A 57671-nucleotide genomic window follows, 5' to 3' on the forward strand; every position below is an offset into this window, starting at 1 on the left:
GACATTGGCGAAGAGGTCACACCCGTTCCCATGCCGAACACGGAAGTTAAGCTCTTCAGCGCCGATGGTAGTTGGGGGATCTCCCCCTGTGAGAGTAGGACGTCGCCAGGCTATTCATTCCACAGTAGCTCAGTGGTAGAGCTATCGGCTGTTAACCGATCGGTCGCAGGTTCGAGTCCTGCCTGTGGAGCCATTGCTTCCATAGCTCAGCAGGTAGAGTGCTTCCATGGTAAGGAAGAGGTCACCGGTTCGAGCCCGGTTGGAAGCTTTCTTTTTTTTTTGAGAAACATCAGGACTGGCCCATTGGTCAAGCGGTTAAGACACCGCCCTTTCACGGCGGTAACACGGGTTCGAATCCCGTATGGGTCACCATTTTTATATTCGGAGGATTAGCTCAGCTGGGAGAGCATCTGCCTTACAAGCAGAGGGTCGGCGGTTCGATCCCGTCATCCTCCACCATAGTTTTTTCACGGAGCGCAGCGGAGTGAAAATAACTTACCTTAAAGGTATTGAATTTTTCCCTCGCAGCGTAGCGGAGTGAAAATAACGTACCATAAGCTCTTTTTTACTAACACACAAGCCTAAAACAATCACCTTCACGGGTTTTTATTTTTAGCTGGGTGGATGCAAAGAGTGTTGCTGATCAAGTACAACTGAACATGCCGGTGTAGCTCAACTGGTAGAGCAACTGACTTGTAATCAGTAGGTTGGGGGTTCAAGTCCTCTTGCCGGCACCATTTTTCCTTTAGCTGGAGGGGTAGCGAAGTGGCTAAACGCGGCGGACTGTAAATCCGCTCCTTCGGGTTCGGCAGTTCGAATCTGCCCCCCTCCACCATTTTGTATAATCTTTTGTGAAATGGACATCCTTATAAATGTCCCTTTTTTATGCCATTTTATTGGGCTATAGCCAAGCGGTAAGGCATCGCACTTTGACTGCGACATGCGTTGGTTCGAATCCAGCTAGCCCAGCCATTTATGAGCCATTAGCTCAGTTGGTAGAGCATCTGACTTTTAATCAGAGGGTCGAAGGTTCGAATCCTTCATGGCTCATCATGAAAACTCCCACGAATTCTTTCGTGGGAGTTTTTTGTTATGGAAAGTGTGTGAGGTAGAACGTAAATAAGAAGCTTAGGGAAGTCCGCATATATATACATGAATATGTGCAGTTGAGTCATTTGTGTGAAAGCGGATACAATGGAGGGAGATACAACGATGAGAGGATGGTTGGGATGAAGAAGGATATTTCGATTATTGGGGTACCGATGGACTTGGGTCAAATGAGGCGTGGAGTCGATATGGGACCGAGCGCTATTCGATATGCAGGTGTGATTGAAAGGCTAGAGGATCTAGGCTACGCCATTAAGGACCTTGGAGATATCAAGATCGGTCAGGCGGAGCGGGTACATAAGGACAGGGATACGAACCTTCGCAATCTTAAGGCGGTGGTTGAGGCCAGCAAGACGTTGGCAGCAAAAGTGGACGATGTGATTGAAGGTGGAGATTTCCCATTGATTTTCGGAGGGGACCACAGTATTGCCATCGGCACGCTTGCAGGCGTCTCGCCTCACTACGAAAACCTGGGCGTGATCTGGTATGATGCTCACGGAGATTTGAACACGGCAGATACATCCCCGTCAGGCAATATTCATGGAATGCCGCTTGCAGTGAGCTTGGGGCTTGGTCATGAGGATCTCTTGGACATTGGGCATGACCGCGTAAAGATCAAACCGGAGAATGTCGTGTTGATCGGAGCCCGATCATTGGACGAAGGCGAGAGGGAGCTTATAAAGGAGAAGGGCATCAAGGTCTACACCATGCATGAAATAGATCGTCTCGGCATGGCAACCGTGATGGAAGATGCGATTGATTATTTGAAGGAGAGAACGGACGGTGTCCATCTGTCCCTTGATCTTGACGGGTTGGACCCGAGCGATGCACCGGGAGTGGGAACACCGGTCCTCGGCGGCATTAGCTATCGTGAAAGTCATCTTGCCATGGAGATGCTGGAGGAATCCGGACTGATTACGTCTGCAGAGTTCGTGGAAGTGAATCCGATCCTGGATGAAAAGAATAAGACGGCAACGGTGGCAGTGGCGCTAATGGGCTCCCTATTTGGAGAAAAACTTCTTTAATCGATACAAAAGAAAAGGCTGATCATCCTACCACAGGGGATCAGCTTTTTTGTGGTCAATGGTGTTTAAACCCTTGATATTGATTTAGTAGATCATCGAGCCTCACACTCAAATCGACGACCTGCTCATCTGCGAATGATGATTTCAGTGCCATCTCGACCATCTGACGACGACAGTCTTCTATTTCGAACAGTAGATCACGTACTCGTACTCTCATTTCCAAAATCCCCCTAAATATAAATAATTAGTCCCTTTATACCCCTTTTGAAATAATTGTAAACATTTTTATCCGAAAATTTGTTAGGATAATGAGGAGAGACCGTTTCATATAGGTTGCAGGCTGCGTTTTTCATCGTTTTTACCTATATCTTCGGTAACTTTTTCAGCTTACATACGTCCATTATAGTGGTGCATTGAGCCATATGGGCTGTACCTCACAAAGTAGGGGCGGATTCATCGATAAAAGGTCCTGAACATGGTGGAAGAAAAAACATAAAAAACATCATAAAATTAATGAAACCTTTCAATAGGGTGTAACGTATATAACGATACCCGCATGGAGCGGAGGTTGAGGAATGGACGAAATCATCAATAGAAGAATCAAACAGGTTCTCAAAGGCGATCAGAACGCATTTGGAGAAATTGTGGAGTTATACAAAGACAAGGTATTCCAACTGTGCTACAGGATGCTCGGCAATCGGCATGAAGCGGAAGATATTGCACAGGAGGCATTCATAAGGGCCTATGTGAATATCGAGACGTTCCATCAGAACAGGAAGTTCAGCACCTGGCTGTTCCGGATCGCGACAAACCTGTGCATAGACCGGATACGCAAGAAAAAACCCGATTACTTCCTGGATGCGGAAGTAGCCGGGACGGATGGACTGACCATGTATTCTCAAATCGCAGCTGATATCCAGCTCCCTGAAGAAGAAGTCGAGAATATGGAGCTCCAAGAGACGATCCAGAAAGAAATTTCAAAATTACCTCAGAAATATCGATCTGTCATCGTATTAAAGTATATTGAGGAGCTACCCCTTCAAGAAATCAGTGAGATATTGGATATGCCGCTCGGTACAGTGAAGACGAGGGTGCATAGAGGGCGTGAAGCCCTACGGAAGCAATTACGATCTTTGTAAGAGAGGGGGAGCATTCATGAAAGCATGTCCTGAAGAAGTCATCGAATACATGCATGATTATCTTGATGGAGATATAGGAAGCGCTCAAGCATCGGAACTGAAGAAGCATCTGCAGGAATGCGATGATTGTCAGCATCATTTTCATGAGCTTAAAAAAGCGATCGCCTTTGTACAAAGCACTTCGCATATCAGTGCACCAAGCGGGTTCACTGACAGTGTGATGGCAAGGCTTCCGAAGGAGAAGAAAAAAGTAGGATTCCAGCGATGGTTGAAAAACCACCCGCTTATTACAGCCGCAGCGCTGTTCTTGACGTTCATGACCGGAGGACTTTTCACATCATGGAATGGAAATGATGATTTCGCATTCACCAAGCACGATAATCTCGTCGTACAGGATCATACGGTCCTCGTCCCAAAAGGGGAAGTGGTCAAGGGTGATTTGACCGTACGCAATGGCGATGTGAAGATAGAAGGAAAGGTCACGGGGGATGTGACCGTGATCAACGGTGATAAGTATCTCGCTTCTGCAGGAAGTGTGACCGGTGACATCAACGAGATTGATGAAGCCTTTGGATGGCTTTGGTATAAGATCAAAGAAGGCGTCAAAGGCACAGTGGATTTAGGAAATTCGCAAATGGTTGAAAATTAAGATAGACTAGAGGGACGTGGATGACGTTCCCTCTAAGGGCTGGCATTCACGTGGTGTCAGTTTTTTTCTGTAAAACGTAAGTTCAAAGCAAGAGAGGCCATGGGTGTCTTTTAATGGACAAGGACAAAATGTGATATACTAAAAAAGTTACGAAAATGAAGAAGCCACATGGCGGCTTACGCTTTCGATTAAGCTATTGGAGGATGTAATATGCCGTTTCTCGATATTTTTACGGATTACTCCGCACTGGATTATGTCTCCGATATTGTAGATATTCTCGTGGTGTGGTTTGTAATCTACAAACTCATCATGCTGATTAAAGGCACGAAAGCAGTACAATTATTAAAAGGAATTTTCGTTATCATCATTGTAAGGGGTCTCAGTAGCATCTTTGGCCTTGATACCCTCGGATGGATGATGCAGCAGGCATTGACCTGGGGATTCCTTGCCATCATCATCATCTTCCAGCCCGAACTGAGACGGGCCCTCGAACAGCTCGGCCGTGGCCGCCTGTTCTCGAGATCCGGCATGCAGGAAGATGAAGAGCAAGAGCGCATCATCGAATCCATGACCAAAGCGGTCAGCTATATGGCGAAGCGCCGCATCGGGGCCCTTTTGACACTTGAGAGGGAAACAGGGATGAGTGATTACATCGAGACGGGGATTCCCCTCGATTCGAAGATCTCATCTGAGCTCCTTATCAACATTTTCATCCCGAATACACCTTTGCATGATGGTGCCGTCATCGTTCAGAAGAATCAAATTGCGGCAGCGGCATGTTATCTGCCACTATCCGAGAGCCCGTTCATTTCAAAGGAGCTCGGTACGCGTCACCGGGCGGCGCTTGGTGTCAGCGAAGTGACAGACAGCATTACCATCGTTGTATCTGAGGAAACAGGCGCCATCTCCATTACGAAGAATGGTGAGCTTTATCGCGACCTGACTCTGGATCGTTTCAAAGAGATCCTGACGAATGAACTCGTGGGCGAACGTTCGAATGCTTCCTCGGTGAAATGGAACTGGAGGGGGAAGAAATAGATGGATAAGTTTATGGAAAGCCGTTGGTTCATGCGCATCGTCGGTTTACTGCTTGCACTCATCCTCTATATGTCCGTCAACTTCGGCGACCTTCAAAAAGAAGCGAATCGTCCGAGTAGCGGAAGCTCTCAAGAAGATGTGGAAACTGTTCAGGATGTGCCACTTGAAGTGTTTTATGACAGTGATAACCTTGTCGTAACAGGAATGCCCGAGACGGTGAACGTCAGGCTGGAGGGACCGAAAGCCCTCGTACAAGCAGCCAAGCAGGTGAAGGACTTCCAAGTGTATGTCGACCTCAATGACGTCGGCATCGGGAACCATCAGGTGGAAGTCAAAATAGACAACCTATCGGATAAGATGCAGGCGAAGGTCAACCCCGGCTATGTGAATGTGTCGGTGCAGGAGAAGGTCACGAAGGAATTCGGGGTCGAGCCCGAGTTCAATGAAGGACTGCTTGCCGACGGCTATGATGCACAGGGGCTGGCAGTGGAGCCTAAAACCGTGAAGGTGACAGGAGCAAAAGACGAAGTGGAGCGCATCACCTATGTGAAGGCGACCATCGATGTCGATAATGAAATCAACCAGAATGTCACGAGGGAAGCACAGGTACAAGTGCTCGACCGTAACTATAATAAACTGGATGTCGAAGTAGAACCGGAAACGGTCGATGTGACAGTCTCGGTAACCAACCCGAGCAAGTCCGTCCCCATTTCGGTGAAAGAGAAGGGGGAGCTTCCTGAAGGCGTGACGCTCAATTCCATCAGCGTCAAACCAAAAGAAGCCACCATATTCGGAAATCAGAGCCTCCTCGATACAGTGAAGGAGCTGTTTGCCGAAGTGGACCTCTCCGACATCAAGAAAGATACGACGAAGAAAGTGAAGATCGGCCCGCAGTCCGACCTCAATAAGGTGACTCCGGAAGAAGTCGAAATCACCATCGATGTCTCAACAGATGAGGATAAGGAACTGACGGGTCTCGAGATCACACCGGAGGGTCTCCCGGAAGACTATGAGTACACCATGACGTCTCCCGAGGCAGAGGCAGTGGATGTCTCACTCAGCGGCCCCCAGGATGAGGTGAGCAAGGTGACGAAGGATGACTTCTCCCTTGCCCTCGACCTCTCGGGGCTCGAGCCGGGTGAACATGAGGTGGAGATTACTGCACAGGGACCGGATAACGTGGACTGGACCTTGTCACAAAAGACCGTAACTGTAGAAATTAAAGATAAGAACACATCAGCCGAGGGCTGAAAAAGGAGAGAATAATGATGGGTAAGTATTTTGGAACAGACGGAGTAAGGGGAGTAGCCAACTCGGAACTGACACCTGAACTGGCATTTAAGCTGGGTAGATTCGGGGGTTACGTACTGACGAAGGATGCCACACGTCCCAAAATATTGATTGGAAGGGATACACGGATCTCAGGACATATGCTCGAAGGCGCCCTCGTTGCAGGACTCCTTTCGATCGGAGCGGAAGTCATGCGACTTGGAGTCATTTCCACACCAGGTGTCTCCTATCTGACAAAGGCGCTGGGAGCACAGGCTGGGGTCATGATCTCAGCTTCCCACAATCCTGTGGCAGACAACGGAATCAAATTCTTCGGACCGGACGGATTCAAGCTGTCCGATGACCAGGAGAATGAAATCGAAGTGCTCCTTGATGCTACTGAAGATACCCTTCCGCGTCCGGTAGGCGGAGATCTCGGTCAGGTGAGTGACTACTTCGAAGGTGGACAAAAGTATCTGCAATATCTTAAACAAACAGTGGATGAAGACTTCGACGGACTACATATCGCACTCGATTGTGCACATGGTGCCACTTCTTCCCTTGCGACGCATCTGTTCGCCGATCTCGATGCGGACATTTCCACGATGGGGGCGTCTCCGAGCGGGCTGAACATCAATGAAGGAGTCGGTTCCACGCATCCTGAAACACTCGCTGAAATGGTGAAGGAAAAAGGAGCGGACCTTGGTCTTGCCTTTGACGGAGACGGAGACCGAATCATCGCCATAGATGAAAATGGAGACATCGTCGACGGAGACCAGATCATGTACATTTGCGGGAAGTTCCTCAAATCAGAAGGTCGCTTGAAGCAATCAACGGTCGTATCCACTGTGATGAGTAACCTCGGCTTCCATAAAGGACTTGAAGAGCACGGAATCCAAAGCATCCAGACAGCAGTGGGAGATCGCTATGTGGTCGAGGAAATGAAGAAGAACAACTATAACCTCGGCGGGGAACAATCCGGCCATATCATCTTCCTGGATTACAACACAACAGGTGATGGGCTTCTTACAGGAATCCAGCTTGTGAACATCATGAAGATCACGGGTAAATCCCTATCAGAGCTTGCGGGTGAAATGAAGAAGTTCCCACAAAAGCTAGTGAACGTCCGTGTGACCGATAAACATCACGTAACGGATAATGCCAAGGTGAGCGAGGTCATCACCAAGGTGGAAGACGAGATGAATGGCAACGGCCGCATTCTTGTCCGTCCATCCGGAACCGAGCCTCTTGTCCGCGTTATGGCAGAAGCTCCGACTGAAGAGCTTTGCGCCCAATACGTCGATGAGATCGTCGCCGTGGTACAGGCGGAAATGGGCCTGGCTGAATAGTTGATTTTCCATGCATGAGGGGTCACCTAAGGCCCCTCATGCATATTTTATAGTAATGGTCATTTCATCACCATGTTGCGAAGCAGTGACAAACCGCTAACAAATGGTCGGTCCATTCATAATATGATTGACGGATGATAAGCAACTGGTGTATGATGATTTTGTTTTTAATTTTTCAACATACTGGAAACACTTGACTCAAGAATGGAAAGGTGGAAAGAGGTTGTACGATTTATAAAAAGCGCCAGGACTAAGCGGCTGCTTAGTTGACGAGGTGGAGGTTCTATCGATCGATCGGCGGGTGCCTCCCGGTTCTAGTCACAGAACCGTATGATCCTTCTTCAAAACATCGGGGCAACCCGGTGGACAAAGGGAAGGTTCAAGTGACCCTAATACAAATGACAAATAGAGATAAGGGGGCAAGTTGTCCCCAAACGAGATTTGCCCCCTTGTACTTTCAAGGAGGAACTATTCACATGTGCGGAATTGTTGGATATATCGGAAATGCAGATACAAAGGAAATCTTGTTAAAAGGTCTTGAGAAGCTTGAGTACCGCGGATATGATTCTGCCGGTATCGCGGTTCAGAATGAAGAAGGCATCCACGTGTTCAAAGAAAAGGGACGTATCGCAGATCTTCGCGCAGTCGTAGACAGCAGCGTAGAAAGCCATACAGGGATCGGACATACGCGCTGGGCGACACATGGCGTGCCAAGCCACGACAATGCCCATCCTCACCAAAGCACGTCTGGACGCTTCACCATCGTTCATAACGGTGTCATCGAGAACTATTCACAGCTGAAACGTGAATACCTTACAGAAGTGAACTTCGTCAGTGAAACCGATACAGAGGTCATCGTACAGCTGATCGACAAACTCGTAAGCGAAGGAAACGATGTACAGGAAGCGTTCCGTCAAACGCTCATGCTCCTTAAAGGTTCTTATGCCATCGCCCTATTGGATGCTGAGAACGAAGAAACCATCTTCGTTGCCAAGAACAAGAGCCCGTTGCTCGTAGGTCTTGGAGAAGGCTTCAACGTCGTGGCAAGTGATGCCATGGCCATGATCCAGGTAACGGATCAATTCGTTGAACTGATGGACAAAGAAATGGTCATCGTATCCAAAGAGAAGGTCGAAATCCAGAACCTGATCGGTGAAGTGATGGAGCGTGCTCCGTACACAGCTGAGATCGATTCAAGCGATATCGAAAAGGGAACATACCCTCACTATATGCTCAAAGAAATCGATGAGCAGCCACTTGTGATGCGTAAGATCATCCAGGCGTACCAGAATGAAGACGGTGAGCTTCACATCGATCAGCCGATCGTCGGGGCCATGAAGGAAGCAGACCGCATCTACATCGTAGCATGCGGAACAAGCTACCATGCAGGTCTTGTCGGGAAGCAGTTCATCGAGAAAAGCGCCAATATCCCTGTCGAAGTACATGTTGCCAGCGAATTCAGCTACAACATGCCGCTTCTATCGGAGAAGCCGCTCTTCATCTTCATCTCACAAAGTGGTGAAACAGCGGACAGCCGTGCCGTACTCGTCAAAGTGAAGGAATTGGGTCACCAATCCCTCACCATCACGAACGTAGCAGGCTCTACGCTTTCACGTGAAGCGGATCACACCCTTCTTCTTCACGCGGGTCCTGAGATCGCCGTTGCGTCTACCAAAGCGTACACAGCCCAGCTTGCAGTCCTTGCCATCCTTGGACATACAGCAGGAAAAGCCATCGGCGTTCAACAAGGCTTCGACCTTGTCCACGACCTTGGAATCGTTGCTACTGCCATGGAAGCCCTCTGCGATACGAAAGAAGAGTTCGAAGCGATTGCCAAGGAATACCTTGCCACTACGCGCAACTGCTTCTTCATCGGACGCTCCATGGACTACTTCGTTGGACTCGAAGGTGCTCTTAAACTGAAAGAGATCTCCTACATCCAAGCCGAAGGATTCGCAGGAGGCGAGCTCAAGCACGGAACGATCGCCCTCATCGAAGAAGGCACACCGATCATCGCCTTGGCGACACAAGAAGAAGTAAACCTTGGAATCCGTGGTAACGTCAAAGAAGTCGTAGCCCGCGGAGCCAATCCTTGTATCATTTCCATGAAAGGCCTGGAAGACGAAGAAGACCGCTTCGTCATCCCAGAGGTGAACCCATTATTAACACCTCTTATCTCTGTCATCCCACTGCAGCTCATCTCTTACTACGCTGCCCTGCACCGCGACTGTGATGTCGATAAGCCACGTAACCTTGCAAAATCCGTTACGGTTGAGTAAGAGATTCGTAGAGTTGTAAGAACTGAATATGCTTTAAAGTCCCCCGCATGGGTAAATGCGGGGGACTTTTTTTTGCTGGCTTTCCATTTCCAATTCTCATACTATAGATGGTAACGGGGTAAAGAATACGCTTGTCACCAACGGGCATCTTCTTTATTAACTGAGTATTCCTGAAAATAAAGGTACCTACAGAAAGGCGACAAGAGATGAATATACTAGATTTAACACCTGAGGACTTCGAACTGATCCAATCTGCCAAAGATAAGATCACCATGCTCTATGAAGATGATAAACACCACGTCGCAGCAGCCCTACGTACGAAATCGGGTGACATCGTCTCTGCTGTACATATCGAAGCTTACATTGGACGTGTGACCGTGTGCGCCGAGGCAATCGCCGTGGGGAGTGCTGTCTCTTCCGGCCACAAGGGTTTCCATACCATCGTGGCTGTCCGGCACCCCTATTCCGACGAAGTTGATCGCACGATCCGTGTCGTGAGTCCATGCGGCATGTGCAGGGAATTGATCGCTGATTATTCACCCGAATGCTTGGTCATCCTGGAGGTGGACGGTAAGCTGGTGAAAACCAGGATTGGGGAGCTGATTCCATTGAAATATACAAGGTCATCTACGTAAAGGGAGTGTAGAAAATGGACTACTACGGGGAGCTTTGCACGAAGGTATACGAAAGCGGGAAGTCCATTGCTGAAGGGGAGGAGCTTACCTTTTATCTATCCCATGTGACCGAAGGGATGAAGATGCTTGAGCCTATGTGCGGAAACGGGCGGATGCTCATTCCTTTCATGCAGAGAGGGATCGATATTGAGGGCTTTGATATCTCGGATGAAATGCTGAAGGTATGCATGGTGAAAGGGAGTGAACGGGGTATGGAACCCCGTGTATTCCATCAAGATATGAGGCACTTCAACCGGCAAGATAACTATGATTTGATCATGATCCCATTCGGGTCGTTCTCCCTTCTTCCGGAAGAAATCATCCCGCTGTGCCTGAGGAATTTAAAGGAGTCCCTAAGACAGGGTGGTAAACTACTGATCACGGCTATCATCCAGCAGGGGGCTGATGACTGCCCGGAATGGAAGGAGACCAATAGACTTCAAGATGGAAAGAATACCATCATAGAATACAAGCGGATGACCTATGACAAGGACAGCAGGGTTCTGAATAGTAAGCTGAAGTACCACCTTATACATGAGGGAGAGGTACTAAAAGAAGAGCTGATGGATTTTCCGATGCGCATGTACGGAGTAGAAGAGTGTAAGGATTTGCTTCGGTTTGTGAACGTGACCGTCCATGAAGTGTTGGATGGGTACGGCAAAGGGAATCCATTTCACGTGTTTGAAGGCACCATATAGAGCAGGAAAGCGAGGGGAACCATATGCATTTCACAACCGACCGACTCACCATCAGACCGTTCACTGAGGATGACATCCACGATGTATATACGATCTATCAAGAAGAAGAAACATGTCGCTATCTTCTCCACGGCCCATGGACCACGGAGGATAGGGAGGAGCGGTTCCGGAAGAAGATTCAGAATCAAGCTCTCTCCAGTGAATCGGGCCTGAGCCTCGCCGTGGTCGAAGGAGACAGGGTCATTGGAGATTTGTCGGTATGGTACACCGGCATGAAGGACACGGTGGAGATCGGATATAGCTTTGCAAGGGAGACGGCAGGGAAAGGATACGCGACGGAAGCTCTAAGAGGGCTCGTAAAGCGGCTTTTCATAGAATACGATATTCATAGGATCCAGGCGACCCTCGACAGCCGGAATCAAGCGTCGGCCAAGCTGTGCGAGCGGATCGGGATGAGGAAGGAAGCTCATTTCATACAGGACTACTGGAATAAGGGCGAGTGGACGGACAGTTTCGTGTACGGCATGCTGATGGCAGATCTTGATCCCGAGATGTGAGTGACACGGCCAAAGGTCGTAAAAAAGATGCGACCAATCCCCAATGCGGTGCCCGTTCCCACAGGCTACAATGTGGTCAGAGAGGATGTGGCACCCATGAAAAAAGAAAAATGGAATGAAGAACTTCCAGTCGTCCAGTTCCGCATCGCGCGTCCAACCAGGAAGTTCGCCGAGGTCATCCGCTTTTATATGGAAGGCATTGGGCTGAAGAAGATAGGCGGATTCGAGTCGCACAATGGGTATGATGGGATCATGCTCGGTCTCCCGGGCCATGCGTATCATCTGGAGTTCACGACCCGCGAAGACGAAGGGCCCTGTGAGGCACCGACAAAAGATAATCTCCTTGTGTTCTATATCCCGGATGGTGATCGAATGGAGGAGATTGTATCCAGACTTGCAGAAATTGGGTACGATCCGGTGGAACCGGAGAATCCATACTGGAAGGAGAAGGGCATCACGATAGAGGATCCCGAGGGCTGGCGGATGGTGTTGATGAATACAGGAGGCATTGGGTGAAAAAGTAATCTAAAAGACTTTCGAATAGAAGGTCTTTTTTATCATTCAACATGTTTTGTACCTTGCCTTTTTGTTATGATGGTAATATAAACCATTAAAGGAGGGGAGAACCATGCTTGAAAATCTTATCGCCTATGCTGTCGCCATCTTTCTTTTTCAACCGATCAATGTCCTGATCCATGAGTACGGTCATGGCTTCTTTGTGAAGATATTCGGGGGTCGGGTGACGAAAATCGAGGTTGGGATCGGTGAACCCCTCTTTCAGGTGGGACATGTACAGGTGAATAAACAATTTTTCATCTTTGGAATGTGCCGGTATGAAGGGACTCCGGAGATATCAAAAAGCCGTTTGAAGCTGTCCTTCATCGCCATCGGGGGCGTGCTGTTCAATGCAGTGACCATCACCATGCTCATCCTCGTTAAGGTGTATACCGATCATAACCACTTCTTGGATGGGTATTATTTCGGCGTGACGGGTATGCTCATTCTATCGGCCCTATTCCCAATGACGTATTCTACAGGCTTATACAGTGACGGAAAATGGCTGGTGAATATTTGGAAGAAAGACTCTCTATCAGCATAAAGGAGGTTCAAAGATGGATAGTATCATATTCGACCTGGACGGAACGATCTGGGATCCGATCGATACGGTTCTGGAAGCGTGGAATCGTACGATTGAGGAGCATGATGAAGCGGGGCAGACGATGACGCGTGAGAATTTTGAAGGGGTCATGGGCCTGCAGGTGAAAGAAATCGAGGAGAGGCTATTCCCGGACGTTGATGAAGAGGTACGGTCGAGGATGTTGAAGGCATGTCTGGAACGGGAAGAAGCGCTCCTCGGCGAACGGGGTGGAAGGCTATATCCGGATGTGGAGAAGGTGCTTGAGACCCTGTCTCATTCCTATAAGCTCTTCATCGTGAGCAACTGCCAGGACGGCTATATCGAAACGTTCTATGATTATCACAAACTCGAACGATTCTTCGAAGACTTTGAGAATCCTGGGCGCACTGGCCTAAGTAAGGGAGAAAACATCAAGCTGATCATGGAGAGGAACAACCTGAAAGCCCCGGTCTATGTCGGGGATACGGACGGTGACCGGAAAGCCGCAGAGTATGCGGGAATCCCATTTGTCTACGCCAAATATGGATTCGGCAAGGTGGAGAAGCATGATGAGGTGCTTGAGGCGTTCGGGGATTTGGTGAAGCTGTATTAGTTCATGCTATTTTAGAAGGGAGAAGAAAGTAGCCAAGGATACGTTCCCTGGCTACTTTCTTTTGTACTCAACTCGAGCCATGTCTCGTTAGAATCTCCGTTCCGAGTCCCCGTCCGTCGCCTTGATCCGAAGGAATCCGGAGGACGATCCGTTGAATTCATCTTTAAGATCGGGGCTATCGATTTCATCCTCGATTAGGACGGTCTGACTGCCTTTTCCCTTCACGGTTACAGGATAGCTGCCTTTGAGGAATTCCTCAAGTGGGAATTGCTTATCGTATGTGGAGTCGAGGAGCTCCAGGTTGAATGAAACATCATTCCGGCTATGATTCTTCAATTTTATATCGCACGTAGCATAAATATGTCCGTCCCCATTTGATTCAAATGTACACTCGCTCCTGTCGTTATAGGAAAGGGCGTAGATGCCGCTGGCCAATGTATGTTGATAGAGCCAGATGGCCATGGTGGGAGCCGCTGCATAGGCGAACATGGTCAGTAGGACAAGGCGGATCCGGTATTTCTTCAATCCACGTACGAGAAAGACGATGGCGCTGATATATAGGAAGCTGCCGATGATGCCGACAATGACGAATCCGTCGCTGTCGGTGATCGGGAAGGACATAAATACTGTTCTGGCTTCACTCAGTTTGTTTTCAGGGAACGGGAAGTACAGCGCCATGCAGATGAGGAAAATAGCCATGGCTGTTAGAACCGATGCCTTATTTTTAATCATGGAACCCCTCCTTCATAACAAAATATGTATTTATTTCCATTTTAACGCATGGACGAATACAAGAAAAGACTCAAGTCGGGACTTGAGTCTTTGGATCGTAAAAAGTCTTTGGGCGATTCATGGGGACTGCGCGCCCCTCTTTTCCCTTTACCCCTTGAACGTCACAGGTTCCATCTCCTGATCGATGGCCTTCATTTCATAGCCCTGTTCGGTCAGCTGTTGAAGGAGTTGGTCAAGGGAAGCGAGGGTCGTCTTTTTGTCGTGCATGAGGATGACCCGCGGTGTTTCGTGATATTGATAGTCTTCGAGTTGTTTCATCACGTTCGGGACATAGGCGGGGCTCAGGAAGCGCCAGTCCTCGCTGTCGATATCCCAGTCCCACAGGTGGAAGCCAGCGTCATTCACGGCCTGTCGGTAGGCAGGTGTCATATTCGGCACGGAACCGTATGGGACGCGGATAAGATTGCTGGTTACACCGGTGAGTTCTTGAAGTGTCGCCTGTCCTTGTTTCATTTCCCCTACCACGCTGTCCTTGGATTGATAGATTTTCTTCACATCATGGCTGACGCCGTGCATCCCGATGGAATGACCGGCAGCAACCATATCCTGAATGGCAGTGCTGTATGTCTTCATATTCGGTTCAAGCATGAAGAAGGTGGCTTTTGCATCGTATCGATCGAGCACCTCAAGGATGCCTTCGGTATTTTCATTCGGACCGTCATCGAATGTCAGATAGACGATTTTTTTCTCTGTCGCTTGTTCTTCTTGATCAGTGCCCTGATCCGGTGTTTCAGCATCAGGAGCTTGTTCGTCAGGCTCCGTGGTTTCTTGTTGATCATTCTGTGCCTGCTGGTCCGTGTCGTCCTTCGGTTCAGGATCAGCAGGCTGTTCTTTCTCGGTATCCTTGGCGGTTTCCGGTTTTTCGGGTTCGTTGATCTTGCCCGCTTCGCCACCTAACGGGGATTCCGATTGGTTGAAGGCAATCCACTTGTCTCCGACCCCAGTACTTTTGGCTACCACGATATCTTTGATCAGTATACTTGATAATAGGATAAGTACGAGGGTCAGTGCGCTCAAGATGACCCGTTTCACGTTTAATCTCCTGTTGTATTTTCGTTCCTGCTGTTGCATTCCCCTCACCTTTCTTCTCGCTGTTTGTCTCTATTTCCCATGGTAAAACATTCTTCTCGTAAAAGGGTTACTAATCGGTTACAAACCGCCGTCGAACGTTGTAACTTTTTTGTTACTTTTGTCGAGAAGGTTTACACTATACTGATGGAAGCTATAAGTAGGAAGTGAATGGAATGAAGAGACTGACGATACAAGTGGTCCTTATATTATTGATATGCAGTGGATGCTCATTATTTCAATCGAATTCGTCGTTGATGAAGCCCCCTCAGCTCCCGGTCCAGCAGCAGGAGCTGAAGCAGGCGATCAGTCAGTACGTGCCTGCACAGGCTGAGTGGCTCTCTCCTCTTGATGATGGGGACACAAACCGGATCATTGAACGGGATATTGATGGAGACGGAGAGGAAGAACTGATCGTCTTTTACCGGATGCCGGATAAGACGGCCCAGATGGAAGGGGTCATCCTTGAGAATCGCAAGGGGGAGTGGAAGAAAAGAACCCAGTTCAACGATCTTGGCAGGGAGCTTCAGAAGGTGGAGTTCGCCGACTTAGATGGAGACGGAAAGGATGAGGTCCTGATTGGGTTTTCGTATTCCAATGAGTCATCGGATAAGGCCCTCCTCGTCTTCAATGTGAACGGAGACAAGCCGGAGAAGCTGTTTGAATCCCAATACAGTGCCTTTTTTGCCGACGATTATAACGAAGATGGGAGGGGTGAACTGATGCTCGCTACCCTTGTGCCGAATCAGGAGCATAACGTCACCCTCTACTCATACAAGGACAACATGGAAAAGGTCGATGAGCTCAAGCTGGACCCTTATGTATACCCTTATTATCATACGGTGGCGGGATACGTTACCCCATCCGTCAAGGGCGCTGTCCTGGATTCCAGTGTGGGGGCGCACTCCTCCACCTCTTTCATCGTCGGTGTGAAAGACGGTAAGCTGAAGGAAGTGAAGCCGAAGGGATTGAAGGAAGAAGATCTCTTCAGGGCAACAGCCGCGAATAGTATCGATACGAATGATGACGGGATCATCGAATTTCCTGTGCTTGTTGAAGGAAGTGAAGACAAGCCGTATGTGGATATGCCGTTCATCAGTGAGTACTACCAGCTGAAGGATGACGGGGAAGCCCGCTTCATCGAAAGCACATATGAGAATGTGAACTATCAATATACATGGAAGCTCCCCGATTCGTGGCCGGATGTTGAAATCGACACGAGCGGGGACCGCCGATACGTGAAATTCATCTCTAAGGAAGATGGCACTGTCCTCTACGATATCTATGCCGTCGAGAAGGATAAGGCTATCCCCGATGAAGGATGGAATGAATTGAGTGAAAGCAATCAATTCATCTATCTGACTAAGTATTCACCCGAGCGGTACCCGGAAAACTTCCAAGCGAACTAAGAAATGTAGGTGTGGTACATGAAACGGATCATGATCATTGAAGATGAAGAATCGATCAGAGGATTCATCAAAATCAATCTTAAACGATATGGATATGAGGTACTCGAGGCAGGAAGTGCAGAAGAAGGAATCGAACTCCTGAAGGCACGCGGTGCGGATATTCTTCTCTTGGACGTCATGCTCCCGGGTATGGATGGGTTTGAAGCGTGCGGAGAGATACGCAAGTGGAATCCGGCTGTCGGCATCATCATGCTGACAGCCAAGGTCCAGGAGTTGGATAAAGTCCACGGGCTGATGAACGGGGCCGATGACTATGTGTCAAAGCCCTTCAGCCCGAATGAATTGATTGCGAGGATCGAGTCCCTCTTCAGGAGACTCCGGCCCGCTCCCGCCCCCAAGCCCGTGCCTGACTGGTTCCTTGATGAGAAGAAGCGGCTCTTCTACGTCAAGGGGAAGGAAATCGACCTTTCTCCCGTGGAGTATGAACTGGTCACCGGTATTCTCAAGAAAAACGGCCAGGCTGTGAGTCGGAATGATCTTCTCGATAAGGTGTGGGGCGTGAACTATATGGGTGACCCGAAGATCGTGGACGTGAACATCCGCAGGATCCGCCAGAAGATCGAGGAGAACCCGTCCAATCCCTGCTTCCTCCTGACGGTCTGGGGCTTCGGATACCGCTGGAGTGAGGATGGCGAAAATGGGGATTAGAAAACGGCTGCTGATCCAGAACCTGAGCATCATCACGCTGTCGATCCTCCTGTTCCTCGGAATCCTCATATCGGGGATCTACCACTATTACTACAGTGGGACGGCTGAGATCCTGAAGAATCACGCTGAAAATTCCGCTCAGTTCTCAAAGAGATACATGGAGCTTTCCCCGTATACAATCAGGGATCAGGTGCAGGATATCCAGACAAACTTTTCCCTTCCACAGGCTGAAACCCAGGTCATCAGTACGGACGGGAAGATGCTGTCTTCCTCTGAAGGATTCATCAGTCATGGAAAGCTCGACTTCCCTGATATTCAGGATGCCTTCAGGAAAGGGGAAGGAACGTGGATGGGGACGAACCCCGAGACGGACGAGCATGTGCTGGCCGTCTCGGTCCCCCTGGAGTCTGACGGGAAGACGGTGGCCCTCCTCCGTTTCGTATCATCCCTGGAACCCCTGGACGATAACTTCAAGACGATCCTCGCCACCCTGATCGGCATCGGACTCAGCATCCTCCTTATGGTGTTCGTGATCAGTACCTTCTTCTCACGCATGATCACCGATCCCGTCGTGGAGCTGACAAGCGCTTCTCAGAAGCTTGCAAAGGGTGACCTCGAGGCAAGAATGACGGGCACGTACAAAGATGAGTTCCATACATTGAGCCAATCCTTCAATGATATGGGGCAGGAGCTGTTGAAGACGGAGAAGCTGAAGAATGAATTCATCTCCTCGGTCTCCCATGAGCTCAGGACCCCCCTCACCTCCATTAAAGGATGGGGAGAAACCCTGCTGACGGGAGATATGAAGGATGAAGAAGAGATGAAGACGGGGCTCCATATCATCACCAATGAAACGGATCGCTTGATTGCCATGGTGGAGGAACTGCTGGACTTTTCACGCTATGCAAAGGGGACGTTTGAGATTTCACCGCACCCTTTCCCGTTTCATCGGCTGGTTCAGGAAGTGGTCCTTCAGCTCGATAAGAAGCGGCTGGCGAAGGAAATGGACATCGTATTGGAGAATGGGGAGCCGATCAAACTCGAGGCGGACGAACACCGGATCCGCCAGGTCATCTTGAATCTCCTGGATAATGCGATCAAATATTCAGCCCCGGGTTCGACCATCACAATCCGCTATCACCGTGATCACTGCAACCTCGTGTTCGAGGTGGAGGATGAAGGTGTTGGCATCGAGAAGAACCATCTCCAACAGGTGTTGACCCTCTTCTACAAAGAAAATGAAAAATCGGAGGGAGTCGGTCTTGGTCTTGCCATCAGCAAGCAGATCATCGAACTTCATGGAGGTCAGCTTTATGTAAGAAGTGAGAAGAATGTCGGCACGGTTGCCGGATTCACCCTCCCCTTGAATGAATGATCAAACATAGTGAAACCCAGAGCCTGTATGGTTCTGGGTTTTGTTCGTTGAATGACTTTTACCTGTATGTTTCAGGCTGGGACAAGTCGAGGGTATTGACATCCTTGAATCGTAAAATGGGATGAGCGGCTACAACAAGGCCGAGTATCATGGTGAGTACGCCACTGAATAAAATCGTCTGGGTTACACCAACCAGTTCAGCCAGGAGGCCGCCAGCATACACCCCGATCGGAAATCCTAGCCCTGCAATCAATCCATACACCCCGAAGACCCGGCCCCTCATTTCATTGGGTACAAGCTGTTGGCGGAGGGTCGGTGACACAATATTGTAAGGCGCATAAACGGTGCCGCCAAAAAACATAAGGGAGTAGATGATCATGATGTGTGTGAAAAAACTTAAGCTTGTCGGTACGAGTCCCCATAATAAGATGACCAGTCCAAGGGAATAGGAATACGGGAATCGCCTTCCCAGTCTGACCCATAGAATCGCCCCGACAAAGGAACCTACCGCAAAAAATGACCACATTGTTCCCAACGTGCCCGGCCCTGCTTTGACGATCTCATCGACGAAGACAGGAAGCATCGGTTCTAAAGGGGCATAGGTGAAGTTAAAGAAAAATGTGATCAAGGCAATGACGATGAGGATCTTATAAGAGAAGATGTAGGTGAATCCTTCTTTGGTTTCCCTCAGGAAGCGACGCCATTTGTTTTTAACCACCTTCCTGGACGCTATTTTACGACTGTGATAGGCCTCTGGAGGAATCCTATAATACAATAGGGCCGCCATCAAAAAGCATAGGGCATTGACCATCAATGTCATCGGTGCCCCCATGAGAGCGGTACTGAATCCTCCCAGCGCGGGTCCGATCAACGATCCGATTTGTCCGGTCATCGTAAAAACCGCGTTCCCCGTTTCCAACTCCTCCTTGTGAAGAAATTCAGGAAGGATGGATGCGGTGCCTATGGTCGTGAAGGATGAGAGACATCCATCCACAAAAACCACCACGATAATCATCCAGATGGCGAGGACATCAAACCAATAGAGAAGAGGGATGAGGGATAAACATCCGCCTCTCACGACATTTTCCCATATCATAACGGTCCTCCGGTCGAAATGATCTAACATTCCCCCTACCAGGATGCTCGATAATAATGGAGAAACTGTAGCCGTCGATATCACCATTCCAACGGCAACTGTTGAACCGGTTACTTGATAAACAAACCACCCCAATGCAATCCACGACAGTTTCCTGCCAATATTCAGAACCGTGGAAGCGATAAGAAAGTTCCTGAAGTACGCATTTCCAAGTAATGTCCCATATCCCCTCACTAAACCCCGCCTTTCCTGTTTGTTAGGTTCATTATCCACCAACAACTGGGAATTACTGCTCCTGCAAAGGGTTGAATCCAATTCATCCTTTAGATGGAACTTCAGTTTTAACAACCTATCTCACTGGATTCCAAGAATCATTCTTGAAAACAACCTAAACGCCGTGCGAGCTGGTTCTCTGATTGTATTTCTCCACACGCTGTGGATGGATCGGTAGCCAGTAAAACGAAGAAAAGTACTATCCACTGGTTACTCACAGTTTATCCACAGATAATGTGGACAATAATCTTTCCGTAGGAGTTACTAACAGTCATTGGTACCAAAACCTCCAAAATATTCGAAAATAATTTGAGTTTTCAACAGGTTGTCCACATATTCTGAATAATGTGATAGCCCTACTGCTTCAGGACGATGACAGTCTGATTGGAGCAGGTCCGCTTGATGACACGGTACCTCTGTTCAGAAGCACCCCTTCCATTTATCCCTCTGTGCTTCGTAACTACTACTCTATGTTTTCGAGGAGGGAAAAGTGTCCGGGCACTGAATAATAGATGGAGAAAAAATGAAAAAAAGAAAATAAAAGGAGCGGGAATCCGTTATAATGGACCTATAAAATAGGACGGAGGAACAAGCCATGGGAAAATTAGAATCGAAGGTAAAAGATGCCCTTTCCGAGATTAAGAGTGTGAATCCTGATATTCGGCATGATGGATTGATGAAGCTGAAGGAGATTACGGTGGAAAACAAAGGCGGAGAGTGTGACATCTCTCTTCTGAAGGACATGATCAAGCTCGCCGCGGGTCCCTTTGAGCGTACGGAGGAAGAATGGGATGATCCGAGCTTGGTCCTCCTTGAATTCGTGGTTGATTATATGGAAGAAAGGGTGGCACGCGACCTGACCCGTCACATAGCCGATTTCAGTGAGATGGGGAAGCAATGTGTCCTTTATCATACGAGCATGCACGAGCATGATGGTGCTGTGCGAGCCCTGATCGAAATGTACGAGATCCTGATCCCTCTCAATCAGGTGTGGTTTCCCCATGCGGTCTTAGAACAAAACGGGGTCGTATCCAAAGCGTTGATCAATCATTTCCATACCCGTTTGGACGATAAAGCTTGCAGGCGAGATCTCTACAGGATACTGGCGAATCTTCACGAGGAAAAAGTATTCTATCAATTCAAGCCGGAAGTCATCAAGCCCCTCATCCACCGTCATTGGGAAGAAGCGAAATCAGCCTACCTTCAATATGACCGTGATTATAAAACCAAACACGTCCATTGTTCATGGAAGGACCCCTATCTTCATATACGGGAGGAGCTGGAGAATTTCCTGAAGCTTATGGATGTTTACTGGGGGGAGGAATGGCTGCTGTATCTGGAGGAGGCAAAGGGATGGAACGACCCTATTGCCAAGACGATTGCCGTCACCGTTTCTCTAAAGCGGGGTATCCCCGTTGCTCAGGAAGAGGTCCACTGGTGCGCCACCCATATCGAGTCCGCGGAATTATTCCACTGGAGGCTGATCATCGATCGAATTGAACATCACAACCCGGTGAAGAATTCCCGTCAATCTGATGTGGCCAGGACTCACTTATTTTACTATCTGTTATTCGACCGTGAAGAGAGCCTCTACGCGGAAGAAATCACGCTTTTGGATCAGATCGATACGGTGACCGCTTACGAAGAACCGGTCCGGTACTACCTAGCATCTTACCGTGACCTCTCCGGTCATGTGTACCCAGCGTGGGTCGGTGCGTTCAGCCTGGAAGAAGGCGAGGATTCCCTCTTCAAATGGGATGATTCCACCATCCTTGAGGAACCGTTCGGAAGCAGGAATGTGGAAGGCTGGAAAACGGCATTCATGGAGGAGCGGAAGGAACGGATGGAGAAGGAAGCATCTGAAATCCACTATGAGGCAAAGACAAAGGAAGGAACCGTATGGATCAAAGGGAACTCCCTCGTCGTCCACTCCCAGGAAGGGGACCGATCCATCTTTCTGAAGGACATCCAGACCTTGACAATCGAATGGAAAAAAGGCGGCTTATTCGGCTTGAAAAAGATCCCGATGGTGGCGGTATACGAGAAGGGTGGGAACCTGTTCATGACCTACCCGGAATCAGATATCGACTACGAGAAATTTGCAGGTGCTGTCCATGAACAAACCGAAAGCCTGGAAGAACCGCCATTTATTGAATTCTTGGAGGTGGGATGATGGTAGGCCTGGTCCATCACATCGAGCTGAACGTATCGGACTTAGAGAAATCCACAGAATTCTGGGGGTGGTTCTTAGGGGAACTCGGCTATGAACCCTATCAGGAATGGGCGAAGGGTAAGAGCTATCGCCTCGGTGAAACGTACATCGTATTCGTCCAGACGGAGGAGCGCTTCCTGGACGCCCCGTATCATCGGTCACGCACCGGACTGAACCACTTGGCCTTCCACGGAAAGTCGAGGAAGCATGTGGATGATGTGACAGCAAAACTTGAAGAGAAAGGAGTACCCATCCTGTACCGCGATCGGCACCCATATGCGGGAGGAGAGGGGTACTATGCTGTATTCTTCGAGGACCCAGACCGGATCAAGGTGGAGCTTGTGGCACCTGTTAAAGGAGAGTAAAATGATGAATCAACACGATAATGAGTATCTGACACAGATGATTTCCAAGCGGCTTGAATCAGCCGATATCGTTGGTGCGAGTGTGGCCATCGTAGAGGGGAGCGAGGTAGTGTACGCCGAGGGTTTCGGGTTGGCAGATCGGGACAGTGATCAACCAATGAATGCCGATACACTCATGAGCATCCAAAGCATCTCGAAGAACTTCATGGCCACCTCGATCATGCAGCTTGTGGAAGCAGGATCCATCGAGCTTGATGATCCCGTAGTGAAGCATCTCCCATTTTTCAGGACAAAGGACCAGGCGGCGAGCAATCAAATCACCGTCCGTCACATCCTCTCGCATACGGCTGGTTTCCCGGAAGTGGGCATCGCCAATATGGTCGCACCGAATGTGAGGGAGATCTTCTCGGAGACCCCGACGGACTTTCAGGAAGCGTTGGATTATTACGGTCTGACAGAAGAGGAGCTTTCCGCGATTGAGACCCGTGAAGACATCACAAGGTGGTTTGAAAAGGTCGAACTCATAGGCCCTCCAGGCTCACAGTGGGATTACTGTACGGATGCCTATGTCATCCTGGCTGATCTCTTTGAGAAGGTGACGGGGATGGAATGGGAATCTCATCTGGAATCCCATGTTTTTCGTCCATTAGAATTTAAAAGAACCACAGGTACAGGAGCAGAGGAAGCCGGGAATAGTGCACGTTACTACATGGGAGAGGAACGAATCGAAACGCCTTTCCCTAAAAACGAACTCGCGGCCCCAATCGGTTACCTGTATTCGACTGCCAATGAGCTCGGGTGCTACCTGTCCGCACATCTCAATGAAGGAACAACGTTGTTAGAACCTGATTCCGTCATCATCATGCAAAAGCCCCACCATCTTGTCAGTGAAGAATGGCGATTTGGTAGTGAAGTAAGAAGCTATGGTCTCGCGTGGTTTACGGACGAATATAAGGGTCGGCCGATCATTGAGCACGGAGGTGGGCAGATGGGTGTTCGGTCCCTCATGACGATGGTGCCTTCCCTTCAACTCGGCATCGTTATCCTGATGAATACGGAGGGAACGGTCCACTATGATCTCTGCGAAGGGATCATGGATTTTTATATGGATGAATAAGGAAGTGCAGCGGGAAACAGCTTCTCGCTGCTTTTTTAGTGGAACGGACCCTGATAAAATCAGTCCAAACATCTTATTGACTCTAAACCTGTAAGCGCTTACTATAATATAACAACGTTGTTATTCGCAGGCGGTAAAACATTCAAAGGAGTGGATGGAGTGAAAAAGGTTGGTAAAGGGATCTTGTTGTTCTTGGTTTCCGTTTTGGTGATGGGGGTGGCACTACCCATATCGGCGGTGGCAAATGATGTACCGGAGTGGCAGCCGATCACATTCGGTCAATCGACCGATCTGAATTTTTCTGCAAATGTACTGCCGGATAAAGTCGGGCTGAATACAGCAGAGCCTGAGCATCCGGGTACGATCGACGGGAAAATCTATTTGGAGAGCAGGGGAGGAAAACTGGCTCCGGGGCATGATGGGCTGACCTTCTATTACACCACCTTGAATCCGAAAACGGATAATTTTGTTTTGGAGGCCGACTTGACTTTCCATCAGCTTGGCCCGGAGACAGGGGCAAAGCAGAGTGGCCAAGAAGGTGCCGGCATCATGGTGAGGGATGTGAATGGAGCGGCAAGGCAGGACCCGATGATGGAAGGGTTCGAAGAAGTGACCGCTGCTTCCAATATGTTTGCCGTCGGTTTGATGAGGGACGGGATGAGCGCCCTCTCACGGACGGGTGTAGAAGAACCGTGGGGAAGTACAGGGAGCAAGTGGGTGAACAAAGTCCTTCCGGGAGCGCCGGCAGTACCGATGAATACACCGGTCCGCGTGAAGCTTGAGCGGACGGATACAAGCTTTGTCATGTCTGCGACCTTCACCCATCTGTCGGGATCTCCTACGTTCAAACAGGAGTTAAAAGGGGCAGACCTTGTTCAGGTGTTGGATCCCGACCGCATGCAAGTTGGGTTCTATGCTTCACGGAATGCCTCCATGACCGTGGAGAATGCGAGCTTGTCGGTGAGTGAGGCGGATACGGTGCCGACACCGGAGGAACCTGTCCTTCAGCCGGAACCATCCCTGACGATCCTTTCTCCGAAAGAGTCCGGATCAAAGAAGTATTCGTTGAAAGCGACGTCGAACACACAAGGGAGCATTTCCATTTGGCAGGATGGCAAACAGATCGTGAAGAATAAAAAGGTGAAAGCTCAACAAGTATTCGATGAAAAAGCAAAGCTGAAAAATGAAAAGACAACGTTCCGTGTCGAATGGAAGACGAATGATGGAGTGGTCCTGACCGAGGAATGGACCGTCACGATGAAGGTGTTCAAGGGTGGAAAAGGCCTGTTCGTTTCACCTGAAGGGAAAGCGTCTGCTTCCGGTAAAAAGAACGATCCCCTCGACCTTGATACCGCCATCAAATACGTACAGCCGGGAGAGACGATCTACCTCCTGGAAGGTGTATATACAGAGCCCGTGACCATAGGCCGGACATACAGCGGGGAAAAGAAAAAAATGAAAACCCTGGCTCCGTATAAGGGTGCCAATGTTCTATTCGACGGGAAGAATGAGAAAGGAAATCTTCTTAATTTGAATGCCGACTATTGGGTGATCACGGGCTTTGAGCTGACGAAGTCGACCGGAAACGGTATGAGGGTGAACGGAAGTCATAACAAGATCGATCATATGACGTTCAGCTACAATCAGAATACCGGGTTCCAAATCTCGGGAAGTGGATCGGATCCCGAACTGTGGCCGAAACACAATCTTATCTCGAACAGTGAATCCCATGATAATCGTGATTCGTCTGATATCAATGCCGACGGTTTTGCGGCGAAGCTCGGTGTGGGGGAAGGGAATGTATTCAAGAATAATATTTCCCACCATAATATCGACGACGGCTGGGATCTCTACAACCGTACCAACGAAGGTGCCAACAAGCCGGTTACCCTTGACGGGAACATTTCATATTCCAATGGGAAACTCAGTAGTGGCTACAATGAAGAGGGTACCTCGGGCAGTGGGTTCAAGGTAGGCGGGGAAGGCCTCCCGGTCGCTCATATCGTTAAGAACAACCTGGCATTCGATAATAACATGGATGGCTTTACGGATAACTTCAATCCGGGTAAAATCATTGTTCACAAAAATATCGCCATCGATAATAAGCGCTACAACTTCATCTTCCGGATCAACCCGTATTTCAAATCCGAAGAGCAGGGGATCTTCACAAAAAATATCTCCATCAAAACCGATCCCGACCGCATGAAGGCGGACTTTGTGTCAGGTGTCGTGGATGACAGCAACTACTTCTTTGACGGAGAAAGAACGGTAAACAGCAAAGGGAAAGAAAAGGACCCGAAGCCTTATTTGAAGAAAATGCGCCCATAAAAATAGACGTCCATGCCTGGCATGGACGTCCTTTTTACTTTATTCTTCAGCGCCGGAAAGGACCATGACGTCCTCACCTTCCGATACCGCCTTCTCGATATGCTGTTCGCCCCACGAGCAGAGCATCTGAAGGGCAGGCGCAAGGGATGTCCCGTAGTCGGTCAGCTTGTACTCGACCTTCGGCGGTACCTGATTGTACACGATTCGCTCAAGGACCCCGTCGGATTCGAGCTCGCGAAGCTGCTGGGTGAGCATCTTCTGGGTGATGTTCGGCATCCTCTTTTTCAGTTCGCTCGTGCGGAGGGTGCCATGATCGATGAGGTGGCAGAGGATGACGACCTTCCATTTGCCTCCGATGACTTCAAGTGCTGCTTCGACCGGTATATTGAATGTCTTCATTTCCCGTCACTCCTTCATGGGATCTTTTTGACATGTACATGCCTGTATGATGTGTAGAATACTATCATTCTATACCCGATCGGCACACGAAGCAAGTAGCGGCGCATGGGTACCTCCAGGTGTCTACCGTACTTTAAAGTGCGTACTTCCTTTTTGGTTGCATACTCCTTAAACTAACGATTACCGGCACATCGCCGGTGATTCAAAATTGTTAAGGAGGAAAATCATTATGAGTTCTCATTCTACTTCTATAGATCAAAACGCCTCCAAGTCAAAAGGAGGCACCCCGGCGCTACTCGCCCTTGCCATCAGTGCGTTTGGAATCGGGACGACAGAATTCGTCCCTGTCGGTTTGCTGTCATCGATTGCAGATGACCTGTCGATCTCTATCACTCTTGCAGGTCTGCTGATTTCCGGATATGCCTTGGGAGTCGCCATCGGAGCGCCCGTCCTGACGGCCCTCACCAGCAGAATGAGCAGGAAGAGCCTGCTCATGTCCCTGATGCTGCTCTTCATCGTAGGGAATTCCGTCGCTGCCCTGTCCGCGAGCTTCGGACTACTGCTTGTGGCACGGTTCATCACGGCCTTCTCCCACGGGATTTTCTTCTCGATCGGATCCACGATCGCTGCAGATCTCGTTCCCGCACATAAGCGGGCCAGTGCCATTGCCTTCATGTTTACGGGTCTCACCGTCGCCACGGTCACCGGGGTCCCCCTTGGAACCTTCATCGGACAGGCCTTCGGTTGGAGAGCGACGTTCTGGGGAGTAGCCGCACTTGGTGTTATCGGAATCGTAGCAAGCTCGATCCTTGTGCCTAAGAATCTTAAAGAAGCACCACCTGCCAAGTTCAGTTTTCAATTGAAGATTCTGACCAACGGTAAGCTCATGCTGGCATTTGCCATCACGGCCCTTGGATACGGCGGAACATTCGTTGCATTCACCTACCTGACTCCGTTACTGGAAGATGTGACAGGATTCAGCGCTAAATGGGTCAGCATCATCCTTCTAGTCTACGGAATCGCTGTCGCCATCGGGAACGTTGTCGGCGGGAATGCATCGAATAAAAATCCGCTCAAGGCTTTATTCTGGATGTTTGCCCTTCAGGCTATCATCCTCTTCGCCCTGACGTTTGCCGCACCATTCAAAGTGGTTGGTCTGATTGCCATCTTCCTTATGGGTCTATTTGCCTTCATGAACGTACCGGGCCTTCAGGTACTCGTCGTCAACTTGGCAGAGAAATATGTGCCTACTGCCGTCAACGTGGCATCTGCACTCAATATCGCCGCATTCAACGTAGGGATCGCCATCGGCTCCTTCGTCGGCGGCCTCATCGTCGACAGCATCGGCCTCATCCACACACCGTGGATCGGTGCCGTCATGGTAGCAGGCGCCGTCGCTCTCACAGCGTGGCTCCGAAAAATCGAAAAGTGACATATGGAACGGTCCCGATGCATCATGATGGTGCATTAGGACCGTCCCTTTCCCTTTTATAGAAGGTGGTATATAATGGATAAAACGCAAGCCTGGAGGGACCTTCGAATGAATAGTTGGCTTTGGTTGATCATTGCTGCTGGTGGACTTGTCGTGGTATTGATGGTTGTCGTTTCGTTGGTGATTGGCAAATTCTCTCCCAGTGAACAAAAAGGTGTGGATGATGAAGAAGCTTGAGGCTACCGTCCACAGATGATCCGCATCATCCATGGGATGGTGTTTTTTTTGTGGAAAGCAGAGGGAAATGGGAGGAAAGGGCGAACTGATAGAGGAGATATGTTTTCTAGAGGAGGGGATCGGAATTGAATGATCGTCACGAAGTCTTATTCACCCAGCTGAGCACCTATCGAAGTGAAGTCCTGCATGCGGCGGCCTCTGTCACTCCAGAAGAAGCAGATGTGATTCCACCGCCTTTCCGTAACAATATCCGCTGGAACCTTGGTCATATCTATCTCGATCAATATCAGTGGATCGAGGCGTTGACGAAGGAAAAGCAGGAGGTGCCTGAAACGTATCCTGCCTGGTTCGGCTACGGAACCTCTCCGCAGAATTTCACTCAGGGAACGCCATCCCTCCAGGCTTTGTTCACCCAGCTGAAAGAGCAGCCCGGGATGATCAGGGAACGATGGGGTCACCGGATGGAAGAAGCGTTTCCTCAGACCGAAATGGGGATGAGGACGGTGGAGCAGGTTCTCATCCGCACGGTTTTCCATGAAGGGATGCACCTTCAGACCATCCTGGATATCAAGAAGGCTTTGTCACAGTGAAACGGCTTTGGTGCTTTTTTAGCACGAGGCCGTTTTTTTCTGAAACCTTTTTGGGGATGGGTCCGACTAATGGGTAGTTTGAACGGGGGGAGAGTATGGAAGAGCGATTTGAAGAAGTTTATGAACGTTATTTTGATGATGTATATCAATATCTATTATATTTCACCAACAGTCGATCCGAAGCAGAGGACCTGACTCAGGAAACATTTCTGAGAGTCATGAAGTCCCTTCCGGATTTCCGTGGAGATTCTACGTTGAAAACATGGATTCTTTCCATAGCCCGGAGAACGAGCTTTGATCATTACAGAAAGAAGAAAATTTTATCGGTTTTGCCCGGGGTGATTGGGAATATGCTTTCGAGCACGGACGGTATTCCAGAGAAGGAGTGGGATGACCGGGAGGAATGGCAGGAAGTCCAGGAAGCGTTGATGACCCTTAAGCCTGATTATCGGAATGTTGTGATACTACGGGGGCTAAAGGAATACTCCATCAAAGAGTCCGCCTCGATCCTTCAGTGGAATGAGATGAAGGTAAAAGTCACCTATCACCGTGCGATTCAAATGCTGCGGAGGAAGCTATCAAGGAAAGGAGCTGAAAAACGATATGACTTTCCACAAAACACAGACTCTGAATTCCTGACCCCGCTAAAAAACAGACCGGGTTTGACACCACGACATATGGTGAAAGGAGAAATCAAGGAGAGAATAGCAGCCATGGAGAATCGTAACGGAAAGACGCATCTCATCCCTATTCTTCTTACAGCCGTACTTCTCCTGACAGGGTCTTATTATCTCTTTGGAATCATTATGAAAGATCAGCACCCCCACGATGCTGGAGAACCCACTCATCAAGTACCCCTGAAGGAGGATGTTGAAAAAGAATTGCAAGAATTCCCCATCGAGATTGCCCCCCTTGTCCTGACAGATGAAGAATCAGAAGCCTACGCAAGCTTTAGTGAAAATCTCGACCAGGAGATCCTCCGTAGCCTCTCCCCAATAAGCATAGCTAAAATCTATGTCCAGGCCATTCTTGATGAAAAGGATGAGGTCCGATATGAGCTCTATACCGACAGACCGGATTATATTATGTGGACCAAGGAAGAAGATGAGCAGTTTTCCAAACAGGATAGGGGTAATCAAAGACTTACGGAAGAGACCTATAATCATCTTGCAGAAGGAGAGTTTGTCGAGACAGGAGAGGATGAAGGTTACATCAAGTACTATCGCTCCGAGGATTCTGATAGCCTGATGGGCTTCAATCTTATCCGGAATGAAAATGGCATCTGGCAGGTGGCATTCATGCCCATTCAATAATACCCCGCCTTATGGCTGAAAGAAGTTCATTCCATCGGTTGATGGCCACTTCCTCTCCAGCATCTATGATAAGGAAAAAGGAGGGGATGTTCATGAAGATCCATCAACTGGAGCTTTTCATAGGCAACTATGAAGAAACGGTTGCTTTTTATCAGGATACAATGGGGTTCACATGCAGGAAGAATGGTGAGGGTTCAACGGATATGGAGGTGGGCAGAGGGATCATGACCTTCCATAAGAAAACGGGAGTGGACTGCTACTACCATTTTGCGTTGAATATTCCGTTCAATCTGTTCGATTCGGCAAAAGCGTATATGGCGGAGCGGGTGACGCTTGCAAGGGAGGATGATGAGGACGAGGTGTTTTTCAAAGAATCCAAGGCCAGATCCTTCTACTTTCTGGATCCCGCTGGAAATATTGTCGAATTCATTGCGAGAGAAGGTGTGAACCCCGATTCCGAAGCGGGATCATTCAGTCCATCAGAGGTTTTGGGGATCAGTGAGATCGGTATTTCGTCGGAAGAAGTGTATCGGTGCTCACAAGAAGTGGAGGCAAAAGGGATCCCGGTGCGAAATGACAGGCCGTTATCAAACGGGGAAACCTTGAACTTCATGGGGGAGGCAGAGGACGGTGTCTTCATCATCATCGCGAGGGCCGGGAGACGATGGATTTTCTCCGATAAAAACGGATTGCCCGCCCCGACGATCGTCAAGACGGACAGGGGCACCATGACGTTTCATCTCAGTGGTTGAAGACACCTATCTTTAAGTGTATAATTATACAAAACGGAGAATGAATGTGCAATTTAGATGAAAGTAGACACAACTGAATGGATACATATTTAAAATTTGTACTCATCGGATTTTCCATTGCCCTTCCGGTGGGGGCCGTAACCGTGGAAATGACCAAGCAGGGACTGAAAAACGGCTTCCTACACGGCTGGGCAGTGGGCATCGGTGGAATGACCATCGATTTCTTCCTTGTTCTTGCCATGTATCTCGGACTCGCCCAGGTCCTTTCCCTTCCGTATGTACAGCTGCCCCTATGGGTGGTAGGAGCCATCTTCCTGTTTGGCCTTGCTTATGATTCAATCAAGAATGCCGACCATGGGATCACGATGGCAGGGGACCGCCCTCAATCCTCTTTATGGAAGACCTACCGGAACGGAGTGCTCGTGGCTGTATCACCTGGTAATCTCGTTTTCTGGGTCTCTGTGTTCGGCACGGTCCTGGCCGATTCCTATTCAGGTTCGAAGATCGGATTTGTCCTGGCGGCAGCGGGGGTTCTTACGGGAATTTTGATCCATGACCTGGGACTGCTCTCGATCGTGGCAGCCACCCGCAGGGCCATGAATCGAGCGATGATCAAATGGACGTCGATCGTAGCGGGGATTCTGCTATTCGGCTTCGGGTGTTACTTCTTATACGAATTTGTACACGACATCAAAGACTATCTGTAAATGAAAAACCGGCCGTCAATGGCCGGTTTTCTTATGAATGGTTCAAAATCGAGCGGGAGTGCCCCGACCTGAAGCTCCTGAAAGCAAGAAACAGGGCAGCTACACCGAGTATAAGAAGCACAACACTGAAATAACTGCTTCCTTCTGTGACGCCGCTGATCAAGTACAGGCCACCTGTGATGGAGGCAAAACCTACAATCCCATTACCGATCATATGGGCACGGGCCTTCAAGAAGCGGTCGATGACCCATAATGCAATGACGGCTGCGCAAATCGTAGTCACGATCGGGAAAAACGGGCGGAATTTCGCTGCATAAATGAAGAAGTCCATCTGGTTGATATCCCCCGTATTTGTCACTTCCCCTGCACTCGCCGACACCTTCGCCGAATTCTTCCACTCGAACTGATCCTCAAGCAGCGCACTTCCTTCATACATGGAAAAGTAGAACGCGAATGGAAGGATGGTAAGGGAGACCAGGAATATCAAGGTCCTCACATTCCTTTTATTCAATTCAATCACACCTTTTTCAATGCTTCATCTGAAAGAGGTGTCGCTCCGGGAGGCTCCTGCCTGCCCGTAAGCTGGGACCATTCAACTTTAGACACTTGATGTGTCCACCATCAACGCTTGTCCCTTCAATGTAAAAAAACCCCACAGGAATCACTCAGATGATGCATCCTAATTTGCCCATATTATACCATCTCCACCCAGCTGGGTTGAAGTTACATTTTGTTAACAACTTCGTAAATGGAAAAAGACACAATAAAAGCCGATTTCCATCGAAACCGGCTTTCATTCTTCTTTATGTTGGGTGAGGTCGAAAATCTTCCTTGATTCAAAAAGGTCGATAACCTGATTAAGCCAATTGTAATATTCAATCGCGTAGGTAATCCTCTCGAGGTGATCCCTTGCCCTCTGAGCGGTTTCTTCGTTATCTGTGTCCGCTATGGCTGCTTCGAGCTCTCTCATGGATTTGACGGAGGCGTCGAGATTCATCTGGGTTCCCTTTCTCCATTGGGTGGTGAAACGATCGATGAAGTTTTGATACCAGTCATTCTTCACCTGATACAAATCCTTCCTCTCTCCTTTTCTCCATACCTTTTCAACCATATTCAGTTCCAATAACGTCCGGACACCGGTGGACATGCTGGTTTTACTCATTTCCAGCTCTTCCTTCAGCTCATCCAGGGTCATCGGTTTATTTTCAAAATAGAGGGTCCCGTAAATACGTCCTATGGAAGGGGAAACCCCGTATAAATGCATGTTTCTCGCCACGGATTCAATCACTCTTTCTCGTGCCTGGGCGACTAAACCTTCATTATGCATAATACACCACCATTCTAATCACAATAAAAAAGGATGGAAATCATCCCTTACTATTCATCTTGATTTATTTTAAGGTTTGAATTCTTCAAAGTAAAGGGAACATAAAGAGAGGATATGGGAGGATATCCAAAGAAATCTAAGAATAAGATGATTTCGAACGTACAGTTTTAACTGTACGAACTATATTCGGTGAATATGAAGGTTTATCCCATTTGTTACCTCCTACAAAAGTCCTTTATACTTTTAAGGTATGCTAGAAAAATCGCTCGGATTCGACAAAATTTGACGTTTTTAAACAAGATTAGAGGTGGATTTATGGCTGAGAAAAAAATTAGCGTTCAAAACGTTACGAAAGTCTTTGGTAAATCGCCCCAACAGGGAGTCAAACTCCTGAACGAGGGCAAGACCAAACGGGAAATACTTGAAAAGACCGGCATGACCGTCGGTGTCAACAAAGCAAGCTTTGATGTGTATGCAGGTGAAATCTTCGTAATCATGGGGCTATCAGGAAGTGGTAAATCGACATTGGTAAGGATGCTCAATCGCCTGATTGATCCGACCGATGGAGAAGTTCTCATTGATGGCAAGAACATCGTTAAGCTCAAACCCAACGAGCTTAGGGAAGTAAGAAGGAAGAAACTGAGCATGGTATTCCAACGCTTCGCACTATTCCCTCACCGAACTGTTCTCGATAATACTGAATATGGACTTGAAGTCCAAGGTGTAGAAAAATCCAAACGTAAGCAAAAGGCAATCGAATCCCTTGAGCTTGTAGGGCTCAAAGGATACGAAAATAGCTACCCAAGCGAACTCAGCGGTGGTATGCAGCAGCGTGTCGGTCTGGCGCGTGCCCTTGCAAACGACCCTGATATCCTCCTTATGGATGAAGCATTCAGCGCATTGGATCCGTTGATCCGCAAAGATATGCAGAATGAACTTCTCGAGCTTCAGGAGAAAATGGAGAAGACCATTGTCTTCATCACCCATGACCTTGATGAAGCCCTTCGCATCGGCGACCGCATCGCCCTTATGAAAGATGGGAACATCGTACAGGTGGGTACACCGGAAGAGATCATGACAAACCCTGCCAACGACTATGTTGAGCGTTTCGTAGAGGACGTCGACTTGTCTAAAGTGCTCACTGCTGAGCATGTCATGAAGCGCCCTGAAATGGTGCGCATCGACCGCGGACCGCGTGTAGCCGTGAAAGTCATGAAGGACGAGGGGATCTCCCACTTGTTCGTCGTGGACAGCAAACAGAAGCTGCTTGGTGCCGTCACCATCGAAGCTGCTTCGGCAGCGGTGAAAAATCAACAAACGCTTCAGGATATCCTGATCACGGATATCGAGTCTCTCAAACCTGAGACACTGCTTGTCGATATGTTCGAACAAGTCGCAACGGCAAGTCTGCCACTTCCAGTCGTGACAGAAGAAGGCAGACTGCGTGGAGTCATCGTAAGGGGTGCCGTATTAGGCGCACTTGCCGGCCTCGAATCAGACATGAATCTTACAACCGAAACAAAAGAACACTCAGATACAAATGTAGACGCTGAGGGAATTGAGGTGAATAACATATGACATTCCTACCGAAACTTCCGTTAGCAAGCTGGGTGGATAGCTTCGTCAACTGGATCAAAGACATCTTCGGACCGTTCTTTGACTTCCTGACTGATGCCATCGGATCTGTTGTTGATTTCTTCGTCATGGTTCTTGAATCGATCCCTACGCTTCTGTTGATTTTGATTTTTGTTGCCCTCGCCTGGTGGGTGAGCCGCTGGACCATCGCCGTATTTACGGCAGTCGGCCTGTTGCTCATTGACAATCTTGGTTACTGGGATGGAACGATTGATACGCTCGCCCTCGTCTTAGCATCCGTTATCATATCTATCATAATAGGTATACCAATCGGGATCTGGATTTCACAAAGTGACCGCGCGATGAAAATCATCACGCCGATCCTTGACTTTATGCAGACGATGCCTGCATTCGTCTATCTGATTCCGGCAATCATCTTCTTCGGAATCGGAGTTGTACCGGGTATCATTGCATCTGTCATCTTCTCCATGCCTCCAACGATCCGTCTGACCAACCTCGGGATTCGTCAGGTGCCGGAAGATCTCGTGGAAGCATCGAATGCATTCGGTTCAACTCCACGTCAGAAGCTGTTCAAAGTTCAGCTGCCGCTGGCTACAAGCACCATCATGGCCGGTATCAACCAAAGCATCATGCTGGCCCTTTCCATGGTCGTCATCGCTTCACTTGTCGGTGCTCCTGGACTAGGCGCAGATGTTTACCGTGCTGTTACCCAATTGAAAGTCGGTGTTGGTTTTGAAGCTGGTCTGGCCATCGTCATCCTGGCGATCGTGCTCGATCGGATTTCTCAAAATATAGGTTCATCTAAAAACTAAAAGGGGGAAACACAATGAAAAAACTACGTATTGCTGGTTTGGCTTCCATCCTCGCTCTATCTGTAGGATTGGCCGCTTGTGGAAATGATTCAAAAGAAGGCAAGACCATCGGTGATGAAGTGGACTACAAAATCACCGGGATCGAGCCTGGAGCCGGTATCATGACGGCAACGAACAAAGCCCTGGAAGAGTACGATAATCTTAAAGACTACAAATTGGTCGAGTCTTCTTCAGCTGCAATGGCTGCAGAGCTTGATAAAGCCATCAAAAATGAAGATCCAATCATCGTGACCGGCTGGACTCCGCATTGGATGTTCGCCAAGTATGACCTGAAATATTTGAAAGACCCTAAAGGTGTGTACGGTGACGCTGAAAAAATCGAAACCTTCGCACGTAAAGGTTTGAAAGAAGATCAACCGAGCGCCTACACCGTGCTGGATCAGTTCAGCTGGACGAATGATGACATCGGTGAAGTCATGGTCGATATCCAAGAAGGTACCGATCCTGCCGAAGCTGCTGATAAATGGGTAAAAGACAACAAAGATAAAGTCGATGAATGGACAAAAGGTGCTGACAAAGTAAGCGGCGAAGACATCACCCTTTCTTATGTAGCATGGGATTCCGAAATCGCCAGCACGAATGTTGTGGCAAAAGTACTTGAGAGCATCGGATACAAAGTGAAGCTTGTTCAGCTGGATGCAGGTCCAATGTTCACGGCTGTAGCTGAAGGAAATGCAGATGCGACGGTATCCGGATGGTTGCCATTGACTCATAAAGACTACCTTGATAAATATGGTGATAAGATGGACCGTCTTGGACCAAACCTTGAAGGTGCAAAAACAGGTCTTGTCGTTCCTTCTTATGTAGAAGCCGACTCAATCGAAGATCTTAAATAATGAATGAAATGAAAGAGGATGCCTCCTGATAACGGGGGCATCCTCTTTTTTTATCCTTATAATTCCAATGTCATGAACCGGCTGTTCGGGTCATCGGTATATGATCCGAATGGTGGGCAGTAATGGAAGCCTGCGCGCTCATACAGGAGCTGAGCAGGACGAAAGGCATCCATGGAGCCTGTCTCAAGACTGAGCCGGCGATACCCCCGATTCTTTGCTTCCTGTATGATGTGTGAGAGAAGGGCGCCGGCCACGCCTTTCCGAAGGTGTCCGGGGTCGGTCTTCATGGATTTGATTTCACCGTGGGTGGGATCTAGTTCTTTCAAGGCTCCGCACCCGGCCAGGGATTCCTCTATCCAGGCACTCCAAACGGTAACATCCTCTCTCCTGAGCTTATCAATTCCCAACGCATGTACACTTTCCGGTGGGGACGTCTCATTCATGCTTGCTAGATGACTTGTAATCAATTCTTGAATGACCGCTCCCGATACATCATCTACTATGATTTTCACTTCATTTCCTCCTCAAGGCTTAACGTATCTCTTTGGATCAACCGATTGTTTCATGTGAAACGTTTTGCGTCATATCCAACACAGATGCAATGGGCTATCACCATTTTATGAAAAATAAGAAGAAGTTTCCATAGAAGGAATATTAATTGGATATTATACCATTTATAATCCAAAAGAATCACTTTTATTTTCATGATTAGGCTTAAATACCTACAAATATAAGTGTAATTCTATTCAAACTCCATGAGGATGGCCGATAGTTATAGGGTAGAATCCACGGAGGTGTAAATGTGTTTATTATCAAAAAAGAAAATGTATCCCCCATGTTGATGGAAACGGCCCAGCGCCTTCATATACCCGTTATTGATGAAGAGTGCGAAGGACCATTGGAACTGGACGAGCATTCCAGAGTACTGACGAATTCCGAGGCATGCCTTCAGCGTCTGAATGAATGGGCGCCTCATCATCCTTTCACCCGGATTTCCCAGATGGTCAAACAAAAGGCAACGTTCAGAGCGATGTTGTCCGATCTATTCCCGGACTACTATTTCCAACTGGTATCCCTGCAAGAATTACGCTCCATGTCAAAAGAGATCCTGCCATTCCCCCTCGTCATCAAGCCGAATAAAGGCTATTCAAGTGTCGGGGTGAAGCTGGTTCAAGATCGCTCCGAATGGGATCGATCCGTTGCTGAGCTATATGGCGAGCTGACCCTGTCCAAGGGAGTCTACAGCGAGTCGGTCGTAGACCAGGACGAGATCATCATCGAGAAGTGGATTGACGGGGAGGAGTATGCAGTCGACTGCTACTTCGATCATGAAGGGAAACCGGTGATCCTGAACATCCTGAAGAGGATGTTTGCCTCTTCAACCGATACATCCGACCGTATGTACTATACGTCTACGTCCATCGTGGCAGAAGTATTCCATGAAGTGGAGGGATTCCTTCACAAACTTAGCGGGATGCTTGAAGTCAGTCACTACCCCTTCCACTTGGAGCTGCGCCGCAGTGAAGCCGGTATGATGGCAATTGAGTTGAACCCGCTCCGCTTTGCTGGAGCCGGTACGACGGATATCAGTACCCATGCATACGGCATCAATGGTGCAGAGGCTTATATGCTCAATGAACGTCCGGACTGGTCGGAAATCTTAAAGCGCACCGACGATCGCATCTATGGGTTCTGTTGCATAGAACTTCCTGTAGACATATTGAAACAGGACTTGCACAGCTTTGATCATGAAGCATTGAAAGAACGTTTCACGGATATCCTCGAATACCGGAACGTCGAATCATCTGATGATCAGATGCTTTCAGTGGTCTTTTTCAGAACGTCATCCATGGAAGAGGTTCACGATCTTCTGCACGTAGAGTTGAACCCGTATATCACCGAGAAGAAAGAGGGGGTACCGTCATGAAATCATTCAATCTGAATCCGAAGAAGTCACTGCAAGGCCAGATGTTCCTGAACTTCATGATTCCATTTGCAATCATCGGACTGGCGCTGTTCATTTTCGTGAAATCCATCACCGGATACATTATCGATGAACATGTGCTTCCGGAATTCGATCAGATCCTCGAGATGAATGGAGAGAATTTATCCGCGTTCACCGATGAAAACGTCGTGAATCAGGTGATAGCAGGCGAGGGTGGTGAATCCCAGCTCACAACATTCCTTGATGAGTACGCCAAGGGCAAGGAAGGCCTCGAGTACGTGTACGTGCTGACTCGGCAGAATGGGAAAGACTACATCGTCGGGATGAATGGATCGTCCGATGCCATGGTGGAATCTCCGTTCACGGATGATCAGGCACGTGCGTTTGAGGAGAAGAAATCCGTCCTTACCTCTATTTATACAGATAAATGGGGAAGTCATAAATCCTACTTCGTTCCGGTGGATGGATCTGATGCCATCATCGGCGTCGATATGAGCACGCAGTTCATAGATGACCTCATCACCACGATCAATCTTTTCCTCATCGGATTTGTGGTCATGGCCATCCTCATCGGCGGTGTCATTGCATACTTATTCGGACGCAACATGAATAAGCATATCCAGAAGCTTGTCCACTCCATGGATAAAATGGCCAGTGGAGATCTGACTGAAGAAATCACCACGTCGAGGCAAGACGAGATCGGGACCCTTTCCGATAAGTTCGAGCATATGCGCGGGAATCTTATCCGGATGATCGAAAGCGTGAAGACGAATGCAGACGCGATCGATGCCACAAGCGTTGATCTCGTGACAGGCTTCAGTGAGATGACCGAGGCTTCGGAACAAATCGCCACGGGAACGATGGAGGAAGCGCGGGCGAGCGAGAGCCGCTCACAGCATATTGAGCGGATCTCAGCCGGTACCACTTCCATGTCTGATGAAGTGAAGGCTTTGACAGAACAGACCGGACTCATCGACCAGTTCACACAGAGCACGAGCCAACGGGCAAAAGAAGGGTCCGATCAGATTGTGAGGATCACCGATCAAATCACACGGATCCAGAAGAACAGCCAGATCAGCCATGAACGATTGATGACCCTGGAAAATAAAATCGTCGCCATCAACCGGGATATTGACCTGATCAAGGACATTTCAGATCAAACCAATCTCCTCTCACTTAATGCTTCCATTGAAGCAGCCAGGGCGGGAGAAGCTGGAAAAGGGTTTGCCGTCGTGGCAGAAGAGGTTCAGAATCTGGCGCGCCTGACTGATTCCAATGTAAAAACCATTAATCAGGCCATCCAAGAGATCAACCAGCAGACAGCCGAAATGATGGATGCCAACAAAGAAGTCAATTCCGATATCGAAGACGGAGTGAATCTTGTAGCTACAAGCGGAGAGCTGTTTGAAACCATCTTCCACGGTGTCCAGGGCCTCTCCGATGAAGTGAGGAAAATGGTATCGAGCATGGATACCGTGCAATCAAACACAAAAGATTCCATTGAATCCATCCATGAAATCGCGGCGATCTCAGAGGAAGGGGTGGCGACGCTTCAGGAAATCGCCTCATCTTCCGAACAGCAGAATACAACGGTCCGAACCCTTCAAACGAAAAACAGTGAGCTGAAGACCATGGCCGACTCATTGAAGGAAGAAGTTCAAAGGTTCAAAGTGTAGGAAAACAATAAAAAGGAAACCCAAGAATGAAAGAAACTCATTCTTGGGTTTTTTCGTTTGACGTCAGCGGTCATTCAATGCAGCGAAAAAGGATCCAATTCTATCAAACGTATCAGATGTCCTTTCCATCAGCCATTCCTTCATCTCTTCGCGGTCCTTCAAGTGGGTCTGGTCAAGGATGTTAGAGAGGAAGGCCTTCTTTACTGCGTCTATTGCCGGCTGGATGTCATCTCCGTTGCGGATTCCTTCAAAAAAAGTTATGTACGTCTGTACAAGCTCATCCTTTAGGATGCGATCTGATTTCCCCAGGCGGTTGGTGATGCGCACTTCTTTTTCCTGTTCAAGCGTGAGACGTACATCAGGTACAGTGATTGATGCCCGTGCTTGGAAGAATCGCTCTTCCAAGGAACTGTGATGTTCGACGACCGTACGATTATGCTTCGCGTATCCATCGATGAGGTCTTTGAATCCTGCCTGAGCGTCACCTGTCAGGAACTTCTCGCTGAATCGATTCAATGCTGAAAGGGAAGCGGCATATTCCAGATGCGCTTCAAATGAATCCAACTCCCTGGTGAGTCCGCCGGCAAGATCGATTCCGCCGGCGTGCAGGCTGTCCAATCCATCCGTGATCCGCTTTAAATGCTCTTCCATGTCTGCGACTTCTTCTCGTGGTTTCCCATCAAATCCCCCCTGTTCATGAAGGTATTGAGTGAAGATCAGCCATTGATCCTTTGGCTTGTAGGAGAATGGATCATCGGGGTCAATGGTGGTCTTGGAATAAAGGTCCTCCATCCTGATCTTCTCTGCATCGGCAAACGTTCTCCACTCATGGGAAAGGGTAACAGTATATGCCTTGTCTTCTTTTGGAATCGTTACGGGGTCCTTTGGAAAAGCAGGTGCAAATCCATTCTGGTTCAGATCCTTTGGGGCGCCCATCAATGCCCCGGTATACGAAAAATCGATCTTCATATTCCTCCACCTCAATCACATATTTTATTCCTGTTACTGTCATTATCGGAATAAGTAGGATGATGTGAAGGGCGGGTTTGGAACTGGCGTTAGTGGGCCGCCAGTTCTTGAAGGATGGAGGATCTCCTGAGTTGCCACAGAGGGAAGAGGACCGCCGCCATACCGAGGAAGGGGGAGAGGATCAAACAACCCCCAGTGAATGCCCACGACATGACAAATGAATGATGGTCCAGGGCAGACAAGAGAAGCTGAAGCAGGATGGTTCCGTAAAGGGAGCCCAGGATGCCGCCTGCCGATGTAATGAGGACTCCTTCGGTCAGGATCAAGCGTGAAATCTTCCTGAACGATATCCCTAACGCCCTCATCGTCGCGATTTCCCTTCTTCGTTCCTTCAGGCTTCCTGTCATGTTGTTCATCAATCCGATCAAGGCCAATAGGCATATGAGGGAAATGGTAATCCCCAGAAAAGTGGTCCTTTGGAGGAATTGATGCTGCAAGAGCTCCAGTTCCTCGCCCTTATCCAACGAAATCGCCTCAGATGTTCCTTCATTTTGAACAAACGTTTGAATACGTGCTTCATGCTCCTCCTTTTTGGAGGAATTGGTAAGGGTGTAGTGGATTTCATCCAAGCTGACCGGTCCCATGTTCGCTTCCATCCAACTCGGTGAGGTGTAGAAGGAGAAATCCTCCCGATCGCCGAAAGGGAATGCCTGTATGATACCGGTTACCTTTAAGTCTACTGTTTCATATCCTTTCTTCCATTTACCTGAGCCATAGTCGTAGCTTGATTCTCTTACCATGGAGATGGAATCTCCAACCAGGAGGCCAAGTTTTTCCGACATAAAGGAAGTGATGACTACCCCTCCCTCATTGAAATCGGTCATCTTGATTTCCTCTGCTGAAATCATAAGGGGAAACGCCTGTTGAAGCACCTTCCAGTCCACGGGTTGAAGTGAGGTGAGCAATTCAGGCTTACCGTCTACATCAATCGTACTCATATCAGTGCCGTGCATCTTCCATCCATCGGTAATCATGAGCTCTCCTTTATAAATAGGCACGGCAGAGACCCCGTCAAGCTCTTGGATATCGTGGAATAATTCTGGACTGAATCCATCTTGATCCAATCCTGTATTCGACTGAAGGATATGATCGAGTGGATAACGATCCATGATGCTCTTCATTGTATCCTGCTTGACGGTACCGAGCACCCCCGTACCAACGATTCCGATCGAGCAGGCAAGCATCGCAACGGCCGCAATCTGGACGCTTCGTCGCGCCTGCCTTAGGGTGCTGCGCCTCGCCAGGGATGCCCCATTGCGGATCAGGGGTGCAAGAAGGGAGCTCAATGCACGGATGGTCCAGCTGAAAAGGGCAGGCAGTAGGAGTCCAGTCCCGATTGTAAGGAGGACTGCTGAGGCAAGATGTCCCTTTGCTCCCCCTGATAAGAGTGCCGTTATCAGGGCGAAGGCGATGGCCACAGCCCCCAGCAAGTTCCTGACCCAACCGCCCTTGTGACCATGAATGCTCGCCTCACGGTATGCATGAAGCGGACGTTCGCGGCTGGCAAGGACGGCTGGGAGACAGCTGCCCGCTACAGTGACCATCATCCCTCCGACCAGACTCAGGAGGGCAAACGACGGATCGAATGTGAGCCCGGTAATGGTTAGTCCGCTCATGCGGGCCAGGAAGCCTTGCAGCATGAAGGCGAGACCTGCGCCAATGCCGATTCCGAGCAAGCCCGATACAAGCGCGAGGATGGTGGCCTCGGTCATGACCAGCCATACGATCTGACGCCTTTTCGATCCGAGCAGGCGAAGGGTGGCGATTTCTTTCTTCCGTTCCTGGATCGACATCTGCAGGGTGCTGATGAGGAGAAGTGTACTCCCCAGCGTCACGGCGGCACCCAGTCCCTGGACGAGAGGTTTCAGTCCGCCAAGCTGGCTGCGTTCGGTATCCTTTGCAGCCTGCCGGTCGATATATAAATCCGGATCAATCTCATTCAGCTTCCGGAGGACAGCCTCCTTCTCTCTCCAATCACTGAGGTCGAGCATGACGGTCGTTGTATGACCTGATTGTCCGGTTGCATCTGCAAGCCATTTCCGCTCGAACAAAAAAATAAAGTTGGTATGCTCGCTCTTGGCAAGGATCCCTGACACCCGTACGGTCCGGTCTTTACCCGGGGGAAACGGAAGGGTCAATTCTGAGCCGATGGAAAGATGATGTGATTTGGCCCAGCTGTATGGAATCGCAATCTCCCGGTTCCCCGGCAGCGTGCCCGAAGAAAGCTTCCCCAAGGGGTGCTCACTGGTCAACGGCACGCGATCCACACCGATGTACATGGGCTGGAGCTGGGTGACGGACTGGTACGGATGATCGTCCCCGATGTAGGGATAGAGAAACGAACTTGTGCGGGACACCTCCTGATAGGATTGGATGTCTTTCACCTGTTCATCCGTCAGGAACGATGAAGCGGTTTGATAGCCTGCGATGATTTCATATCGGCCATATTTCTCTTCGGCAAAACCTTCATTGGCGACCTCCAGGGACGTCATCAGGATGTTGGTGGCAAACAGCAGGGCGAATCCGAGTGAGATCCCTATGATGGATAAAATGGTCCGGCTCTTCCGGGAGAGCAGGAAGCGAATGGCTAAACGAAGGGCTGTCATCATAGGGAGAACCTCTCGATTTCCTGATTGAGAAGGGCCGTTTTCTCCATGATGGAGTGTTTTCCTGAAAGGCGCGTGTCGTTTATAAGTACCCCGTCGCGAAGGAAGATGACCCGATGGGAGTGGGCGGCAACCTGAGCATCATGGGTGACCATGATGAGGGTGTGACCGAGCTCTTCGGTAAACGCTCGCAGAAGCTGCAGGATCTCCTTTCCGGTTTTTGAATCCAGGCTTCCGGTCGGTTCATCGGCGAGGATGATCTTAGGCTCTGTCACCAGGGCCCTCGCAATCGCCACCCGCTGCTGTTGTCCACCCGAGAGCTCGGAGGGGAACGAACCGGCAAGGTGGGAAATGCCGAGATGATCCAATAGATCCATGGCCCTTTTCTTTATGCCTTTCCTCTTTGAAGCCAGATCTGAAGGAAGGGTGACATTCTCCAGAACCGTAAGAACCGGGATCAGGTTGAAGAACTGGAAGATGAATCCGATGTGATCCCTTCTCAGTTCGGTGAGGGCACCGTCTCTCAATGAGTGGACAGGCTGCCCGTTCAGGTGGATGGTCCCCCTGGTCGGTTGATCGAGTCCGGCCATCATATTCAACAGGGTCGATTTCCCTGAACCGCTTGTCCCCATGATGGCAAGGAACTCACCCTTTTCTACGTTCATCGTCAGATCCTTCAGGGCATGGAAGGCGTTGGAGCCCTGCCCGTATACTTTTTCAAGATGATTGATGTGCAAGATGGTCATATCATTTCCTCCTCTATGACCGTATCGTACAGAAGGGACCTCAACTCCCCATCGGGAAAGTATCAAGAAACTATAAAGTTTATCCAAGGATGGGATTGATATAATAAAAGAAAAACAGATGGGAACGAAACAGATGAGTAGACGAATATTGATCGTAGATGATGAAAAAGAGATCGCAGACCTTTTGGAAGACTTTCTTATGGTGGAAGGATTCGATGTCTCGAAGGCCTTCAACGCAAAGGAAGCAAGGGAGCACCTTGAAAGGGAAGAGATTTTTCTTGTTTTGCTGGATATCATGATGCCGGACGATTCAGGCTTTACCCTTTGCAAGGAGATCCGCCGGACATCGTCCATCCCCATTCTCTTCCTGAGTGCCTTGGATGATGATACAAGTAAGATCAGGGGACTCAGCATCGGGGCGGATGATTATATTGTCAAAAATGCTTCCCCCGGAGAAATCGTGGCACGAGTCAAGGCAGTGGAGCGGAGGATCGGTCCCACCCTTTCTTCGACCTTGTCCTATGCAGGTGTCTCGCTCCATACTGATTCACGTACATTCCAGGTCGGAAACGAACGGGTGAACCTGACGGGGAAGGAGTACGAGCTCATGCATCTATTCCTTGAGGGACCCAATCAGGTTTACACCTACGAACAGATCCTGGAGAGGATCTGGGGGTATGAAGGAGGGGACTACCACACCGTCAGGGTCCACGTTGCCAAACTAAGGGAGAAGGTTCAGGAAAAGACGTCACGCTTCCAGATTTCAACGGTATGGGGCGTCGGGTACAAAGCGGAGGAGCTGATCCATGCGTAAGGAGGCCCTTTCGATTAAACAATGGCTTCTGCTCTTCCTGCTTCTCTTCATGGTTCTCCCTTTATTGGTGACAAGGGGCGTCGTATACCTTTATGAGGATTGGCATGCGTCAGAGGCCGAATCGTTCCTTCCGAGCCTGGAGCCTTGGGTGAACGAAGACGTCCTCTCAAAGTCTGACCTGTGGAAGGAAATCGGGTGGCAAGAAGAGATGGAGATGGAAGCTAAGGAGAAAGAAGTCGAACTGAAGATCTTTGACGGTGAGGACAAACTCTTATTCTCTAACATGAAGCAAGGGGGGAGCCAGGGCCCATCCTTTCTTGAGGAATATCCGCTGATGGATGGTCAGGAACGGCAAGGAACGGTCTACGTCAAAGATATGAGGAGTCCCGTCAAGCCGGATCAACCTTCTTGGCTTGGTTATCTCGTTAATGAATGGGGTGGCGGGTTCATCTTTCTTGCGGTATTCGCCCTCATTCTTCTTATCGGTTCACGCTTCATCAGGAAGAAGATCCTCTTGCCCGTAAAAGAACTGAAGGAGGCAGCGGAACTCATCAGCACGAGGCAGTTCCATTCGCAGCTGCCCACGACCCCGGTCAAGGAACTGAATGACCTGTCACGGTCCATCTCCGTCATGCAAATGAAACTGGAGGAATCCACGACCCGTCAGGCTCAGATGGAGGAGGAAAGAAAGATGTTCATCTCCTCTATCATCCATGATCTCCGGACCCCGCTTTTCTCGATCAGGGGATACTTGGAAGGCATTCTAAAGGGAGTGGCCGATACGCCGGAGAAGAGGATGAACTATGTCGACATCAGCTATCGGAAGGCAAACGTCCTCAATCAGCTTATTGACGAGCTCCATACGTATACGAAGATGAATTTGCTCGATGCCAAGCTCTCTCTTCAACAGGTGGATATGGGCCTCCTGACAGAGGAACTTGTGATCAGTCTCATGCCTTTGGCGAAGGAGAAAGCTCAGGTATTATCGATAAGATCTGAAGGGGATTTTGTAGCCGATGCAGATCCTTTTCTCTTTTCACGTGCTCTTGAAAACATCATCGGCAATGCCATCCGGTACACGCCGTCACGAGGGGAAGTGGCGGTGACTGTAAAAGCATCCAGCATTGCTGTGGAAGACAACGGGGAAGGCATACCTCCTCACGAAATCCACTCCATCTTTCAGCCCTTATATCGCGGGGAACATTCCCGTAACAGGGAGACAGGGGGAAGCGGACTCGGACTCGCCATAGCCAAGCAAATCGTGGAACGCCATGGCGGACAGATCGAGGTGGAGAGCTGTATGGGGAAAGGATCGACATTCATTATCCAATTATAGATAAAAAAGCGCTTACAAGTACAAAGGGTCAGAATTTTATAAATAAAAGGTTGATTTTTCCTGGAAACCATATTAGTATAAATTTTATTAATCCGATGAATTTAATATGAATTAGCGGAGCTGATCGGACAAACCGAAGGCCCTATTACCCTTTCAAGGGGGTAGTAGGGTCTTTTTTTGCAGCGTCAAGCTTTTATCATGTAAAGCGTCAAAGAAGGGGAGAGGAATATGGGATTTCAATTTGATCATTTGGTCCATTTCGTCAAAAGTCCTGAAGAGACTCGGGAAGAAGTCATTCGCGCCGGGATCCATGCAGTCGAAGGAGGAAGGCACGAAAACCACGGTACGTACAATGCCCTCGGATATTTTGGGTTGAGCTACATCGAATGGATCGGTGTATTCGATCAAGGTCTGGCAGAGTCTGCCTCAGCGGTTCCTTACAGTCTGCGCGAAACGTTCCGGCATGACGGATACAAGGAAGGATTGTCGAGGGTCGCATTGAGGTCGAAAGATTTGGAGCAGGATGCGGAACGTTTCAGAGAACTCGGTCTTGATGTACATGGACCGAATCCGATGAGCAGGAAACGTCCTGATGGGAGCGTCGTGAGTTGGAAGCTGCTGCATGTAGGAGATCCGGAAGGGGGACCTGAACTGCCCTTTTTCATTCAATGGGAAGAAGGAGATGAGGAGCGGCAGCGTGACCTCGAAGAGCGAGGTGTCATCTCTGCGCATCCCGGGGGGGAACTGACGCTCGAAGCTGTCGGGTTCGCCGTGAAGAATCTCGGGGCAGTCTCACGCTGGGCCGACATTCTGGACCTTCCCATAACAGAGGAGTTCCAAGACGAGTCTTTGCAGGCAAAGGGGAAAGGCCTGAAGTTGCAAGGTGGCAACCTCGTATTCTATACACCAACCGGGAAAGGCATCGTACAGAACGTGCTCGACGTACGGGGAGAAAAGCCGTTTCAGGTACTGTTTGAAGGAAGTGAATCCCGAACACAAAGCATTCGCGAAGGCGATTATCGATTCAAGGTAAAGGAGGAAGCCAAATGAAAAAGTACAGTGTCATCGCCATCATGATCTCGATCTTTCTCCTGTTAGCAGGATGCAGCGGTTCATCATCGAGTGCGGAGAAGAAGGACTCGAAGGTGATCAAGATCGGGTATCAAAAAGGAAATACGATCAACATCTTGAAAGAAAGCGGGTTCCTGGAAGAAGCCCTGAAGGAAGAAGGATACAAAGTAGAGTGGAAGCTCTTCACCCATGGAGGAACCCTTCTCGAAGGAATCTACTCCAATGCCATCGACTTTGGTCATGCGGCAGATGGATCGGGCATCTTTGCCCAGGCTTCAGGTAAACCCCTTGTGTATGTAGGGGCGGATGCCCCCAATCCGGAAGGTGTCGGGCTCATGGTCCGGACCGACTCTGGAATCAATTCCATAGAAGAGCTTAAAGGCAAAAAGGTTGGGGTATTGAAGGGCGGAAACCATCACTATCTTGCCATTCTAGCCCTTGAATCCGTCGGACTGACGGCAGATGACGTTCAATGGGTATACCCGGAAGATGCGGCGCAGGGCCGTTCTCTCATTGAGACGAAGCAGGTGGATGCCCTTGCTTCCTATGACCCGTTCTTTGCCGGTATCGAAACCGAACTGGACGTGAAGACCCTGACGGAAAATAAGGATTATGATTACCCTAATCGCACATTCTACTATTCTACTCCCGAATTCGCCGAAGACCATCCGGAGCTCGTGGACACCATCATAAAAGCCATCGACAAATCCGATCAGTGGGCGAACGATAACAAAGACGAAGTAACAGATCTTCTTTCCAAAGCGCTCGGAATCGATGAGAGCATCATTTCCAAAGCGGTTGAACGCCGAACATACGGTGCCACGGGCATTACACAGGAAATCATCGATGCCCAGCAGAGGCAGGCAGATAAATACTACGAAATCGGCTTGATTCCAAAAGAACTGGATGTATCAAAAGATATGCCGATCAAGTAAGGAAGGATGATAGGTTTGAAGAAGAATAATTGGTTCCATTCCGTCCAGCCGTGGATCATCCCGATCCTTCTCTTGGCCCTATGGGAGCTTGTGTCATCACTTGAAATTGTCTCCCCGTCCCTTTTCCCGTCCCCTGTTGCCGTAGTAGTGAGCGGATGGGAGCTTGCGGTATCGGGAGAACTCTCCACACATATACTCGCAAGCCTGTCGCGTGCGGCCATCGGAATGCTGATCGGCGGTGTGATCGGGTTCGTCCTTGGCATCCTGAATGGACTGTCGGATGTTTCCTTCCGCCTGACGGATACAACCATCCAAATGATCCGGAATATCCCCCATCTTGCCCTGTTGCCCCTAGTGATTGTATGGCTCGGGATCGATGAAAGCGCGAAGATCTTCCTAGTGATCCTTGGGGTGATGTTCCCTGTTTATATCAACACGTATCATGGCATCCGGACCGTGGATCCGAACTTTATCGAGATGGGCAGGATGTATAACCTGAAGGGCTGGCAGTTGTTCAAACATATCCTTTTCCCTTGGGCTCTCCCATCCATCTTTGTAGGCCTCCGCTATGCCCTAGGCGTGATGTGGCTTACATTGATTGTGGCAGAAACCATACCGACGGAGCAGGGGATCGGCTATCTGGCAACGAACGCACGGGAGTTCATGCAGACAGATATTATCATCCTGAGCATCGTCATCTACGCCCTTCTCGGAAAACTGGCCGACATCGTCGCTCAAGTCGGCGAAAAGAAGGCACTGAAGTGGAACGAAAGCTATGTGAAATCATAGAAAGGAGGGAGTCTTATGTCCAATCTGGAAACAAAACGCAACAGCCAGCCGGTCCGGATCGACCTGGTCGGTGCCGGTAAACAATTCGGCGATAAGGAAGTGTTGAAAAACATAGAGCTCACGGTGGAGAAAAATGAATTCGTAGCCATTATCGGAAAGAGCGGTAGCGGAAAGAGTACGCTGCTCCGCCTGGTGGCCGGACTTGAATCATTGTCCGATGGTGAACTGCTTTTCAACGGGAAGCCTGCGGGTGAAGATGCGTCCAAGATCACGATGATGTATCAGGATTCCAGGCTACTTCCATGGAAGACGGTCATCCAGAACGTCGGTCTCGGCCTGAAAGGGGACTGGAAGGCCAGGGCGGAAAGCGTACTTGAGGCCGTTGGGCTCCTGTCCTACAAAGACCAATGGCCATCCAAGCTTTCCGGAGGACAGAAGCAACGTGTTGCCTTGGCCCGCGCCCTTATCCATGAACCGTCCCTCCTTCTATTGGATGAACCGCTCAGTGCCCTCGACGCCTTCACGAAGCTTGAGATGCAGAACCTCGTGGAGACAATCTGGCAGGGGGTAGGATTCACTGCGCTCCTGGTCACGCATGATGTACGGGAAGCCATCCGCCTCGCAGATCGGATCGTTCTGATCGAGGACGGGCGAATCGCGTTGAATGTTCCGGTCAACGCTGCAAGACCAAGGCAGGTCTCATCACCGGAACTCGTCGCCTTGGAGGAAAGGGTGCTGTCTGCCATCATGAAAGAAGCACCGCCCGTACAAGAAAAGAAGTTCAAGACCATCTGAAAAGACGCCGTCGCTCCCCCAGTGGAGCGGCGGCTTTTGTATATAAAAGCATAAATCCAAAGAAAAATGTATGCCAAATCCGATAAAAGTAAAGGAAACCAATCACAACCTGAGGTAGAATAGAAGAAGATTGATAGAGAAGATGGAGGTAATGAGACATGCTAGGTGCAATTGAAGCTGGCGGTACGAAGTTTGTCTGTGCTGTAGGCGATGAACAGGGAACCATCATCGACAGGGTCCAGATCCCGACGACCCTTCCAGAAGAAACGATTCCGAAGGTCATTGAGTTTTTCAGAAAACATCCCGTCAAGGCGATCGGCATCGGATCATTCGGACCGATTGACGTGAATAGAGAAAGCGCTTCATACGGAAATGTCACATCCACGCCTAAGGTCGGGTGGAAGGACTATCCGTTCGTTCAAGCGATCAAGGAAGCCATTCCCGTTCCGGTCGGATTCAATACGGATGTAAACGCCGCAGCCCTTGGGGAGGCAACATTCGGCGCAGCCAAAGGCCTCGACAGCTGCCTTTATATCACGGTCGGCACGGGTATCGGTGCCGGTGCCGTCGTCCAAGGGAAACTCCTCCAGGGACTCTCCCATCCTGAAATGGGCCATATCCTCATTCGCCGTCATGAAGATGATGCATATGAAGGCAAATGCCCGTATCATAAGGATTGTCTTGAAGGACTGGCAGCAGGTCCGGCCATCGAAGCAAGATGGGGTGTCAAAGGCGACCAGCTCGTAGACAAAGGGGAAGTATGGGAGATGGAAGGCTACTATATCGCCCAGGCCCTCATGCAATATATCGTCATCATCTCACCGAAGAAGATCATCCTAGGTGGGGGCGTGATGAAGCAGAAGCAAATCTTCCCGATCATTTACAAGCATCTGGAGAAGATGATTAATGGATACGTCGATCTTCCGCCGCTTGAAGACTATATCGTCTCACCAGGTCTTGGAGATAATGCCGGTATTACCGGGTCGCTCATGCTTGCACATGAAGCATATGAAGATGAAATCAACAGGGAAACAACACAGGTATAAGTGTATATGGGAGCAGGCTGGTCTTTTGGGATCAGCCTTTTTTTTATATCAATGACAGATATGGGGTTCCTCCCGGTATTGAGGAGGTGGTGATGGAGAAGGTTCCGTTCCTCTGCGCTGTAGGCCCTTGCTTTCCACGGGGAGGAAGTCGAGCCTCCCCAGCTGCGCCGCTTGCGGGGTCTCGAACATCCCTCTATTCCCGTAGGAGTCAAGTGCCTTCCTCTCCGATTCACTCTGTGGGTTAGAGGAGTTCCGGTGGAATTCTTCAAGGAAGGAGAGACGATCATGAGTGCTTCCTGGTATAGAGGAAATGGCAATGTGGAAGAGTCCGTTCCTCTGCGCTGCGGGCCCTTGCTTTCCACGGGGAGTGAGTCGAGCCTCCTCATTCTTGCGGGGTCTCGAACATCCCTCTATTCCCGTAGGAGTCAAGTGCCCTCCGCTCCGATCCACTCTGAGGGTTAGAAGAGTTTGATAGAAATTTCAAGTGGATGAGTCTATCATGGCAAGCATCCCTGAGCTAAAGAAATGTGATGTAGATAGGTCCGCTCCTCTGATTTGATCCACCATGTAGGTTGTAGGTTCAATATAGACAACTCGGACAAATCTAACCTATGAATCTAAGTTTCCGTTTCTTTCTCCCCATCAAACAAAAAAGAGTGAAGTGAAGCGGAGGGGGGCCGACTCCCGCGGGAAAAGTGGGCAGGTGAGACCCTGCAGGCGCAGCCGAAGCGGCTCACCGTCCACCCCGCAGGAAAGCGGCCACCCGCAGCGAAACGGAACGGTCTCCGTATAAATGATCCTTCATTTAATCAAGATTACAAAAATCTCCGAACACTAAGTCGAAAACAATTTTCAGAATTGTAAGCGTTTCTTATTGTGAAAATCCCAAACTTTGTTTATACTAAACTCATATATTTCTAAATAATAAATTAGATTTCCAAATAGGAAATCTTAAAGGTGCAGGTGGAGAACAATGAGAAAAATCGAAGTATTGAATGGAATCAAAGAATGCGGCGTCGTCGCCGTCGTCCGGGCAGACAGCAAAGAACAGGCCATCGTCATCTCCGACGCGTGCGTCAGCGGAGGAATCAAAGGAATCGAAGTCACCTTCACCGTGGACGGGGCCGCCGAAGTCATCAAAGAGCTTAGCTCCATCTACGAAGGAACCGATGTCCTCATCGGCGCAGGCACCGTCCTCGACGCCCAGACCGCTCGGATCGCCATCCTTGCAGGAGCCGACTTCGTCGTAAGCCCAAGCTTCGATGAAGCAACCGCCAAACTATGCAATCTGTATCAGGTGCCTTACATGCCGGGCTGCATGACCATCACTGAAATGAAGACCGCACTCGAGAGCGGAGTCGACATCATCAAGCTATTCCCGGGAAGTGCCTATGGTCCGGACTTCATCAAGGGCATCAAAGCTCCTCTTCCTCAGGTAAACATCATGCCGACCGGCGGGGTGAGCCTCGGAAATGTAGCAGAGTGGATCCGGAACGGCTGCGTGGCAGTCGGTGTAGGGGGAAGTCTCCTCGAGCCTGCCAAGACTGGGGACTTCGAGAAAATCACGGAGTACGCGAAAGAGTATATCCTGAAGGTCAAAGAAGCAAGGGGAGGATCGTATGAAGGTACTCACGTTCGGTGAAATCATGCTGCGATTATCCACCGGTGAAGGGGAGCGGCTGATCCGTGCAGGTTCCCTGCAGATGAACTACGGTGGGGCCGAGGCCAATGTCGCCGTTTCCCTTGCCCACTTCGGGCATGACGTCCACTATGTAAGTAAGATTCCGGCCCATCCCATCGGTGAGGCGGTCAAGCACCACCTCCGGTCCCATGGGGTGAGTACGGATTTGATCCTCCAGGGAGGGGATCGTCTCGGCACCTACTATCTGGAATCGGGTGTCGGGGAACGCAGTGCCAAGGTCATTTATGATCGCAAGTACTCAAGTTTTTCCCATTTGTCCACTGGTGAAATAAATTGGGATCACACCCTTGACGGCGTCGGTCTCCTCCATGTATCAGGGATCACCCTGGCCCTCTCAGAGGAACTCAGGACGATTACATTGCAAGCGCTTCAAAAAGCAAAAGAACGAGGAATCACGACAAGCTTCGACTTTAACTACCGGGCAAGTCTCTGGAGCCAACGAGAAGCCTCCCTTGCGTATAAGCCGCTGCTTCCATATGTGGATATCGCATTCTTCGGGGAACTGGATGCCGTACATCTCCTCGGTTTGGAGAGGAAAGATCCGGCACTTTCTCGTGAAGAGAGACTGCTTCAATATTACAAGGAAATGGAAAGGGAGTATCCGAATATCCGCCATATGGCGTCGACATTCAGGGATGTCAAGTCCTCCACCGTCAATGACCTGCAGGGTAACTATTATGCTCACGGCATGCTCCACCAATCGAAGCTCCATCATATCGATCCCATTGTGGATCGAGTCGGCGGGGGAGATGCCTTTGCTGCGGGGATCCTTCATGGCATCCTGAAGGGAAATGATCCGGACGGGATTGCCGCCTTTGCCACGGGAGCATCCGCACTGAAACATACCGTACGCGGAGATAGTAGCCTTTTCACCGAAGAAGAGGTTCGCCAGTTTATAGATAGCGGATCCGGCACCATCGTCAGATAGCATCGCAACCTACCATACTATGAAAATGAAGGAGAGATGAGTCATGGAAACACGTTATGCCAACCATCCCGAGGAAATCAAACGCTACAATACCGAGGAACTGCGGAAGCACTTTTTGAAAGAGACCCTGTTCGAAGCTGGTCAGGTTCACCTCACGTATACGCATGTGGATCGCATGATCTTCGGCGGTGTGACACCTGCCGATCAGGAGCTGACAATCAAGCTCGATAAGGAACTTGGAGTGAACTACTTCCTTGAGCGTCGCGAGCTCGGCATCATCAATATCGGCGGCGAAGGAAGCGTCATCCTTGATGGGGAAGAGTATTCCATGATCCGCTATGACGGACTGTACGTCGGGAAAGGGACGGAGCAGGTTCTCTTCCGTTCGAAGGATCCGAAGAATCCGGCAAAATTCTATATCAATTCAACTCCTGCCCACCACAAATATCCGACGGTGAAGATCGATATCAATGAAATCAAACCGCTTGAAATGGGTGAACAGGGGACCCTCAACGAACGGAAGATCCACCAGTATATCCATCCGAACGTATGCGAGAGCTGCCAGCTCCAAATGGGGCTCACGATGCTGTCGCCGGGAAGCGTATGGAACACGATGCCTTGCCACACGCATGAGCGCCGCATGGAAGTGTATTTGTACTTTGATATGGAGCCGGATACAAGGGTGTTCCATTTCATGGGTCAGCCGGATGAGACACGCCACCTTGTGATGAAGAACGAGCAGGCCGCGATTTCGCCGAGCTGGTCGATCCATACGGGTACGGCGACAAGCAACTACACGTTCATCTGGGGCATGTGTGGAGAAAACATCACCTATGATGACATGGACCATATCAAGATGGAAGACTTACGATAAGGGGTGGTTCCATGAACATCGGGATGAGAGCACACGATATCGAGAAGCGTCCGCTACCGGAACTCGTGGAGGAGCTTGGGAACAAGGGGGTAGCCTGCGTGCAGTTCGCCCTGGCGAAATCCCTTGATGTCCCGTCTCACCACGGGGCACTGAGCCCTGGTTTCGGAAGGTATGTGAAGAATGCATTCGACGCCCGCGGGATCCAGATCGCCGTCCTTGGATGCTACTTCAATATGATCGACCCCGATCATACGGAGAGACGAAAAGGAATGGGCCGGTTCAAGGAGCATATTCGCTATGCCCGGGACTTCGGCTGCAGCATCGTAGCGACGGAGACGGGGAACGTCCACTCCAAGATGGGGTATACGACGGATAATTTTCATGAAGCGCCTTTCCAGGATGTGGTGAGGAGCGTCAGGGAAATGGTGGCAGAAGCTGAGAAATTCGGCGTCATCGTCGGGATCGAGGCGGGTGTCAACCATCCGATCCATACGGTGGAGAAGATGAAACGGCTGCTCGATGCGGTCGATTCACATAATCTGCAGGTCGTCTTCGATCCCATGAACCTCATGACACTCGAGAATTATCAAGAGCAGGAGAAGGTGTTCGAAGAAGCGATGGAGGCATTCGGCCACAGGATTGCCATCTTCCACGCGAAGGATTTCAAGGTCGAGGATGGGGTCCTCAGTACGGCTCCGGTCGGGACCGGTTTGATGAATTATGACTGGCTCTTTGGTTGGTTGAAGGCAAACAAGCCCTACATCAATATCATCATGGAAGAAACGGTGGAGCCGTATATCGATGATAGTCTGGCATTTTTAAAGAATAAGTATGAGCAGGCCTAACAGAAAGGAAGAGGGATGAGCATGACAGGATTGTTTTCATTGGAAGGGAAAGTCGCCCTTGTCACGGGTGCGAGCCGTGGACTCGGTCAGGGTATGGCCGTCGGACTGGCGGAAGCAGGAGCCGTCGTCATCGGCGCAGGCATAAGTGCGATGAATGAAACGCGCGAGAAGATCGAAGGGCTTGGCGGGGTGTTCCATGAAGTGAAGGTCGATCTTTCAGAGAAGGGTGCTGCGTCCAAGCTGGCTGAGGAAGCCCTTGCCAAGGAAGGACGCATCGATATCCTCGTCAATAATTCAGGCATCATCCGTCGCGAGGATGCGGAGAATTTCCAGGATGAAGACTGGTTTGACGTCATCAATGTGAACCAGCATGCTGTGTTCCAGCTTTGTCGTGAAGTCGGCAAGCAGATGATCGAGAAAGGGAGCGGGAAGATCATCAATATCGCGTCCATGCTGTCGTTCCAGGGAGGCTTACGCGTCCCTGCATATACGGCAAGTAAGCATGCGGTAGCAGGATTGACGAAGTCATTTGCCAACGAGTGGGGCAAGAAGGGCGTCAATGTGAATGCCATAGCACCCGGTTACTTCGAGACGGATAACACGGCGCAGCTCCGCGGGAACGCTGAACGGAGTGCTTCGATTACGTCACGCATCCCTCAGGGGCGCTGGGGTCGTCCCGAAGATCTCAAGGGAGCCGCTGTCTTCCTTGCTTCAGATGCTTCCAATTACGTAAACGGACATATCCTCTGCGTCGATGGCGGATGGATGAGCTCATAATAGACGGAAAAGCCCAAGAATGGTTTCATTCTTGGGCTTTTATATGTTCATTATTCGAGATCGTTCAGAATATTGTTCCGGCACGTCTCGACTTCTTTGATCAGGTTCTGCAATACTTCGTCTGTTAGGCGATAGGTGGGAACACTGACGCTGATTGCCCCGACGTTCTTGCCGCCCGAGGTCGTGATGGCCGTCCCTACGCAAAATACTTCATTTTCGTGCTCACTATCGTCAAACGCATACCCCTGGGCACGCACCTTTTCAATTTCGTCGAAAAATCCTTCATGAGTGGTGATCGTATTGTCCGTCATCCTCACCATCTCGATGGAATTCAGGTAGCGCCTGATTTCCTCATCGCTCTGATCGGCAAGGATCGCTTTTCCCATGGCAGAGCAGTAGAGCGGGATGTTTTTCCCTACTTTGGAATACAGACAGACGGGGTTTTGACTTTCGATCTTTGCCACATAGACAACATGGATGTGGTCGAGTATCCCAAGGTGGACCGTTTCGTTCGTCCGCGCCTGGAACGCTTCGAGATGGGGCTGGGCAATCTGTTTGATATCGAGCTGACTCAGTGCCTTCAGCGCATACTTGATGATGGACGGCCCGAGGCTGAATCGCTTCAGCTCAGGATCCTTCTGTACATAGCCGATGAGAACCAGCGTATCAAGGATCTTGAGGGCAGTCGAGCTGGTCAGTCCCGTTTCTTTTGCAATGGATTGGAGGGACTGGGGACCATTGCTCGAAGACAGATGATCCAGAATGAGGGACGCCTTGATCAGCACGGTCCCGTAAGGTTTTTGAGTGGTCATGTTTTTCTCTCCTGTACCGCTTTTTATTAAGTATATCGAACAGATTATTGCTATACAAGACAATCGGTTTCCTATTTAGAAATAAAAAATAAATGTTTAATTGTTCGAAAAATTGTTGTAATTCTATCAGGCACGGAATATAATCAGTTTAAGTAAGCGCTTTCCCAAATATACTTACTAGAGTTACACACGGAATCAAGCGGCTTTTTGCCATCTTAAGGTAAAACGCTTACCTAATCTAAACAATGGGGTGTTAGTGTGAGAAAATGGAAGGTCAGTTTGCTTGTAGTCGTATCATTTGTACTTTTGTTCATGACGGCATGTTCAAACTCTGAGAAATCATCTTCGGATAAGAAGAAGCTTCAGTTCTTCGTTTCCGGTGATAATGTCGAAGGAGCTGCGCTTGCGACCATGTCGAAGAAGTATACGGAAGAAACAGGGGTGGAGATCGAAGTCGTGGATGTGCCGTTCAGTGATATGGCGACACGGATCACGAACATGGTACAGGCAGGGAATCCTCCTGCACTGGCACGTACGGCAGAATTCAATCCGATCTGGAGTGATTCACTGGCAGATCTCAGCTCTACAATGAAGGATAAAAACGTAAGGGAAGACCTTGCGATTAAA

At 49.4% G+C, this 57671-nt stretch carries 56 protein-coding genes, 8 tRNA genes and 1 rRNA gene (1 of these 65 running past the window's edge); 53 read left to right on the forward strand and 12 right to left on the reverse strand.

What is annotated here, in order from left to right; all coding sequences use genetic code 11:
* From rrf to rocF, 10 genes are all read left to right on the forward strand, one after another.
* A 5S ribosomal RNA gene (gene rrf, locus ABJ225_RS19380) occupies positions 1-111 on the forward strand; the annotation flags it as partial.
* Between the two features lie 7 nt (positions 112-118).
* Positions 119-193 (forward strand) — tRNA-Asn (locus tag ABJ225_RS19385).
* Between the two features lie 2 nt (positions 194-195).
* Positions 196-268 (forward strand) — tRNA-Thr (locus ABJ225_RS19390).
* A 29-nt stretch (positions 269-297) separates the two neighbouring features.
* A tRNA-Glu gene (locus ABJ225_RS19395) sits at positions 298-372 on the forward strand.
* Between the two features lie 11 nt (positions 373-383).
* Positions 384-459 (forward strand) — tRNA-Val (locus ABJ225_RS19400).
* A gap of 202 nt (positions 460-661) precedes the next feature.
* Positions 662-737 (forward strand) — tRNA-Thr (locus tag ABJ225_RS19405).
* Positions 738-751: 14 nt separating this feature from the next.
* A tRNA-Tyr gene (locus ABJ225_RS19410) sits at positions 752-835 on the forward strand.
* A 62-nt stretch (positions 836-897) separates the two neighbouring features.
* Positions 898-972: transfer RNA gene (locus tag ABJ225_RS19415), tRNA-Gln, on the forward strand.
* Positions 973-977: 5 nt separating this feature from the next.
* Positions 978-1050, forward strand: a tRNA-Lys gene (locus ABJ225_RS19420).
* Positions 1051-1229: 179 nt separating this feature from the next.
* On the forward strand, positions 1230-2132 hold the full coding sequence (rocF, locus tag ABJ225_RS19425; protein WP_218247449.1) for an arginase: 903 nt from the start codon (positions 1230-1232) through the stop codon (positions 2130-2132).
* Positions 2133-2187: 55 nt separating this feature from the next.
* On the opposite strand, the gene ABJ225_RS19430 is transcribed toward rocF, so the two are convergent.
* Positions 2188-2349: an aspartyl-phosphate phosphatase Spo0E family protein gene (locus tag ABJ225_RS19430; RefSeq protein ID WP_079513717.1), complete on the reverse strand. Its 162-nt coding sequence runs from the start codon at positions 2347-2349 to the stop codon at positions 2188-2190.
* Between the two features lie 358 nt (positions 2350-2707).
* Between ABJ225_RS19430 and sigW the strand changes: the two genes are divergently transcribed.
* The 12 genes from sigW (at position 2708) to ABJ225_RS19490 (ending at position 13514) form a co-directional block, all read left to right on the forward strand.
* Complete coding sequence (gene sigW, locus ABJ225_RS19435) at positions 2708-3271, forward strand: RNA polymerase sigma factor SigW (RefSeq protein ID WP_048007331.1); 564 nt, start codon at positions 2708-2710, stop codon at positions 3269-3271.
* Positions 3272-3287: 16 nt separating this feature from the next.
* The gene (locus ABJ225_RS19440; protein WP_056541311.1) at positions 3288-3920 is read left to right on the forward strand and encodes an anti-sigma factor family protein; all 633 of its coding nucleotides are present in this window, start codon (positions 3288-3290) and stop codon (positions 3918-3920) included.
* Between the two features lie 210 nt (positions 3921-4130).
* Complete coding sequence (gene cdaA, locus ABJ225_RS19445) at positions 4131-4958, forward strand: diadenylate cyclase CdaA (RefSeq protein WP_048007329.1); 828 nt, start codon at positions 4131-4133, stop codon at positions 4956-4958.
* The gene (locus ABJ225_RS19450; RefSeq protein ID WP_053427866.1) at positions 4959-6209 is read left to right on the forward strand and encodes a CdaR family protein; all 1251 of its coding nucleotides are present in this window, start codon (positions 4959-4961) and stop codon (positions 6207-6209) included.
* Between the two features lie 17 nt (positions 6210-6226).
* Positions 6227-7576: a phosphoglucosamine mutase gene (glmM, locus tag ABJ225_RS19455; RefSeq protein WP_056541315.1), complete on the forward strand. Its 1350-nt coding sequence runs from the start codon at positions 6227-6229 to the stop codon at positions 7574-7576.
* A gap of 476 nt (positions 7577-8052) precedes the next feature.
* A complete protein-coding gene (glmS, locus tag ABJ225_RS19460) occupies positions 8053-9855 on the forward strand; it encodes a glutamine--fructose-6-phosphate transaminase (isomerizing) (RefSeq protein WP_079513723.1) in 1803 nt (600 codons plus the stop codon).
* A 206-nt stretch (positions 9856-10061) separates the two neighbouring features.
* Positions 10062-10490: a cytidine deaminase gene (locus ABJ225_RS19465; protein WP_053427869.1), complete on the forward strand. Its 429-nt coding sequence runs from the start codon at positions 10062-10064 to the stop codon at positions 10488-10490.
* Positions 10491-10504: 14 nt separating this feature from the next.
* The gene (locus ABJ225_RS19470) at positions 10505-11227 is read left to right on the forward strand and encodes a class I SAM-dependent DNA methyltransferase (protein WP_347321382.1); all 723 of its coding nucleotides are present in this window, start codon (positions 10505-10507) and stop codon (positions 11225-11227) included.
* A 23-nt stretch (positions 11228-11250) separates the two neighbouring features.
* Positions 11251-11784, forward strand: coding sequence for a GNAT family N-acetyltransferase (locus tag ABJ225_RS19475; RefSeq protein WP_347321383.1), 534 nt, complete (start codon positions 11251-11253; stop codon positions 11782-11784).
* A 96-nt stretch (positions 11785-11880) separates the two neighbouring features.
* A complete protein-coding gene (locus ABJ225_RS19480; protein ID WP_347321384.1) occupies positions 11881-12300 on the forward strand; it encodes a VOC family protein in 420 nt (139 codons plus the stop codon).
* Positions 12301-12412: 112 nt separating this feature from the next.
* The gene (locus ABJ225_RS19485) at positions 12413-12883 is read left to right on the forward strand and encodes a site-2 protease family protein (RefSeq protein WP_347321385.1); all 471 of its coding nucleotides are present in this window, start codon (positions 12413-12415) and stop codon (positions 12881-12883) included.
* Positions 12884-12896: 13 nt separating this feature from the next.
* Positions 12897-13514, forward strand: a complete 618-nt coding sequence (locus tag ABJ225_RS19490; RefSeq protein WP_056541335.1) for an HAD family hydrolase — start codon at positions 12897-12899, stop codon at positions 13512-13514.
* Positions 13515-13601: 87 nt separating this feature from the next.
* On the opposite strand, the gene ABJ225_RS19495 is transcribed toward ABJ225_RS19490, so the two are convergent.
* Together ABJ225_RS19495 and ABJ225_RS19500 are read right to left on the reverse strand one after the other, a co-directional pair.
* Positions 13602-14246 (reverse strand): hypothetical protein, encoded by a 645-nt coding sequence (locus ABJ225_RS19495; RefSeq protein ID WP_347321386.1) that lies wholly within the window; start codon positions 14244-14246, stop codon positions 13602-13604.
* A gap of 147 nt (positions 14247-14393) precedes the next feature.
* Positions 14394-15338: a polysaccharide deacetylase family protein gene (locus ABJ225_RS19500; protein WP_347321387.1), complete on the reverse strand. Its 945-nt coding sequence runs from the start codon at positions 15336-15338 to the stop codon at positions 14394-14396.
* 212 nt (positions 15339-15550) lie between these two features.
* On the opposite strand from ABJ225_RS19500, the gene ABJ225_RS19505 reads away from it, so the two are divergent.
* From ABJ225_RS19505 to ABJ225_RS19515, 3 genes are read left to right on the forward strand one after another with little or no spacing between them, the layout of a single operon-like run.
* Complete coding sequence (locus ABJ225_RS19505; RefSeq protein WP_347321388.1) at positions 15551-16783, forward strand: FG-GAP repeat domain-containing protein; 1233 nt, start codon at positions 15551-15553, stop codon at positions 16781-16783.
* 18 nt (positions 16784-16801) lie between these two features.
* Positions 16802-17491, forward strand: coding sequence for a response regulator transcription factor (locus ABJ225_RS19510; protein WP_079513741.1), 690 nt, complete (start codon positions 16802-16804; stop codon positions 17489-17491).
* Positions 17481-18866 carry a HAMP domain-containing sensor histidine kinase gene (locus ABJ225_RS19515; protein ID WP_347321389.1) on the forward strand — a complete coding sequence of 462 codons (1386 nt, stop codon included), beginning with the start codon at positions 17481-17483 and terminating at the stop codon, positions 18864-18866. The genes ABJ225_RS19510 and ABJ225_RS19515 overlap by 11 nt, the downstream gene beginning before the upstream one ends.
* Positions 18867-18924: 58 nt before the next feature.
* Here the strand turns inward: ABJ225_RS19515 and ABJ225_RS19520 are convergent, their stop codons facing one another.
* Entirely contained in the window at positions 18925-20310 is a 1386-nt protein-coding gene (locus tag ABJ225_RS19520) for an MFS transporter (protein ID WP_347321390.1), read from the reverse strand.
* Positions 20311-20830: 520 nt separating this feature from the next.
* On the opposite strand from ABJ225_RS19520, the gene ABJ225_RS19525 reads away from it, so the two are divergent.
* The 4 genes from ABJ225_RS19525 (at position 20831) to ABJ225_RS19540 (ending at position 26257) form a co-directional block, all read left to right on the forward strand.
* The gene (locus tag ABJ225_RS19525; protein ID WP_347321391.1) at positions 20831-22408 is read left to right on the forward strand and encodes a hypothetical protein; all 1578 of its coding nucleotides are present in this window, start codon (positions 20831-20833) and stop codon (positions 22406-22408) included.
* Positions 22405-22812, forward strand: coding sequence for a VOC family protein (locus ABJ225_RS19530; RefSeq protein ID WP_079513751.1), 408 nt, complete (start codon positions 22405-22407; stop codon positions 22810-22812). Before ABJ225_RS19525 ends, ABJ225_RS19530 begins: the two co-directional genes overlap by 4 nt.
* A gap of 4 nt (positions 22813-22816) precedes the next feature.
* A complete protein-coding gene (locus tag ABJ225_RS19535; protein WP_347321393.1) occupies positions 22817-23929 on the forward strand; it encodes a serine hydrolase domain-containing protein in 1113 nt (370 codons plus the stop codon).
* Between the two features lie 159 nt (positions 23930-24088).
* A complete protein-coding gene (locus tag ABJ225_RS19540) occupies positions 24089-26257 on the forward strand; it encodes a right-handed parallel beta-helix repeat-containing protein (RefSeq protein WP_347321394.1) in 2169 nt (722 codons plus the stop codon).
* Between the two features lie 39 nt (positions 26258-26296).
* Here the strand turns inward: ABJ225_RS19540 and ABJ225_RS19545 are convergent, their stop codons facing one another.
* A complete protein-coding gene (locus ABJ225_RS19545) occupies positions 26297-26656 on the reverse strand; it encodes a winged helix-turn-helix transcriptional regulator (RefSeq protein ID WP_048007311.1) in 360 nt (119 codons plus the stop codon).
* Positions 26657-26885: 229 nt separating this feature from the next.
* Between ABJ225_RS19545 and ABJ225_RS19550 the strand changes: the two genes are divergently transcribed.
* The 6 genes from ABJ225_RS19550 to ABJ225_RS19575 all read left to right on the forward strand — a co-directional run bounded on the left by ABJ225_RS19550 (position 26886) and on the right by ABJ225_RS19575 (position 31687).
* On the forward strand, positions 26886-28088 hold the full coding sequence (locus tag ABJ225_RS19550) for an MFS transporter (protein WP_347321395.1): 1203 nt from the start codon (positions 26886-26888) through the stop codon (positions 28086-28088).
* 108 nt (positions 28089-28196) lie between these two features.
* Complete coding sequence (locus tag ABJ225_RS19555; protein WP_285813694.1) at positions 28197-28325, forward strand: hypothetical protein; 129 nt, start codon at positions 28197-28199, stop codon at positions 28323-28325.
* A gap of 125 nt (positions 28326-28450) precedes the next feature.
* A complete protein-coding gene (locus ABJ225_RS19560; RefSeq protein ID WP_347321396.1) occupies positions 28451-28915 on the forward strand; it encodes a DinB family protein in 465 nt (154 codons plus the stop codon).
* Positions 28916-29010: 95 nt separating this feature from the next.
* The gene (locus ABJ225_RS19565; RefSeq protein WP_347321397.1) at positions 29011-30228 is read left to right on the forward strand and encodes an RNA polymerase sigma factor; all 1218 of its coding nucleotides are present in this window, start codon (positions 29011-29013) and stop codon (positions 30226-30228) included.
* Positions 30229-30320: 92 nt separating this feature from the next.
* Positions 30321-30980 (forward strand): VOC family protein, encoded by a 660-nt coding sequence (locus ABJ225_RS19570; RefSeq protein WP_347321398.1) that lies wholly within the window; start codon positions 30321-30323, stop codon positions 30978-30980.
* A 77-nt stretch (positions 30981-31057) separates the two neighbouring features.
* Positions 31058-31687 (forward strand): LysE family transporter, encoded by a 630-nt coding sequence (locus tag ABJ225_RS19575; RefSeq protein WP_347321399.1) that lies wholly within the window; start codon positions 31058-31060, stop codon positions 31685-31687.
* 31 nt (positions 31688-31718) lie between these two features.
* Here ABJ225_RS19575 and ABJ225_RS19580 read toward each other — a convergent pair whose 3' ends face one another.
* Positions 31719-32198: a DUF4306 domain-containing protein gene (locus ABJ225_RS19580; protein WP_347321400.1), complete on the reverse strand. Its 480-nt coding sequence runs from the start codon at positions 32196-32198 to the stop codon at positions 31719-31721.
* Between the two features lie 282 nt (positions 32199-32480).
* A complete protein-coding gene (locus ABJ225_RS19585) occupies positions 32481-32951 on the reverse strand; it encodes a GbsR/MarR family transcriptional regulator (RefSeq protein ID WP_347321401.1) in 471 nt (156 codons plus the stop codon).
* A 378-nt stretch (positions 32952-33329) separates the two neighbouring features.
* Here ABJ225_RS19585 and proV point away from each other — a divergent pair, with 378 nt between their 5' ends.
* From proV to ABJ225_RS19600, 3 genes are read left to right on the forward strand one after another with little or no spacing between them, the layout of a single operon-like run.
* Positions 33330-34592 carry a glycine betaine/L-proline ABC transporter ATP-binding protein ProV gene (gene proV, locus ABJ225_RS19590; RefSeq protein ID WP_048007304.1) on the forward strand — a complete coding sequence of 421 codons (1263 nt, stop codon included), beginning with the start codon at positions 33330-33332 and terminating at the stop codon, positions 34590-34592.
* The gene (locus ABJ225_RS19595; RefSeq protein WP_048007303.1) at positions 34589-35422 is read left to right on the forward strand and encodes an ABC transporter permease; all 834 of its coding nucleotides are present in this window, start codon (positions 34589-34591) and stop codon (positions 35420-35422) included. The genes proV and ABJ225_RS19595 overlap by 4 nt, the downstream gene beginning before the upstream one ends.
* A 14-nt stretch (positions 35423-35436) precedes the next feature.
* Complete coding sequence (locus ABJ225_RS19600) at positions 35437-36318, forward strand: glycine betaine ABC transporter substrate-binding protein (protein WP_048007302.1); 882 nt, start codon at positions 35437-35439, stop codon at positions 36316-36318.
* A gap of 56 nt (positions 36319-36374) precedes the next feature.
* On the opposite strand, the gene ABJ225_RS19605 is transcribed toward ABJ225_RS19600, so the two are convergent.
* Positions 36375-36830: a GNAT family N-acetyltransferase gene (locus tag ABJ225_RS19605; RefSeq protein ID WP_159129097.1), complete on the reverse strand. Its 456-nt coding sequence runs from the start codon at positions 36828-36830 to the stop codon at positions 36375-36377.
* A gap of 290 nt (positions 36831-37120) precedes the next feature.
* Between ABJ225_RS19605 and ABJ225_RS19610 the strand changes: the two genes are divergently transcribed.
* Together ABJ225_RS19610 and ABJ225_RS19615 are read left to right on the forward strand one after the other, a co-directional pair.
* Positions 37121-38245, forward strand: a complete 1125-nt coding sequence (locus tag ABJ225_RS19610; protein WP_048007300.1) for an ATP-grasp domain-containing protein — start codon at positions 37121-37123, stop codon at positions 38243-38245.
* Positions 38242-39939, forward strand: coding sequence for a methyl-accepting chemotaxis protein (locus tag ABJ225_RS19615; protein WP_347321402.1), 1698 nt, complete (start codon positions 38242-38244; stop codon positions 39937-39939). The genes ABJ225_RS19610 and ABJ225_RS19615 overlap by 4 nt, the downstream gene beginning before the upstream one ends.
* 63 nt (positions 39940-40002) lie before the next feature.
* Here the strand turns inward: ABJ225_RS19615 and ABJ225_RS19620 are convergent, their stop codons facing one another.
* From ABJ225_RS19620 to ABJ225_RS19630, 3 genes are all read right to left on the reverse strand, one after another.
* Entirely contained in the window at positions 40003-40908 is a 906-nt protein-coding gene (locus ABJ225_RS19620) for a hypothetical protein (RefSeq protein ID WP_347321403.1), read from the reverse strand.
* Between the two features lie 89 nt (positions 40909-40997).
* Positions 40998-43577, reverse strand: coding sequence for an FtsX-like permease family protein (locus ABJ225_RS19625; RefSeq protein WP_347321404.1), 2580 nt, complete (start codon positions 43575-43577; stop codon positions 40998-41000).
* Positions 43574-44320 carry an ABC transporter ATP-binding protein gene (locus tag ABJ225_RS19630; RefSeq protein ID WP_048014226.1) on the reverse strand — a complete coding sequence of 249 codons (747 nt, stop codon included), beginning with the start codon at positions 44318-44320 and terminating at the stop codon, positions 43574-43576. Before ABJ225_RS19630 ends, ABJ225_RS19625 begins: the two co-directional genes overlap by 4 nt.
* 133 nt (positions 44321-44453) lie before the next feature.
* On the opposite strand from ABJ225_RS19630, the gene ABJ225_RS19635 reads away from it, so the two are divergent.
* The 12 genes from ABJ225_RS19635 to kduD all read left to right on the forward strand — a co-directional run bounded on the left by ABJ225_RS19635 (position 44454) and on the right by kduD (position 56232).
* Positions 44454-45134, forward strand: a complete 681-nt coding sequence (locus tag ABJ225_RS19635; protein WP_252265613.1) for a response regulator transcription factor — start codon at positions 44454-44456, stop codon at positions 45132-45134.
* On the forward strand, positions 45127-46470 hold the full coding sequence (locus ABJ225_RS19640; protein ID WP_347321405.1) for a sensor histidine kinase: 1344 nt from the start codon (positions 45127-45129) through the stop codon (positions 46468-46470). Before ABJ225_RS19635 ends, ABJ225_RS19640 begins: the two co-directional genes overlap by 8 nt.
* A 228-nt stretch (positions 46471-46698) precedes the next feature.
* Positions 46699-47520 (forward strand): VOC family protein, encoded by an 822-nt coding sequence (locus ABJ225_RS19645; protein WP_347321406.1) that lies wholly within the window; start codon positions 46699-46701, stop codon positions 47518-47520.
* A complete protein-coding gene (locus ABJ225_RS19650) occupies positions 47517-48476 on the forward strand; it encodes an aliphatic sulfonate ABC transporter substrate-binding protein (RefSeq protein ID WP_347321407.1) in 960 nt (319 codons plus the stop codon). The genes ABJ225_RS19645 and ABJ225_RS19650 overlap by 4 nt, the downstream gene beginning before the upstream one ends.
* A 15-nt stretch (positions 48477-48491) precedes the next feature.
* Positions 48492-49265: an ABC transporter permease subunit gene (locus ABJ225_RS19655; protein ID WP_231888717.1), complete on the forward strand. Its 774-nt coding sequence runs from the start codon at positions 48492-48494 to the stop codon at positions 49263-49265.
* A 15-nt stretch (positions 49266-49280) separates the two neighbouring features.
* Complete coding sequence (locus ABJ225_RS19660) at positions 49281-50060, forward strand: ATP-binding cassette domain-containing protein (protein ID WP_056541420.1); 780 nt, start codon at positions 49281-49283, stop codon at positions 50058-50060.
* A gap of 158 nt (positions 50061-50218) precedes the next feature.
* The gene (locus ABJ225_RS19665) at positions 50219-51106 is read left to right on the forward strand and encodes an ROK family protein (RefSeq protein ID WP_347321408.1); all 888 of its coding nucleotides are present in this window, start codon (positions 50219-50221) and stop codon (positions 51104-51106) included.
* A gap of 973 nt (positions 51107-52079) precedes the next feature.
* Positions 52080-52748, forward strand: a complete 669-nt coding sequence (locus tag ABJ225_RS19670; RefSeq protein WP_048007289.1) for a bifunctional 4-hydroxy-2-oxoglutarate aldolase/2-dehydro-3-deoxy-phosphogluconate aldolase — start codon at positions 52080-52082, stop codon at positions 52746-52748.
* Positions 52726-53736: a sugar kinase gene (locus tag ABJ225_RS19675; RefSeq protein WP_347321409.1), complete on the forward strand. Its 1011-nt coding sequence runs from the start codon at positions 52726-52728 to the stop codon at positions 53734-53736. The genes ABJ225_RS19670 and ABJ225_RS19675 overlap by 23 nt, the downstream gene beginning before the upstream one ends.
* Positions 53737-53779: 43 nt before the next feature.
* The gene (kduI, locus tag ABJ225_RS19680) at positions 53780-54610 is read left to right on the forward strand and encodes a 5-dehydro-4-deoxy-D-glucuronate isomerase (protein WP_048014006.1); all 831 of its coding nucleotides are present in this window, start codon (positions 53780-53782) and stop codon (positions 54608-54610) included.
* Positions 54611-54621: 11 nt separating this feature from the next.
* Positions 54622-55455 carry a sugar phosphate isomerase/epimerase family protein gene (locus tag ABJ225_RS19685; protein WP_347321410.1) on the forward strand — a complete coding sequence of 278 codons (834 nt, stop codon included), beginning with the start codon at positions 54622-54624 and terminating at the stop codon, positions 55453-55455.
* A gap of 21 nt (positions 55456-55476) precedes the next feature.
* Positions 55477-56232 (forward strand): 2-dehydro-3-deoxy-D-gluconate 5-dehydrogenase KduD, encoded by a 756-nt coding sequence (kduD, locus tag ABJ225_RS19690; protein WP_347321411.1) that lies wholly within the window; start codon positions 55477-55479, stop codon positions 56230-56232.
* A 50-nt stretch (positions 56233-56282) separates the two neighbouring features.
* Here kduD and ABJ225_RS19695 read toward each other — a convergent pair whose 3' ends face one another.
* On the reverse strand, positions 56283-57044 hold the full coding sequence (locus ABJ225_RS19695; RefSeq protein ID WP_056541439.1) for an IclR family transcriptional regulator: 762 nt from the start codon (positions 57042-57044) through the stop codon (positions 56283-56285).
* A 258-nt stretch (positions 57045-57302) separates the two neighbouring features.
* On the opposite strand from ABJ225_RS19695, the gene ABJ225_RS19700 reads away from it, so the two are divergent.
* A protein-coding gene (locus ABJ225_RS19700; protein WP_347321412.1) for an ABC transporter substrate-binding protein crosses the window boundary here: on the forward strand, positions 57303-57671 show its beginning. The gene runs 888 nt beyond the window's last position; only the first 369 of its 1257 coding nucleotides appear in the window; its start codon is at positions 57303-57305; its stop codon lies off the right edge, out of view.

Source organism: Rossellomorea sp. RS05, assembly GCF_039822645.1.
Classification (GTDB): Bacteria; Bacillota; Bacilli; order Bacillales; family Bacillaceae_B; genus Rossellomorea; species Rossellomorea marisflavi_B.

Bases quoted from the DNA above. Each gene is read 5' to 3' on its own strand.
- ABJ225_RS19525 (WP_347321391.1), top strand. From the start codon at position 20,831: ATGGGAAAATTAGAATCGAAGGTAAAAGATGCCCTTTCCGAGATTAAG.
- proV (WP_048007304.1), top strand. From the start codon at position 33,330: ATGGCTGAGAAAAAAATTAGCGTTCAAAACGTTACGAAAGTCTTTGGT.
- cdaA (WP_048007329.1), top strand. From the start codon at position 4,131: ATGCCGTTTCTCGATATTTTTACGGATTACTCCGCACTGGATTATGTC.
- ABJ225_RS19695 (WP_056541439.1), bottom strand. From the start codon at position 57,044: ATGACCACTCAAAAACCTTACGGGACCGTGCTGATCAAGGCGTCCCTC.
- ABJ225_RS19450 (WP_053427866.1), top strand. From the start codon at position 4,959: ATGGATAAGTTTATGGAAAGCCGTTGGTTCATGCGCATCGTCGGTTTA.
- kduI (WP_048014006.1), top strand. From the start codon at position 53,780: ATGGAAACACGTTATGCCAACCATCCCGAGGAAATCAAACGCTACAAT.
- ABJ225_RS19585 (WP_347321401.1), bottom strand. From the start codon at position 32,951: ATGCATTTATACGGGGTTTCCCCTTCCATAGGACGTATTTACGGGACC.
- ABJ225_RS19495 (WP_347321386.1), bottom strand. From the start codon at position 14,246: ATGATTAAAAATAAGGCATCGGTTCTAACAGCCATGGCTATTTTCCTC.
- ABJ225_RS19490 (WP_056541335.1), top strand. From the start codon at position 12,897: ATGGATAGTATCATATTCGACCTGGACGGAACGATCTGGGATCCGATC.
- ABJ225_RS19470 (WP_347321382.1), top strand. From the start codon at position 10,505: ATGGACTACTACGGGGAGCTTTGCACGAAGGTATACGAAAGCGGGAAG.
- ABJ225_RS19625 (WP_347321404.1), bottom strand. From the start codon at position 43,577: ATGATGACAGCCCTTCGTTTAGCCATTCGCTTCCTGCTCTCCCGGAAG.
- ABJ225_RS19635 (WP_252265613.1), top strand. From the start codon at position 44,454: ATGAGTAGACGAATATTGATCGTAGATGATGAAAAAGAGATCGCAGAC.
- ABJ225_RS19430 (WP_079513717.1), bottom strand. From the start codon at position 2,349: ATGAGAGTACGAGTACGTGATCTACTGTTCGAAATAGAAGACTGTCGT.
- ABJ225_RS19615 (WP_347321402.1), top strand. From the start codon at position 38,242: ATGAAATCATTCAATCTGAATCCGAAGAAGTCACTGCAAGGCCAGATG.
- ABJ225_RS19670 (WP_048007289.1), top strand. From the start codon at position 52,080: ATGAGAAAAATCGAAGTATTGAATGGAATCAAAGAATGCGGCGTCGTC.
- ABJ225_RS19650 (WP_347321407.1), top strand. From the start codon at position 47,517: ATGAAAAAGTACAGTGTCATCGCCATCATGATCTCGATCTTTCTCCTG.
- ABJ225_RS19600 (WP_048007302.1), top strand. From the start codon at position 35,437: ATGAAAAAACTACGTATTGCTGGTTTGGCTTCCATCCTCGCTCTATCT.
- glmM (WP_056541315.1), top strand. From the start codon at position 6,227: ATGGGTAAGTATTTTGGAACAGACGGAGTAAGGGGAGTAGCCAACTCG.
- ABJ225_RS19475 (WP_347321383.1), top strand. From the start codon at position 11,251: ATGCATTTCACAACCGACCGACTCACCATCAGACCGTTCACTGAGGAT.
- ABJ225_RS19510 (WP_079513741.1), top strand. From the start codon at position 16,802: ATGAAACGGATCATGATCATTGAAGATGAAGAATCGATCAGAGGATTC.
- ABJ225_RS19640 (WP_347321405.1), top strand. From the start codon at position 45,127: ATGCGTAAGGAGGCCCTTTCGATTAAACAATGGCTTCTGCTCTTCCTG.
- ABJ225_RS19505 (WP_347321388.1), top strand. From the start codon at position 15,551: ATGAAGAGACTGACGATACAAGTGGTCCTTATATTATTGATATGCAGT.
- ABJ225_RS19665 (WP_347321408.1), top strand. From the start codon at position 50,219: ATGCTAGGTGCAATTGAAGCTGGCGGTACGAAGTTTGTCTGTGCTGTA.
- ABJ225_RS19570 (WP_347321398.1), top strand. From the start codon at position 30,321: ATGAAGATCCATCAACTGGAGCTTTTCATAGGCAACTATGAAGAAACG.
- ABJ225_RS19550 (WP_347321395.1), top strand. From the start codon at position 26,886: ATGAGTTCTCATTCTACTTCTATAGATCAAAACGCCTCCAAGTCAAAA.
- ABJ225_RS19630 (WP_048014226.1), bottom strand. From the start codon at position 44,320: ATGACCATCTTGCACATCAATCATCTTGAAAAAGTATACGGGCAGGGC.
- ABJ225_RS19465 (WP_053427869.1), top strand. From the start codon at position 10,062: ATGAATATACTAGATTTAACACCTGAGGACTTCGAACTGATCCAATCT.
- ABJ225_RS19565 (WP_347321397.1), top strand. From the start codon at position 29,011: ATGGAAGAGCGATTTGAAGAAGTTTATGAACGTTATTTTGATGATGTA.
- ABJ225_RS19660 (WP_056541420.1), top strand. From the start codon at position 49,281: ATGTCCAATCTGGAAACAAAACGCAACAGCCAGCCGGTCCGGATCGAC.
- glmS (WP_079513723.1), top strand. From the start codon at position 8,053: ATGTGCGGAATTGTTGGATATATCGGAAATGCAGATACAAAGGAAATC.
- ABJ225_RS19575 (WP_347321399.1), top strand. From the start codon at position 31,058: ATGGATACATATTTAAAATTTGTACTCATCGGATTTTCCATTGCCCTT.
- sigW (WP_048007331.1), top strand. From the start codon at position 2,708: ATGGACGAAATCATCAATAGAAGAATCAAACAGGTTCTCAAAGGCGAT.
- ABJ225_RS19530 (WP_079513751.1), top strand. From the start codon at position 22,405: ATGATGGTAGGCCTGGTCCATCACATCGAGCTGAACGTATCGGACTTA.
- ABJ225_RS19545 (WP_048007311.1), bottom strand. From the start codon at position 26,656: ATGAAGACATTCAATATACCGGTCGAAGCAGCACTTGAAGTCATCGGA.
- ABJ225_RS19675 (WP_347321409.1), top strand. From the start codon at position 52,726: ATGAAGGTACTCACGTTCGGTGAAATCATGCTGCGATTATCCACCGGT.
- ABJ225_RS19480 (WP_347321384.1), top strand. From the start codon at position 11,881: ATGAAAAAAGAAAAATGGAATGAAGAACTTCCAGTCGTCCAGTTCCGC.
- ABJ225_RS19440 (WP_056541311.1), top strand. From the start codon at position 3,288: ATGAAAGCATGTCCTGAAGAAGTCATCGAATACATGCATGATTATCTT.
- ABJ225_RS19620 (WP_347321403.1), bottom strand. From the start codon at position 40,908: ATGAAGATCGATTTTTCGTATACCGGGGCATTGATGGGCGCCCCAAAG.
- rocF (WP_218247449.1), top strand. From the start codon at position 1,230: ATGAAGAAGGATATTTCGATTATTGGGGTACCGATGGACTTGGGTCAA.
- ABJ225_RS19685 (WP_347321410.1), top strand. From the start codon at position 54,622: ATGAACATCGGGATGAGAGCACACGATATCGAGAAGCGTCCGCTACCG.
- ABJ225_RS19485 (WP_347321385.1), top strand. From the start codon at position 12,413: ATGCTTGAAAATCTTATCGCCTATGCTGTCGCCATCTTTCTTTTTCAA.
- ABJ225_RS19595 (WP_048007303.1), top strand. From the start codon at position 34,589: ATGACATTCCTACCGAAACTTCCGTTAGCAAGCTGGGTGGATAGCTTC.
- ABJ225_RS19555 (WP_285813694.1), top strand. From the start codon at position 28,197: ATGAATAGTTGGCTTTGGTTGATCATTGCTGCTGGTGGACTTGTCGTG.
- kduD (WP_347321411.1), top strand. From the start codon at position 55,477: ATGACAGGATTGTTTTCATTGGAAGGGAAAGTCGCCCTTGTCACGGGT.
- ABJ225_RS19515 (WP_347321389.1), top strand. From the start codon at position 17,481: ATGGGGATTAGAAAACGGCTGCTGATCCAGAACCTGAGCATCATCACG.
- ABJ225_RS19535 (WP_347321393.1), top strand. From the start codon at position 22,817: ATGAATCAACACGATAATGAGTATCTGACACAGATGATTTCCAAGCGG.
- ABJ225_RS19645 (WP_347321406.1), top strand. From the start codon at position 46,699: ATGGGATTTCAATTTGATCATTTGGTCCATTTCGTCAAAAGTCCTGAA.